The sequence below is a fragment of the Bradyrhizobium sp. sGM-13 genome, assembly GCF_018398875.1.
Taxonomy (GTDB): domain Bacteria; phylum Pseudomonadota; class Alphaproteobacteria; order Rhizobiales; family Xanthobacteraceae; genus Bradyrhizobium.
In genome coordinates, this window is record NZ_JAGWDK010000029.1 from 1 (window position 1) to 57,671 (window position 57,671).

Consider the following 57,671-nt stretch of genomic DNA (forward strand, 5'->3'; position numbering starts at 1 on the left):
ACATTGATGCAAGACCGCATCTGCCGGATCATCGAAATCTTCTTGCACCGCACGGTCACAAGCGGCGGTCCACCGCTCAGCTCCTCAGGTCCTCCGAGAGCAGCCTTTGCAGCGGCTCATAGGCAGTTCGGCTGAGGGCCAATAGCCGACCTCGCGCAGGGGAAGCTTCCGTTAGGATCACATTAACCCACACCTCCTAGTTTTCATGACCGGTACAACAACCGAAGTGAGAACTGATGTCGTCACTGCTCATTCCTTTCGGAGTTCTGATGGTGGTGGGGCTGAGCTTTCTTATCGATCGGTCGTCTATGACGAAGAGCATGAAGGCCCTCACACGCATCGGAGTACTCGTTGTTGCTATCGGGGTGTCTTTCTATTTGCTTCGCCCTACCGGCTAGGCGCGAGAGCGTACGTCCTCTGAGGAAGAGGGATGTCTGTTTCAGATGAGGTCCGGGTTTGGCGGTTACGAACGCGAGGTTTCGCGGTTGCTGGCGCCCTATGTCTTGCTTTGATTTGCCTGTGAAGATTTTTGGTTCAACCGAGTTCACGGACTACTTGATTGGTGCGCTTGTTTTGTTGTTCGTCATTCTTTGGCTGTCCGGGCTATATTGCACCCACCGGTACTGGAAAGATTTTAGAGAAGATGAAATGCGGCGCGGCGGATCAGCGGAAACCGCGCGTGAAAAATGGCATAAACTGCACCCGCCCCCGGACTAGGTGCTGGTGAGCCAACCATGGGGCCGCTATGGGGTCATAAGGCGACATCGGCCTACGATGCGCGCGACGTCGGCCTCATCTCCAAGAGCGGACAGCGAAGATCCATTGGGACGTGGAGAAATGTGAACCGGCCACAACCGAAGGGTCACCCATTTCCTTTCGGCGGCAGAAGTTCAGCCGCTTCGCGTAGCCACTTTCGCACCGTGTCCACGTCCAGAACGATGCCGCATTTAGCCAAGTCGTCGGCTATCTCCTGCGGTACGGCGCTGCGGCTCAGTTTCGGATCATATTTGTAGCTGTCCACCGCGACCCCAATCACGATTTTAAGCAAGCTCTCTCGCTCTTTCGCACCGAGAGGCTTTTCCGCTGTCCGGTCTGCCTGTCCTGTTTCGAGCTCGCGGATGCGGTCTTGCAGCGACGCTGTGAACCTATCCTTTGCCTCATCGGTCGCACGCCAGACCTTTTCCTTCTCTTCGTGCACGGCCTTCAACTCGTCATACAGAGACCTCCAGTCGGCAATTCGGTCGCGCTTCCCAATCGCCTCAATTAGCGCCGCTGGCACTTCAATGTCATTGCGCTTTGCCCAAGCAAGAAAAATTGTCGGCAGCACGGGATCGTAAAGCTGCTTCCATGGGACCGCTCGCACGGTAAGTTCGCGGCGGCGGCCGTACTGCACCGCGAATGAAGATATTTGCAAATACTTTGAAATTGTCGGCCAATTCACCACCTCCGGCGCTTTGCCAAACGAAAGCGCGACGGCTTCATCCAACGTCCAATGCGCCAATTTCGACCAGTGACCAAAGTCCGCCGTCGCTTGGGGTTGATTATAGAATCGCTCTTGTTCCTCGCGTTCAGCTTTCGCCACTGCCTGCTGAAACTCGCGTTGTCTTTCGGCATTGTAGCATTCCACTAGTTCCTGGTGTGAGAGCGCCGCCAGTTCTGCGCGGTACGCGGCCAAAGCCTCCCGCATTTGCGGGCTCACTTCAGGCCCGCAAAGGCGCGGCCGGCTCCCGACGTTGAGCGACGGTGGAAACTCCATTGCGCGGGCAAACGGAAATTTCCGGAGCACTAAGTACTCCACGCGGTCCTTCAGGCTTGGATTGGGCGAGTTGTTCACGCCGTAAAGCTACTGCGAAACGCCTGAGTCGAAACGACGCGGGCAGCGCTTTCAGCAGCTTTTTTGAATAGAGAAGTGGGGAACACGGTGGGTAAGCTACAATTTAAACGCTGCAAACTTACGTAAGATCAACACCTTATAGGATCTTCATGGCGGAGAGAGTGGGATTCGAACCCACGGTACGGTTTCCCGCACACACGCTTTCCAAGCGTGCGCCTTAAGCCACTCGGCCATCTCTCCGGAGGCCCTCTCTTGAAGGGGCAGCACTGATTTTGCAAGGGACGCCGGGCAGAGCCGTCAAAATTTCCCCAATTCATTGAATTTATTCGGAAATTTGGCACGTTCGGTGTCGGATGATCAGTGCTTTCCGGGCCCTTGAACCGGAATCCGGCCATGATCGACGACCACAGTGGCAACGCAATCGGTGGGGGGACGGTATGATCATCGCGCGGGCGCTTCTGTTCGCTATCCTTTTATCGGCGTTTGCGGGTGCTGCGGCGGGCCCGGCGATGGCGCAGGCCTGCACGCGTCAGGGCTTGGATGTAAGTTGCGATGACGGCCGGCGCGGCATCTTCGCGGGCGACGCCATCGTGTGGGCCGACGGCTCGCGATCGAGGCTGGCCTCGCCGCATCCGAGCGTCATCATCGGCAACAAATCGTCCGTCGTCATCGGCCCCGGCGTGTTCGCCGGTTCAGGCAAGGGCGGCATGGTGCCGATGGAAAATCCGAGCGCGCCGAACAAGGCGCGCTGCCCGGTGCTGGATGGCGTGTCGTATTGCCATTGAGGTGCAGCACGGGCTAACGGCGCAGCCTGTCATGCAACCCTCAGGGAGGGGATAGCTCTGGTGAATTGCTAGACGACTCTAATGATATCGCGCGTTGTTGTTGCTGGCGGAACGAAGCGGCCATAGCGGATGCTCCGCCAGGACAGGCGCCAGTTCGCTGCGGTCGAGCTGGCTTTCGCGCAGCGCGTCGGTGAAATCGGCGAACCATTGCTGGATGGTATGGCCGCGCAGCTTCGCCATCATCGCCTCCCAGCGCATCCGCCGTTCGGTTAGCGGCATCGACAGCGCGATCGCAATGGTGCGCGCCATGCCGTCGATGTCATGCGGATTGACCAACAGCGCAGTGTCGAGTTCGTTGGCGGCGCCGGCGAATTTCGACAGCACGAGCACGCCGGGGTCGACCGGGTTTTGCGCGGCGACATATTCCTTGGCGACGAGATTCATGCCGTCCTGCAGCGGCGTGACCACGCCGACCTGCGCGGTGCGATAGAGGCCGGCGAGCACGGCCTGGCCGTAGCCCTTGTTGAGATAACGGATCGGCGTCCAGTCGACTTCGCCGTGAACACCGTTGACGTCGCTGACCAACCTTGCGACCTCGCTCTGCAGATTGCCGTAGGCCTCGATCGCACCGCGCGACGGCGTTGCGATCTGCAGCAACGATACCGTGCGCGCCAGCGACGGGTGCAAGGTCCACATCCGGTCGAACGCCTTGATGCGGTTGATCAGGCCCTTGGAATAATCCAGCCGGTCGACCCCGATCGCGAGCTTCTCGCCATTCAGGCTGCGCCGCAGCCGCGAGACATCGGGATGGGTCGACGCCTTCGTTGCCAACTGCGCGAATAGCTGGGGATCGATGCCGATCGGAAATACCGCAGCGCGCGTTCGGCCGTAGCGCGAAATGATGACGCCGTCATGCACGACGAGGCCGAGGTCGGCCTGCGCGTAAGCCAGGAAGTTCTCGCAGTCTTCCTCGGTCTGGAAGCCGATCAAATCATAGGCCAGCATCGCCTCGACCAGCTCGCGATGGTGCGGCACGCCGCCGATCACCGAACGGGCCGGCCACGGCGTATGGAGAAAGAAGCCGATCGGCTCCGTGACGCGGAGATCGCGCAGCTCGGCGCCGAGCGCGAGGAAATGGTAGTCCTGAATCCAGAACGCCGAATCCGCTTTTCGGAATCGCAACAGCGCGCGCGCCATGAAGGCGTTCACCTCGCGATAGCTGAGATAGTCCTCATGCGACGCGCGGATCAGATCGGCGCGCGAATGCAGCGCCGGCCATAATGCGGAATTCGCAAAACCTTCGTAATAGCCGCCGTAATGCGCGGCCGGCAGGTCCAGCATTGCCAGTGCGCCGGCGCCGAGCGCCTCGATCTCGGCAAACGGTTCCTTCTGGTTCCCGTCGCGGACGCGACCACTGGAACCGACCCAGATAGCGCCCGACTTCTCGACGATCGGCAACAACGCCGCCGCGAGTCCCCCCGTCATGGGTTCGTTGGGTTTTCCGCGCGAAACGCGGTTAGAAACGACGACGAGGTTCACAGGTCCCCTCCCGTTGGTACGCTCGCGTTTAACTGCCGTTCATCAATATGGTTCCTGATCACCCTTTCAACGAATTGAAACCAAATTCGGGCTGCAGCGCGCAGGAACTCACCGGAACTCACGAAAAATAAAATTTGCCGCGAACCTCGGCGTCAAGCGCGAGAATCTGTGTTCGAAACTCGACGGGACGAAAAACATTATGGCAGAGATGCGTCCCTTTCGTCATCAAGCAGGTGTGTAAGGAATTCCCTGACGTCGCTGGGCGCATCGAAGTGGCCGGCCACGCCTTTGGCACGGCGGCCGACGGAGAAGGCGAGGCCATCGAGGTCGGGCATGATCGCAAAGACGCTCTCGTCGGTAACATCGTCGCCGATGAAGAACGGACGGCGCCCCTTGAACGGCTCGCGCGTCATCAATTCGTGCACGCCGCTCGCCTTGGTGAAGCCAGAGTGCTTGATCTCGCAGACGCATTTGCCGGGCAACACTTCGATCGGCGCATTGGGCAGATCGGCCCTGATCAGCGACACCGCGGCATAGATCGCCTTCTCGGCATGCGGCGCGAGGCGATAGTGCAGCGCTAGCGAATAGCCCTTGTCCTCCAGCAATATTCCCGGGCTCAATTTTGCGATTGCCGCCAGCCGGCGCTTCAACTCCTTGTCCATCGGCGGGGCGTGCGCGGCCACCGCCTCGCTGTCCGGCTCGATCCGCATTTCGGCGCCGTGGCCGCCGACGGCCGGGAATTGATCGGGCGCGAAGATCAGGTCGATATCGTTGAGCGAACGGCCGCTGACCAGCGCCAGCGCGCCGTTGGTCCTGACCAGCAGGCGGTTCAACGTCTTCGCCAGCCCGGGCGGCACCCACACTTCGCGCGGCGTCGGCATCAGATCGAGCAGCGTGCCGTCAATGTCGAGCAGAATGGCGGACTCGCTTAAGTGCGGCACCATCGAGCGTGGCACCGGAACTGTTTCCAGCGCGGCATCGTCTTCGCGGGCGATATCGTCTTCCAATGACATTTCGGCCAGATCCTGATTCATGTCGTCCATCTCATCCTACTCCACACATGCTAGCGGCCGTGCGACAGATTCGAGCGATTTGCGCTCAGCAGCAACGGCATACCGCCACGCGACAGCGGCGGCCACGATCATCAATGCCGACCCTAACAGGTAGCCGGCGAAAACGGTGTTGCGCGATCCGGTATCGATCAGGGCGCCGAATAGCGCCGGTCCTACCACGCCGCCAATGCCCGTTCCGATCGCATAGAACAGCGCAATCGCGAGCGCGCGCACCTCCAGCGGAAACGTCTCGCTGACGGTGAGATAGGCCGCGCTCGCCGCGGGCGAAGCAAAGAAGAAGATCACCATCCAGGCGATGGTCTGGGTCTGCGCGCTCAAGACATCGATCGAGAACAGATAGCCCGACAGCGCGAGCAGCAGACCGGAGACACCATAGGTGGTCGCGATCATCGCGCGGCGACCCAGCGTGTCGAACAGCCGGCCGAGCACCAGCGGCCCGAGGAAATTGCCCGCCGCAAAGGGCAGGATGTACCAGCCGACATCGTTTGACGGGATGCCGAAGAAGTCTGTGAGTACCAGCGCGAAAGTGAAGAAGATGGCGTTGTAGAAGAATGCCTGCGAGGCCATCAGCACCAATCCAACCAGCGAACGCTGCCGGTAGGTCGTGAACAGCGTATGCGCCACCTCACCAAGCGGCGTGTGGCTGCGCATCCTCAGCCTGATCTTCGGGAACACCTCATCGGCCTCATGATCCGGATGGCGCATCGATGACCTCTCGATGCCGTCAACAATCGCGTGCGCCTCCTCGGGACGGCCATGGATCATCAGCCAGCGCGGGCTTTCCGGAATCCACATCCGCATCACGAACACGATCAGGCCGAGTGCGGCGCCAATGAAGTAGGCCATCCGCCAGCCGAGATCCGGCGCGAGCACGTTGGGATCGAGCAGCACGATGGCGGCGACCGCGCCGATCGCAGCCCCAATCCAGAAACTGCCGTTGATCACGAGGTCGGTCCAGCCACGATAACGCGCCGGCACCAACTCCTGAATCGTCGAATTGATCGCGGTATATTCGCCGCCGATGCCCGCCCCGGTCAGGAAACGAAACAGCGCGTAACTCGCGATATTCCATGACAGCGCGGTGGCGGCGGTCGCGCTGAGATAGACCGCGAGCGTGATGAAGAACAGTTTTTTGCGCCCGATCCGGTCCGTCAGCCAGCCGAAGCCGAGAGCCCCGAGCACGGCACCGGCGAGATAGGCGCTGTTGGCGAGACCAACATCGAGATTCGAAAATTGCAGCGTCGGGCTCTCCTTCAGCGCGCCCGACAAGGCGCCTGCCAGCGTGACTTCCAGCCCGTCGAGAATCCAGGTGATGCCGAGTGCGGCCACGACGCGGGTATGAAAGCCGCCCCAACGCAGGCAATCGAGCCGCGTGGGTATGCTGGTCTCGATGACGCGAGCATTGTCCTGCTCCAGCGACGTAATGGACGCGCTTTCAGCCACTGCCGCCCCCCGCCATATCGCTTTCACACCCATCGGATTTGGCCAATGAAAAAACACCCCGGAACGCCCCAGCCCCAGGGTTTTCACGCTCAATTGCGGCAAACATGATGCCCGCCGTGAAGATAACGCCTCTCGGAGGGTGCGGTTCCGGAGACTTTCGCATGGCGAAATTGCATAGCTGTTGCCGTGCTCTGCGTATCGTGCGGGGTATCGGATACGCAGCGGCCCCTCCACGTCATTGCGAGCGCAGCGAAGCAATCCATCTTTCGGCGCATGAGGTGACAAGGGTTGCTTCGCGGAGCCTGTCATCGGGCGCGCATTCGCGCGACCCGTTGGCTCGCAATGACGTTGAAGTACCGCAGCTCACAACGACCGTCATACCATACCCCGCGAAGGCGGTATTCAGCACGCACGACTGAATACGCCTTCGCGTTCTCGCGACGCATCACGGGAACCGAATAATCGGGCGACCGTTTTCGGCAAAACAGCAATGGAGGTCGAACATGGCCGAACGGCGAAAAACCACACCACGGAAGGCCGCAGCCCGGAAGAGCAGCCGCACGACAACGGCGAAGAAATCATCAGCGAAACGGTGGTCGCAACGCGTGACACAGGAAAGCGACGCGCTCGATTTGAAGCGCGGCGTCTTCAAGCAGACCAGCGCTAAGAAGGTCGCGGCGTCGCTCAAGCGCTCCGCCGAGCACAGTACGCGCCGCAAGTCAGGCGCCTATCGCTCGGCGCTCTCGATGCTGACCTTCTACATCAACCGCGCCGGCAAGACCTTGCCGAAGGCACAGCGCGCGCGGCTGGAGCGCGCCAAGGTGGAGCTGAAGCACCAGTTCGGCAGGGAGTAACTCGTCGTCGTCCCTGCGAACGCAGGGACCCATACGCCGCGGCGGATGAGACGGGCCGCGGACAGTTATGCGCAAAACAAAATTCGGCGGTGGTTATGGGCCCCTGCGTTCGCAGGGGCGACAATCACGCCGCCCTGATATTCGCCATGAAGCGGTCGAGCTCTTCGCGAAGGCGCGTGCTTTCGCTGGATAGCGTGCGGGCCGAATTTAGCACTTCCTCGGACGCCGATCCGGTTTCGGTCGCGCCGCGGTTGACGTGCATGACGTTGGCGGCGGCCTCCTGCGTGCCTTCCGCGACGTTCTGGACGCTGCGCGCAATTTCCTGCGTTGCCGCGCTCTGCTGCTCGACGGCGCTGGCGATCGTCCCGGCGATGTCGGAGATCCTGCCAATGGTGCCGCCGATCTCCTTGATCGCGACGACCGATTCCTGCGTCGCGCCCTGCATGCCCGAGATGTGATTGGAAATCTCGTCGGTCGCCCTCGCCGTCTGGCTGGCGAGCGATTTGACCTCGGATGCAACCACTGCAAAGCCGCGGCCGGCATCGCCCGCGCGGGCAGCCTCGATGGTGGCGTTCAGTGCCAAAAGGTTGGTCTGCTCGGCAATCGCCGTGATCAGCTTGACCACGTCGCCGATCTCCTGCGCGGCTCGCGACAGCTTGCCGATCCGCCCGTCGGTCTGCTCGGCCTGACGCACGGCGGCTTCCGCAATCTGGCTGGATTCCTTGACGCGCCGCCCGATCTCGTCGACGGAAGTCGACAGTTCCTCGGTCGCGGATGCCACCGACTGCATGTTGGTGGAGGCTTCTTCCGAGGCGCTGGCGACCTGGCTCGAGAGGCTCTGGGTGGTTTCCGCCGTCCGCGTCAGTTTTCCGGCAGCGGATTCGAGTTGCACGGCCGAGGACGACACGTTGGAAACGATGGCGCCGACTGCGGCTTCGAATTCGTCGGCGAAGCGAATGAGTTCGGCGCGGCGCGCGGCACTCGCCGCCTTGTTCTGCGCTTCCTGGGTGGCGGCGTCGCGCTCGGCGCGGGCGATCGCCTGCACCTTGAACTCCTCGACCGCGCTTGCCATCTCGCCCAGTTCGTCCTTGCGGCCGAGGCCGGGCAGCACGACTTCGAAATTGCCGGCGGCGAGTTCGCGCATCGCGTTGCACATCGCAATCATCGGCCGGGAAATACCCTTGCCGAGGAAGAAGGCCCAGACACAGCCGAGCAGAAATCCGCCGGCGGCAAGGATCAGGATCAGCCGCTCGGTCTCGCCGATGGTCGCGTCCGACTCGGCTTCGAGCCGCTTCTGATCGGCCAAGAGGTCCGACTTCATGGCGCCCGAGCCCTTGTTGATAGCGGCGGCCGATTCCGTCATTTCCAACGTCAGCTCGTCGATCTCCTTGGAATTGTCGACCAGCTTGGCGAGCGACTTCTGGTACTCCTCCAGCATGGCGGAGATTTCCTTGATCCCCTCACGGATCTTTTCGTTGTTCGACGAAATCGCCTTGAGCGCATTCTCGACAAATTTCAGGCGCGCCATTGCGCTGGCAGCGACCGTCTTGTCCGAATTGACCACGAACGTATTGGCGAGCGCAGTGACCGCCTGAAACTGCTCGGTCACCTTCTTCGCGCCGAGCGTGATCACCGGCATTTCGTCATCGTCGGCATTGCTGGGGAGATCGTCCAGCTTGTAGCGCAGCGAGTTGCCGGTGCGGGTGAGCTGGTTCTGCGTGATGCGCGCACTCTCGTCCTTGACCTTGACGATGTCGGCGAAAATCTTGGTGAAGGCGCGGAACTCCCGCTCCAATTTCGCGATCTGCTCGAGTCGCGTCGGATTGGTCGTCCCCTTCATCGAGGCAATGATTGCGTCCTTCAGGCCGGCTTCGGCGGCCAGCGCCGCCTTGCCATCCTCTTCCTTTCCGGTCGCCACGAAATAGCGGGCGAGCGAGCGGTAGGAAATCAACTCGCGGTCGATGTCGCGCGACAGGTCGGCCTCCAGCACGCTGCGCCGGTAGGACTCCACGCCGGCCGAAACCCGCTCGAACCCGAGATAGGCAAATCCCATGCTGGCGGCCGAAATCGCCAGCACGACGGCAAAGCCGAGCATGATCTTGGCGCGGAACCGCAGGGTCGGGAGCTTGAAAGACGAGCCGCCACGCTTCAGAAATCGCACGTCACCCCCCGTTTTCGTTCTGAAAAACAGGCATCGGAGGCCCAGCCCCCCGATCCGGTGCGCAAAGTTAAGGCAGAATGGATAAGGGCGGGTAAATCTGGGCAAAACTTGCGAGGGGTATGGGGGCCGCCGTCGCCTACCCTCCCCTGGAGGGGTCCGAGACGAGCGAAGCTCGCTCGTGGGTCGGCTCGCATGGAGCGAAGCGGAATGCGAGACGGGGTGGGGTAATCTCTCCACACGGGCACTGTTGGATGTGGAAAGACCGTCACCCCACCCCGGCGCGCATCAGGCGATGCGTGCCGACCCACGAGCGAGCTTCGCTCGTCTCGGACCCCTCCAGGGGAGGGTAAGAAGAGATTCGCATCGCGAGTCTCCGCGCTCACGCCAACGAATGTCACCGCAATGACAGATGCCCGCAAAATCCTAGTTGCAAGTTACTTCGCCGCTGTTTCTAATTGGAATAATTATAAAACATCGGGAGGTACCACGCGTGTCTACAGTCAAGCTGACGGTAAACGGCAAGGCCGTCTCGGCCGAGGTCGAGGACCGGACCCTTCTCGTCCATCTCCTTCGCGACCATTTTAACCTGACCGGCACGCATGTCGGCTGCGACACCAGCCAGTGCGGCGCCTGCGTCGTCCATATCGACGGCCGGGCGGTGAAATCCTGTACCGTGCTGGCCGGCCAGGCCGCCGGCTCCAACGTGACCACCATCGAGGGCATCGCCAAGGGCAACGAACTGCACCCGATGCAGGCTGCTTTCCGTGACAATCACGGCCTTCAGTGCGGTTACTGCACCCCGGGCATGATCATGTCGGCAATCGATATTGTGCACCGCCATAGCGGCAATCTCGACGAGGCGACCGTCCGGCATGAGCTGGAAGGCAATATCTGCCGCTGCACCGGCTACCACAACATCGTCAAGGCGGTGCTCGACGCGGCTGGGCGCATGAAGGTCGCGCAGGCGGCAGAATAGCCGCCGCAGGCCAACATTTTTCGAATTCAATCCCGCGTTTCGCTGGAAATCGCGGAAACAACAATTCCGGTCGGGAGGACACAATGGGTGTTGAAGGCATTGGCGCAAGCGTCGTGCGCAAAGAAGACCGTCGTTTCATCACAGGCAAGGGCCGCTACGTCGACGATATCAAGCTGGTGGGCATGACCCACGCACACTTCATCCGCAGCCCGCATGCACATGCCAAGATCAAGAGTATCGATACGTCAGAGGCGATGAAGATGCCGGGCGTGGTCGGCGTGCTGACCGGCCAGCAGATCGTCGACGACAAGATCGGTAATCTGATCTGCGGCTGGGCCATTACCTCCAAGGACGGCACCGGTATGAAGATGGGCGCTTGGCCGGCGATGGCGCCGGAGACCGTGCGCTTCGTCGGCCAGGCGGTCGCGGTGGTGATCGCCGAGACCAAGAACCAGGCCCGCGACGCGGCTGAAGCCGTGGTCGTCAACTATGAGGAATTGCCCGCCGTTCCTGACATTCGCGCCGCGATCGCGCCGGGTGCGCCGCAACTGCATCCGGAAGCGCCAGGCAACGTGATCTACGACTGGACCATTGGCGATGAAGGCGCGACCGATGCGGCCTTCAAATCGGCAGCCAACGTCGTCTCGCTCGACATCACCAACAACCGCCTGGTGCCGAACGCGATGGAGCCGCGCGCGGCGATCGCGGAATATAACGAGCCCGAAGAGCATTTCACGCTCTACACGACCTCGCAGAATCCGCATGTCGCCCGGCTCGTGCTGTCGGCGTTCTACAACATCGCGCAGGAGCACAAGCTGCGGGTAGTGGCGCCCGACGTCGGCGGCGGTTTCGGCTCAAAAATCTTCATCTACCCCGAGGAGATGGTGGCGCTGTGGGCCTCCAAGAAGGTTGGTCGTCCGGTGAAGTGGACCGGCGACCGCACCGAGGCCTTCCTGACCGACGCCCATGGCCGCGATCACCTCACCAAGGCGGAGATGGCGTTCGACAAGGACAACAAGGTCACCGGCTTGCGCGTCAAGACCTACGCCAATCTCGGCGGCTACATGTCGCTGTTCTCCTCCTCGGTGCCGACCTACCTCTATGCGACGCTGCTGTCGGGCCAGTACAACATCCCTAACATCTTCGCCGAGGTGATCAGCGTCTACACCAACACTGTTCCGGTCGACGCCTATCGCGGCGCGGGCCGGCCCGAGGCAAGTTTTGTGGTGGAACGGCTGATGGAGACGGCCGCGCGGCAGTTGAAGGTCGATCCGGCGGAGTTGCGGAAGAAGAATTTCATCACGCAGTTTCCGCATCAGACGCCTGTGATCATGGCCTACGACATCGGCGACTTCCACGCCTCGCTCGATGCAGCGATGAAAGCGATCGACTACGCCGGTTTCCCGGCACGCAAGGCGCAGGCCAAATCCGAAGGCAAGCTGCGCGGCATCGGCATCTCCTGCTACATCGAGGCCTGCGGCATTGCGCCTTCAAAGGCGGTCGGCAGTCTCGGCGCCGGCGTGGGCCTGTGGGAATCGGCGGAAGTGCGCGTCAATCCGGTCGGCACCATCGAGATCCTGACGGGATCGCACAGCCACGGCCAAGGCCACGAGACGACGTTCTGCCAGCTCATTGCCGAGCGGCTCGGCGTGCCCATCAGCCAGGTCCAGATCGTCCATGGCGATACCGACAAGGTGCAGTTCGGCATGGGTACCTACGGCTCGCGCTCGGCGGCCGTCGGTCTCACCGCGATCCTGAAGGCGATGGAAAAGGTCGAGGCGAAAGCGAAGAAGATCGCAGCGCACCAGCTCGAGGCCTCCGAGAACGACATCGTTATCGAGAACGGCGAGTTCAAGGTCGCCGGCACCGACAAGTCGTTGGCGCTGCCGATGGTCGCGCTCGCGGCCTACACCGCGCATAACCTGCCTGATGGCATGGAGCCGGGCCTGAAGGAGGGCGCGTTCTACGACCCGACCAACTTCACCTTCCCGGCCGGCGCCTATATCTGCGAAATGGAAGTCGATGCCGGCACCGGAAAAAGCACCTTCGTCAACTTCGTGGCGGCGGATGATTTCGGCCGGCTGATCAATCCGATGATCGTCGAGGGCCAGGTCCATGGCGGGCTTGCCCAAGGCATCGGCCAGGCGCTGCTGGAGGGCGTGGTGTACGACTCATCCGGCCAGCTCGTGACCGCGTCGTTCATGGATTACACCATGCCGCGCGCGGATGACCTGCCCTCCTTCAAGCTGTCGCACACGACGACGCTATGTCCGGGCAATCCGCTCGGCGTCAAGGGCTGCGGCGAGGCGGGCGCGATCGGCGCGTCGGCCGCCGTCATCAACGCGATCACGGATGCGATCGGCAACAACAAACTCGAAATGCCGGCGACGCCCGATCGGGTGTGGCATGCCATTCACGGCAACGCGTAAAAGGGGAGCACAGCCATGTACCAAACAACCTATCACCGCCCCTCTTCAGTCGACGAAGCAGCAAGCCTGTTCACCAAGGGTTCCGACGCGAAATATTTGGCCGGCGGCCACACGCTCATTCCCGTGATGAAGCAACGGCTGGCCTCGCCGTCCGATGTGATCGATCTCGGCAAGATCAAGGAGCTGGTCGGCATCGAGCCAACCGGTGACGGCATAATGATTAAGGCGGCGACGACCCATCACGACGTGGCGTCGAGCGAAACGGTGCAGAAGGCAATCCCGGCGCTGGCCTACCTCGCCTCGCTGATCGGCGACCCGGCGGTGCGGCATCGCGGCACCATCGGCGGCTCGCTCGCCAACAACGATCCGGCGGCCGACTATCCGGCGGCGGTGCTGGCGTGCGGGGCCACCGTGAAGACCAACAAGCGTTCGATATCTGCGGATGATTTCTTCAAGGGCCTGTTCTCGACGGCGCTGGAAGATGGCGAAATCATCACTGCGGTATCGTTCCCGGTTCAGGACAAAGCGGGCTACGCGAAGTTCAACCATCCGGCGTCGCGCTTCGCTCTGACCGGCGTGTTCGTCGCAAAAACGCCGGCGGGTGACGTTCGCGTCGCAGCCACCGGCGCATCGCAAAACGGCGTCATGCGGGTGCCGGCGATCGAGGCGGCGCTGAAGGCCAACTGGTCGGCCGCCGCGCTCGATAACGTCAAGATTTCCGCCGACGGCCTGATGAACGACATTCACGGCACCTCGGACTATCGCGCCAACCTGGTTAAGGTGATGGCGCAGCGCGCGGTGACCGCGGCGGGCTGATCAGCGCCTGAACGCGCGACTCGATATTGAGCGGCGCGCAGCGATGCGCGCCGCTTTCGTGTTTTGGCTCGATTCTCGGCAAAAGAAGCTTGCCAGGGCCTCGCTTCGGCGGGACAATTTAGCTAATCAACTAATTAAGACGTTCCCTTCGACGTTCCCTTGGGAGAGAAAACAACGTGCTCGAGCAACCAGCCACCCAATCCGCCACCCGCTCCTCCGGCCCGCTCGCAGGCTTCCGCATCGTCGAATTCGCCGGCATCGGCCCGGGCCCGTTCGCCTGCATGATGCTGGCCGACATGGGCGCGGAAGTCGTCACGCTCGATCGCGTCGGCGCTAAGAAGAATTTGAAATCGGTGGCGGGGCGCGGCCGGAAAGTGGTCGAGCTCGATCTCAAGGACAAAGCCGCGGTCGCGCAGGTGCTGGATCTGCTTAGCCATGCCGACGCGCTGATCGAAGGCTTTCGCCCCGGCGTGATGGAGCGGCTGGGCCTCGGACCCGATGTGGTGATGGCCCGCAATCCGCGGCTGGTGTTCGGCCGGATGACCGGCTGGGGCCAGGAAGGGCCGCTAGCGCACGCGGCCGGCCACGACATCAACTACATCTCGGTCACCGGCGCGCTTGCGGCGATCGGCACCAAGGAGAAGCCGGTGCCGCCGCTCAACCTGGTCGGCGATTTCGGCGGCGGCGCGCTCTATCTCGTGGTCGGCGTGCTGGCGGCGCTATTGGAAGCGTCGAAGTCCGGCAAGGGCCAGGTGGTCGACGCTGCAATGTGCGACGGCGCGGCATCGCTGATGTCGATGTTCTTCGACATGACCGCGATCGGCCGCTGGGTCGAAGGCCGCGAGCAGAATTTTCTCGACGGCGGCGCGCATTTCTACGGCATCTATGAATGCGCCTGCGGCAATTTCGTTTCGATCGGCTCGATCGAACCGCAGTTCTACGCGCTGCTGCGCCAGCATGCCGGCCTGACCGACGCCGATTTCGACGCGCAGATGGACCGCAAGGCCTGGCCGGCGCTGAAGGAGAAGCTCGCAAAAGTGTTCAAGAGCAAGACGCGCGAAGACTGGTGCAAGATCATGGAAGGCACCGACATCTGCTTCGCGCCGATACTGACCATGGCGGAAGCGCCTGATCATCCGCACATGGCGGCGCGAAAGATTTTCGTCGAGCGTCATGGCGTGACGCAACCGGCGCCCGCGCCACGCTTCTCGCGCACGCCGTCGGCGATCCGGGATGCGGAGAAGGCGGAGATTGCCGAACTGACGAGCGCGTGGAAAGCGGGAAGGTAATCCTTCCCCGTCGTCCCTGCGAACGCAGGGACCCATAACCACAGGGTTCAATTGTGAGACGCAACTGACTCCCAAGCAAAATCGTGAAATCACGCGGTATGGGTCCCGGCTCAAGGCCGGGACGACAACAGCTTACGCCGCGGTATCCACCTTCAACACACCCCGCCGAATCTGATCCTCCTCGATCGATTCGAACAGCGCCTTGAAGTTGCCCTCACCAAAGCCGTCATCGCCCTTGCGCTGGATGAATTCGAAGAAGATCGGCCCGATCGCGTTCGCAGAGAAAATCTGTAAGAGCACCTTGGTGTGGCCACCATCGACCACGCCCTCACCGTCGATGAGAATGCCGTCGCGCTGCAGACGGGCGACATCCTCGCCGTGCTGCGGCAGGCGCGCGTCGATCTTCTCGAAATAGGTATCCGGCGGCGACGGCATGAACGGTAGTCCCGCCTCGCGCAGTGTCTCGACGGTGCGGTAGATATCGCGCGCGCCGCAGGCGATGTGCTGGATGCCCTCGCCGCGATAGATGTTGAGATATTCCTCGATCTGCCCGGAATCACCGGCATCCTCGTTGATCGGGATCCGGATCTTGCCGTCCGGGCTGGTCAACGCACGCGAGAACAGGCCGGACGCCCGGCCCTCGATGTCGAAGAAACGAATCTGGCGGAAGTTGAACAGCTTTTCGTAGAAGCCGGTCCAGACGTCCATGCGGCCGCGATGGACGTTGTGGGTGAGGTGATCGATGTAATAGAGCCCGGCGCCGGCGGGCCGAGGATCGCGGGTATCAAGCCATTCGAACTCGAGATCATAGGCCGATCCCTTGGCGCCATAACAGTCGGTGAAATAGAGCAGGCTGCCGCCGATGCCGTTGATGGCGGGAACATCGAGCGTCTTCTGAGCGGACGAAACATCAGCCGGCTCCGCGCCGAGCGAGAGCGCCCGCTCGTAGGCCTGCTTGGCGTCGACCACGCGAAACGCCATCGACGGCGCACAAGGCCCATGCGCGGCGACGAAGCCATGGCCATGGGTGCCAGGCTCCTCGTTGACGAGATAATTGATGTCACCCTGGCGATAGACCGTGATCTTCTTGGTCTTGTGGCGGGCGACCGGCGCATAGCCCATCAGCTTGAACAGCGCGTGCAGCTCTTCAGGTTTCGGATGCGCATACTCGACGAACTCGAAACCGTCGGTGCCCATCGGATTGTCGGCGCTGATGGTGGCGGCCGGCGCATCGTGCGGAAACGGACCCATGGCTAAACTCCCGTAAATTGACCTGGATCAATATCGGGCGAAGCGGGCGCAAAGTGCATGCAAACCGAAGGGCGTTAAGCTATCATCTCGCACAATTCGTGCACGAAGCCGGCAGTTGACGCATGATCCCCGTGGACGCCTTCGACCTCAAAATGCTGGCCGCGCTGCAGGACGACGGCCGGCTGACCAACCAGCAACTCGCCGACCTCGTCGGCCTATCCGCCTCGCAATGCTCGCGGCGGCGGATGCGGCTCGAGGAGGAAAAGGTCATCGCCGGCTACCATGCCGACCTTGCCGGCGAGGCGCTCGGCTTCAACCTGATCGCCTTCATTCACATTACGCTGGCGACGCATTCGCCCGACAACGCCAAGAAGTTTCGCGCGCTGGTCAACCGCGTCGACGACATTCAGGAGGCCTATTCGCTCACGGGCGACGCCGACTATGTGCTGAAAGTAGTGCTGCGCGACCTCAAGGACCTCTCGGATCTCGTCAACAACGTGCTGATGCCGCACCAGAGTGTCGCGCATGTGCGATCGTCGGTCGTGCTGGACCGGCTGAAGGAGAGCGCGAGGCTGCCGCTGAAGTGAAGCGGTTTGATGAGTCACTGGGGCAGCATGGCCCAAATCGAGGGAAATTCGTCATTCGCGTTCCCGATCCCATTTGCGATGATCCGTAAGAATCATCCCGCGAGACCACCAATGGCGCTGCAACTCCGACCGAACTGCGAATATTGCGACAAGGACCTGCCGCCGAATGCGATCGACGCGCGCATCTGCTCGTATGAATGTACGTTCTGCGCGGATTGCGTCGAGACCAAGCTGCACAATGTTTGCCCGAACTGCGGCGGCGGCTTTGAGCGGCGGCCGATCCGGCCCGCGACCGAGCGCCGGCCAGGCGTATGCGTCACCAAGCAGTTGCCGTCGGACAAGCGCGTGCATTTGAAGTACAGCGTGGAAGATGTTGCCGCGCATTCAGCGCGGTGGCGAGATATTTCGCCGCAGGAGCGCTAAACTATCTGCGTGATCGCGAAGTTGAGTAGGGTGGGCAAAGCGAAGCGTGCCCACCATTAGATCCGCATCGGGATAGATGGTGGGCACGGCGCTATACGCGCCTTTGCCCACCCTACGGCCTCACAATGACGGCTACCCCGCCGCCAAAATCGTCCCCTCGACCTCGCCAAAGCCGACGCGGTAGCCGTCGCCCTGGCACCAGCCGCGCATCACGAGCGAATCGCCATCTTCCAGGAACGATCGTTTCACGCCCTCGGCCAGCTCGACCGGCTCGGTGCCGTTCCAGCTTATCTCCAACAGGCTGCCGCGCTGGTCCTTCTCCGGACCGGAGATGGTGCCGCTCCCTAAGAGATCGCCGACATTCATGGCGCAGCCTGAAGACGCATGGTGCACGAGCTGCTGCACCGACGACCAGTACATGTATTTGAAATTGGTGCGGCTGATACTTTTCGGCGCGTTCATCGGCGCGGCGCGTAAGTCCACCTCCAGCGCCATGTCGTAATTGTTCGGCTGCGTCTGCTGCAAGTACGGCAGCGGCTTCGGATCCTGCACGGGGCCGTGCAATCGAAATGGCTCCAGCGCCTCGCGCGTCACCACCCACGGGCTGATCGAGGTCGCAAACACCTTGGCCTGGAACGGCCCGAGCGGCACATATTCCCACTGCTGGATGTCGCGCGCGCTCCAGTCGTTGAGGATGACGAAGCCGAAGATCATCTCTTCGGCCTGCTTCTCGGTGAGCATTTCGCCCATCACCGACGGTTGGCCGACCACCACGCCCATCTCCAACTCGAAATCGAGCCGCTTGCATGGCCCAAAGCTCGGCATGTCGGCCGTCGGCGGCTTCAATTGGCCGCGCGGACGGCGCACCGGCGTGCCGCTGACGACAACGGTCGAGGCGCGGCCGTTGTAGCCGATCGGCATGTGCAGCCAGTTCGGTTGTAACGCATTGTCCTTGCCGCGGAACATCACGCCGACATTGGTGGCGTGCTCCTTGGATGAGTAGAAATCGGTGTAGCCGGAGACCGCGAACGGCATGTGCAGCCTCACATCCGCCATCGGCACCAGCGCGCGCTTGCGCAAGGCTTCGTTGTCGCGGAGTTCAGGATGATCATCCCGCAGAAGCTCGCTAATCCGCGCCCGCGTGCTCGACCAGACCTTTGGCCCCAGCGCCATGAACGCATTTAGCTGCGGCGCGGCGAACACCGCCGGCTCGACGACATCGAACCGGCAATCCTGCGCGAGCTGCCAGAGATCGAGCACGTAATCGCCGATCGCTACTCCAACGCGCGGAGCGAGCCCGTCCTTGGCGGAAAACACGCCGTAAGGGAGATTCTGGATCGGGAAATGGGAAGTGGGCGCGACGTCGATGAACGAGCGGAGTTTGGGGTCGTTGGGGTGGGGCATGGGCTTTCCCGAATATCGCTAAGGCTGGTTCTTTCACCCTCCAGGGGAGGGTAAGAGGCTACGGCTTGTTCGGGTCGAACCGTTTCTCGAGGCCCTTCCAGCAATCGGCGTAGTCGTCCTGCAAGGTCGCCGACGTCGCCGCGTGCTGGGTCACCCGCTGCGGAAAGCGCGTTTCGAACATGAAGGCCATGGTGCCCGTCAGCTTCACCGGCTTCAGCTCGCCATTGCTGGCGCGATCAAAGGCCTCGCGGTCGGGGCCGTGCGGCAGCATGCAGTTGTGCAAGCTGATGCCGCCCGGAACAAAACCCTGCGGCTTGGCGTCGTAGACGCCGTAGATCAGCCCCATGAACTCACTCATGATGTTCATATGATACCAGGGCGGGCGGAAGGTATTTTCGGCGACCGCCCAGCGCTCCGGGAAGATCACGAAGTCGATATTCGCGGTGCCCGCCGTTTCCGACGGCGAGGTCAGCACCGTGAAGATCGAGGGGTCGGGATGGTCGAAGCTGATGGCGCCGACCGGCGAGAAGGTGCGCAGATCGTATTTGTAGGGCGCGTAATTGCCGTGCCACGCCACCACGTCGATCGGCGAATGCGGCAGCGTCGTCTTGAACAGCGAGCCGCCCCATTTCACGTACAGTTCCGTCGGCGTGTCCTTGTCCTCATAGCTGGCCACCGGCGTCAGGAAGTCGCGCGAATTGGCGAGGCAGTTGGCGCCGATCGGCCCGCGCTCCGGCAGCGTGAACGCGCCGCCGTAATTCTCGCAGATATAGCCGCGCGCAGGTCCATTCGGAACCTCCACCCGGAATTTCACGCCACGCGGGATCACCGCAATCTCGCCCGGCTCGATATCGATGCGGCCGAATTCGGTAATGAGGCGCAGGTTGCCCTGCTGCGCGACGAACATCATCTCGCCGTCAGCATTGTAGAAGTGCTGATCGACCATTGACGTGGTGATGAGATAAACGTGCGCGGCCATGCCTCCTTGCGTATTGGCATCGCCCGCCGTCGTCATGGTCTGCACGCCCTGCAGGAACGTCTTGTCTTCCTTTGGGATCGGCGCCGGGTCCCAGCGCAGTTGCGCGATCGGCAAATCATATTCGTGGCACGGCGCGGTGCGCCACAGCCCGGCATCGACTTTCGCAAAGCGGCCCGAATGCTTCACCGAAGGGCGGATGCGATAGAGCCAGGAGCGCTCATTGCTGCCGCGCGGCGCGGTGAACGGCGAGCCGGAGAGCTGTTCGGCATAGAGCCCGTAGGCGCAGCGCTGCGGCGAATTGCGGCCCATCGGCAGCGCACCGGGCAAGGCTTCAGTTTCAAAACTGTTGCCGAAACCGGACATATAGCCCGGCGTCAGTTGTGCGCTGCTGCGAACGATCTGATCAGGCGAGGTGTTGATATTCATGGTCTATCCTCCTCCTTGCAGGGCGGCCCACATTTCCTGGTCGCGCTTGTCGGTCCAGATCACGGGATCGTCTATTCCTGACGCCTCGTCGAACGCGCGCGAGACGTTAAACGGCAGGCAGTGCTCGTAAATGGCGAAGCTGGAAAATTTTGGATCCATCACCTCGCGCGTTGCGGCAAAGGTCTCTTTCAGCGTGCGGCCCTTGGCAACCGAGCTTTCCGCGGCGCCATAGAGCGTCGTGACGAAGTCGCGCGTCATCGCGATCGCGTCGCGCCCGGTTGAAAGTCCCTTCAGCGCGTCGCCGCGGCCCGGCGCGATCGCCTTCGGATTGAAGGCGCGGATTTCGTTCAGCGTCATCGGCCATTCACGTAAATGCGCATCGCCGCAATAGCAGGCCGAGTGATATTCGATGAGGTCGCCGGAAAACATCACTTCGGCATCCGGCACCCAGGCCACGATATCGCCGGACGTATGCCCGGCACCGAGTTGCATCAACCGCACCTCGCGTTTTCCCAAGTAAATCGACATCTCGCCTTCAAACGTCAGCGTCGGCCAAGTCAGCCCGGGAATGCTCTGCGCATCCTGGAACAGGCGGGGAAAGCGGCCATATTCGGAATCCCAATCCTGCTGGCCGCGCTCCTCGATCAGCCGGTAGGTTTCGGCCGACGCCACGATGCCCTGCGCCTTGTAGGCGGAGGCGCCTAGCACGCGGACGGCGTGATAGTGCGACAGCACGACATATTTGATGGGCTTGTCGGTGACGGTGCGCACCCGCTCGATCACCTTGTTGGCCATCGCCGGCGTCGCCTGCGCGTCGAACACAAGGCAGCCGTCGTCGCCAACGATGATCGCGGAGTTCGGATCGCCCTCGGCGGTGAACGCGTAGAGATCAGTGCCGATTTCGGAGAAGGTGATCTTCTTTTCCGCGAGATCGGTGGTGGACGCGAAACCTTTAGCCATCAATTCGATTCCTGACTTCGTTTAAGACGTGAAATTATTGTTGCTGCTGCTCTTGCTGCTGGCTCGCATCGAGCATCCGCCGAGCGGCGAGCGCAATCGCTTCCTTCAGCACATCGAGGTCACCGATGTGATTGGCGAGGATGAGAACCAGTGCCGCATCGAGATCGGCGCTTTGCTCGTCGTTCAGTCCACGATGCGCCTCGACGATGGCGCGGAACGCGTCATCAGGCTTGGCAAAGTTCGAACTGGTCGATAACGCCATGACGAAACCTCAGTTGTGGCCGGCGGCACGCGCGAGCGCGGCGTCGAGTGCCGCCCGGGTCGGATGCCGAAAGCGCGCCGCGACATAGCCATCGGGACGCAGCAGATAGGCCGTGCCTGGCTCGGCGTCGTAACGCGTAGCAGCAAGACCTGCAGAATCGGCCAGACCGTCTTTGCCGCCAATCCGGATTGTGGCTATTTCCTCAGGCAGCTCCGGCGCAGCACCATTGCTAAACTCCAGCAGCGTGAACCCCGTTCCCGCCCCGATGAAAGCATCGGTGAGATACATCGGTTCGCCGCTCCGGCCTGCAACCGGCGCGTCCGGCATCGAGGCGCCGGGACGCGGGCCGCCGCGCCAGCAATCGCTATCGGCGGTCGAAAGCGGCGTTTCGTAGATCGAGGGCGTCGAGAGACGCCCCGCATTCACCATGCGCTTGCCGAACTCGGTTTCCCGGGCGAGCGATAGCACTGCCTTGCGCAGCCGCGCCTCCTGGCGGGAGTTCGGCGCCATGAAATCGGTCGAGCGGGTGGATTCGCGGATGTTCTCGTCGGCCGCGGCGCTGCGCTCGATGTGGTAGCTCTCAAGCAGCGCCTCGGGCGAGATACCCCGCAGCACGCGATCGAGTTTCCACGCCAGATTCTCGGCGTCCTCGAGCCCGGAATTGGCGCCGCGGGCGCCGAACGGCGAGACCTGATGGGCGGCATCGCCGGCAAAGATCACCCGGCCATGGATAAACTTGTTCATCCGCCGGCACTGGAATTTGTACAGTGAGATCCATTCGAAATCGAACTTGTCGTGACCGAGCATGCGGGCGATGCGTGGCCGCACGTTCTCCGGCAGCTTTTCCACCGCCGGATCGGCAAAGCGATTGAGCTGCAGGTCGATCCGCCAAATGTCGTCCGGCTGCTTGTGCAGGAGCGCGGAGCGTCCGGCGTGGAACGGCGGATCGAACCAGAACCAGCGCTCGGTTGGAAACGCCGCGGTCATCTTGACGTCGGCGATCAGGAACTGGTCTTCGAACACCTGGCCCGCAAAGTCCGCTCCGACCATTTGCCGCAGCGACGATCGGGCGCCATCGCAGGCGATCACGTATTGCGCCGCCAACCGATAGGGGCCGTCCGGCGTCTGGATCGTCAGCACCACATGGTCGTTGTGCGGCTCGAGCCCGGTCACCTTGTTGCGCCAGCGCAGGTCGATCTCGGGGAGTTCCTCGACACGATCGACCAGATAGGCCTCAGCGTAGAATTGCTGCAGGTTGATGAAGGCCGGCCGCTTGTGACCCTCCTCGGGCAGCAAATTGAATTGATAGAGCTGGGAGTCGCCGTGAAAGATCTTGCCGACGCTCCACACCACGCCCTTGTCGACCATGCGCTGGCCGATGCCGAGCCGGTCCCAGAATTCGAGCGAGCGTTTGGAGAAGCAGATCGCCCGCGAGCCCTCGCCGATCCGGTCAGCGTCGTCGAGCAGCACGACCGCTTGCCCGCGCTGCGCCAGATCGATCGCCAGCGACAGCCCCACTGGACCAGCGCCGACGACGACAACAGCGTGCTCGGCGGTATTCGCGCCCACCCGGTCCTGATCGGGATGGCGGCGATAGCCGAACTGGGTTTTAGTCAGCGCCATGCGGGTCAACCCCGTCACTAGCCAAGGGTCTGCGACCCTGCTAAATTAGTCTCACCTGCAACTATCTTAAACCCCCGGCCGGGTCCGGCGTCAACTCAAATCGAGGCGATTCTTGCCAAAAGCGATGTCAGGCGAAATGGTGGCCGGTTCGCGGGAAGAGAGCGCGCCGAAAAGGGCCGCACGACTGGACCTCTTCAAGTTCGTGCCGTTCCGGCTCAACCGGCTGGCGGCGGAAGTCAGCTCCGCACTCTCGGCCGAATATGCGGCGCGCTATGGGCTCGATATTCCGGAATGGCGCGTGCTGGCGACGCTCGGCTTCCGTCACGATGCCTGCAGCGCGCAATACATCGCCCACTGCACCCGCACCCACAAATCCACCATCAGCCGCGCGGTCACCTCGCTGATGAAGCGGCAGATCGTCGAGCGTGTCGAGAGCGAGGACGACCGCCGCGAATTCCGCCTGCGTCTGACGCACAAGGGCGAAGCGCTCTACGAGGAATTGATCCCGCGGCTGCTGCGCAGGGAACAGGAGATACTGTCCTGTCTGTCCGCGCAGGAGCGCAAGGATTTCGCGCGGCTGCTCGGGAAGGTCGAGGCGAGCCTCGACCTGGTGCAGACCAGCGAAGAGGCGGACGCGAAGGAAGCTTACTGACCGGCTTGAGCGCTGTGCCGAGGCTCACTTCACGGCCGTCACCACAATCTCCACGATATGAGGCGGCTCGAGATCGACGCCGATGCAGGCGCGCATTGGCGGATTTTTGGTATCGACCCATTCGTCCCAGGCGCGGTTCATCTCACCCTTCCGCTTGATATCGGTGATGTAGACGATAGCCGAGAGAATCTTGCTCTTGTCCGTGCCGCACAGCGCGAGGCTTTCGTCGATCCGGGCGAGCGCCTTTACGCTCTGCTCGTACATCGACGGGGTAACGGGGTCGGGCGCGACAGCCACCGTGAACACCAGATCGTCGTGCGCGACGGCGCGGCTGCGGGTTGGTGTAAGCCCGGCAAAGCGTTGAATCATGATATCTCCGATTAGCGGCCAATATGTTTCGCGATGACCGGGAAATAATTATCGCCCGATCCGGCATCGATCGCCTCCTGCAGTATCGTTCTGACTAACTCCGCACCACGGATTTTCAATCCCGCATCGGCTGCGAGCTCCAGCGCATAGGAAAGATCCTTCAGCGCATATTCGGTCGAGAACGCGCGCTCCGGAAAATTGCCCGGCACGATCGCCTTCATGCCGTGATTGCGTAGCGCAAAGCTGTCGGCCGAACCCTTGGACAGCGTGTCGAGCAACAGCTTTGGATCGACACCATTCTGCTTCGCGACAGCGACCGCTTCAGCGAGCGCGTTGACGGTTTCGAACAGCACCATGTTGTTGAGAATCTTCGTCACCTGCCCCGAGCCGACGTCGCCGCAATGGGTGACATCAGTGGCAAAACAACGATCAGTGGCTCGATATCGGCATAAAGTGCGGGCGTCGCGCCAACCATCACGCTCAGCGTGCCGTCCTGCGCCGCCTGGCGCGTGCGCGCGATCGGCGCGTCGGCCCAGGATGCATCCTCGGCCTGCAGCAGCTTGGCAAACTCACGGGTTTGGCCGACTGACGACGTACCGAGATCGACGACGACCTGACCACCGCGGATGTTTGCCAGGATTCCGTCGCCCTCGAACACCGCGCGCACATGCTTGGCGCTGGGCAGGCAGAGGAACAACAAATCGCTTTGCCTGACGACGTCGGCGACGGTGCCTGCGGCCTTCGCGCCCTCGGCCTGCAGCAGTGCCAGCGGCTCGGCCGCAAGATCGAACGCGATCACGCGCTTACCGCTCTTCTTCACGAGATTGCGGCAGATCGGCTCGCCCATCACGCCGAGGCCGATGAAGCCGATCGTGTTGTACGCTGGCATCATAACCGTCCGCTATTTCGCGAAAGAACGCGACGGCGCCAGGTGCAGCGCGAATGCATCGACCTTGTCGCTGGCGCGCGGGTAGATCTCGCTCACGATCGGATCGTGGCCGGGAATGAAACGATCGGGATGGCCGGCCAGGCGCTCGACGATTTCCCAGCCCTGCGCCATGTCGCCGACATTGTAGACGATCGGAAACGGGCTGCGCTTGTGCAGATTGGCGTAGTAGTGCGAAGCGTCCGACGCCAGCACCACTGGCCCCCGCGCAGTTTCGACGCGCACGACCTGCAGGCCATCGGAATGGCCGCCGACGCGATGCACCGTCACGCCGGGCGTGATCTCGCCGTCGCCGGAATGGAAAGTGACGCGCTCGCCATAGACGTGGCGCACCATCGTGGTGACGTGCTCGACCGAAAACGGATGCCGCAACATGCCATTGCACATGCAGCGCCCGGTCGCGTAGCTCATCTCGCGATCCTGCAGATGAAACCGCGCGTTCGGGAAGCGATCGAGATTGCCGGCGTGGTCGTAGTGCAGATGGGTGACGATCACGTCACGAATGGTGTCGGCGGCAACACCAAAATCGGCCAGTGCGTCGACCGGATTGAGCGTGAGTTTGCGCGAACGCGCCTTCGCCTCTTCGGCATTGAAGCCGGTGTCGACCAGGATGTCGCGGCCGCTCCCTCTAATCAGCCAGACGAAGTAATCCAGATCCTGCGCCGTGGTTTCGTGCGGATCGGGGATCAGAAAATTCAAATGAGGAGTGCGGGGCGACATCGTCGCATAGCGCAGGGCATAGATCTCGTAGGCGTTTCCCATCGGTGTCACTTTTCTTTTGTGCTGAACTTGGCCGATGCCGGCAGCAAGCCATTGTCACCTACAAAGGTCAAACGCGGTGCGCGAATGACCACCGCGTGGCATTGCAGAGCATTATGTGAGAGGGGTCACATTTCTATGGTGGTCGTCACCCGCAGGTGACCCGGGCAGACCGTCGTATTCGGACGCAGCCGGGCACTACGAAAGGATGGTCGAGCAGATCGGGAACCGGTTGCAGAGACCAAGTCCGCGCGCCGAGGCGTTGCCGCCCTTCCAACATTGTTTATTCCCTTCATCCACGCGGTGCGGTCGCGGTTAATTGTCGCAATTAGTGACGAGATCGCAAGCGGTTGACGGGCTGTGCGCGTGGTTTGATAATGCAGAGTGCGTAGAGTAAGGTCGCCGCGGCGCAAGCTGGTAACGGCGCCATTTTGGCTGGATTGCCGTCAATATGAAAACCCGCCTTGTATTGCTCCTTTCCCTGATTTTTGCGGTCGCGTCGGTAGCCCCGTCGCTCGCAGCCGGCGAACGGTATGCGCTGGTGATCGGCAACGCGAAATATCCGGACGCCGAGGCGCCCCTGAAGGAACCGATCAATGATGCGCGCGACGTCGCCGAAGAGCTCAAGCGCGACGGATTCAATGTCGATATCGGCGAGAACCTGACCGGCGAGCAGATGCGCCGCGCCTTCGAGCGGCTGTACGGCAAAATCAAGCCCGGCTCGGTCGCGCTGCTATTCTTTTCGGGCTTTGGCGTGCAGTCGAGCCGCCAGAGCTACATGATCCCCGTCGATGCGCAGATCTGGACTGAGGCCGACGTTCGCCGCGACGGTTTCAGCCTCGAAACCGTGCTGGGGGAGATCAACAGCCGCGGCGCAGGCGTCAAGATCGCGCTGATCGACGCCAGCAGGCGCAATCCGTTCGAGCGCCGGTTCCGCAGCTTTTCCGCCGGCCTTGCGCCGGTTATCGCGCCGAACGGCACGCTGGTGATGTATTCGGCCGCGCTCTCGTCGGTCGTTTCCGACAATGGCAGCGACCGCAGCCTGTTTGTGAAAGAGCTGCTGAAGGAAATCCGCACCCCCGATTTGATGGCGGAGGAAACGCTAAACCGCACCCGCGTCGGCGTCACCCGCGCCTCGCGCCAGGAGCAGGTGCCATGGATTTCGTCGTCGCTGGCCGAGGATTTCTCCTTTATTCCCAGCGGCGGTCCGCGGCCGGCGAGCCCGCCGCCGGCTCCGGTGGCCGCAGCGCCAACGACTCCCGCGCCTGCACCCGCCCCTTCCCCTGCTCCTGCACCTGCTGCGCCCCAGGTGGCCGCGCCTGCTCCGCCACCGCCTCCTCCGGCGCCGCCGAAGCCGGCTGAAGCCGCGATTCCTCCGCCTCCGCCACCGGCCAAGCCAACCGAGAGCCCCAGCCCGACTGCGGTTGCGCTGGCCGACGACCCGACCATCAAGAACCTGACCACCAGGCTCAACGACAATCCGGACGATGCCGCTGCGCTATACCGGCGCGGACAGGTCTATGCGAGCAAGGGCGCCTACGAGCTCGCCATCAAGGACTTCAACAATTCGCTGCGGCTGAATCCGAAGGATGTGGAAGCTTACAACAACCGCTGCTGGGCCCGCACGGTGATCGGGGACCTGCAGGCGGCACTGAAGGATTGCAACGAGGCGTTGCGGCTGCGGCCGAATTTCGTCGACGCGCTCGACAGCCGCGGCCTCGTTAACCTGAAAAGCGGCCAGAACAAGAATGCAATTGCTGATTTCGACGCCGCCCTCAAGATCAACCCGAGATTGACGTCGTCGCTGTACGGCCGCGGCCTTGCCAAGAAGCGCAACGGCTCGATTTCGGAAGGCGATCTCGATATTAACAATGCGAAGGCGATGGACCCCAATATCGTCAAGGAATTCGCCGATTACGGGGTGCAGTGATGATTTTTTAGGTATGAAGGCTGCCGGCGCCTCGAACCCTGCGGCGGGCGCCCAGACTAACGTAAAGCAGCCGGCCGCAAACCAAGGTGCGGCAGCTCATTTGGATGACCTTAGAACCGCGTGGGAAGCCCGCAGGAGGGGGACTGGTAATGGCAAATTTCTCAGTAACGAAGACTCTTACCGCAATCGTCTCGGTTGCGGCGCTCGGCGCCGCAATCGGCTTAAGTGCGGGAACTGCCCTCGCGCAGGAGAGGAACGTCACCGAAGATCAGATCATCCGCGCGCTGGTACCCGAAAAGAAGCCGCTGACCCGTGGCCTTTCGGTCGGTCCGCAGCAGACCGTCGACCCGACTGTGGCCGCCGCCGAGAGCAAATTGGTTCAGAAATTCCGCGGTCGCTCCACGCGTTCGCTTTCGATCGCCGAGCGCGAGGAAATCGCCACCATCGTCAAGGACAAGCCGAAGATCGATCTGGAAATCAACTTCGACTACAACTCAGCCGATATCAGCGCGAAGTCGCTGCCATCGGTTCAGGCGCTCGGCCGCGCTCTTACCAACAACGACCTCAAGGGCTCGACCTTTGTGGTCGCAGGCCACACCGATGCGGCCGGCGGCGAAGCCTATAATCAGGACCTCTCCGAGCGTCGCGCCGACGCCATCAAGCGCTATCTCGTCGACAAATACGGCATCAACGGCACCGATCTCGTCACCGTCGGATATGGCAAGAGCAAGCTCAAGGATCCGAGCCAGCCGCTGGCGGAAGTGAACCGCCGCGTCCAGGTCGTGAACATGGAAAACAAGGCCACCGCGTCGAACGCATCCAAGTAAGGGGCGTGGCGCCGACCAATATTTTGCGGCTACAATACGTCCCGCAGCACCCGTGCGGGACGTATTCGTTTTGGGCGAGATCGCAGGCCTTCGGCCAGCCAATGCGCCCTGTTTGATTTGACTTCGAGTCTGGATGATCCGGCGATGAAATTCTCCGAATACCTTAAACCTGCGCTCGGCGTGGCCTTCGTTGCCGCTCTCGCCGTCGGCTATTACTGGTTCGAGCACCGTCCGCGCGCGGAAGAAAAGGAAACGCCGGGCCAGGCGCTGGTGATCGTGACCAAATCCACCAATGCCTGTTTCTCCGACATGGTGCGCGTCACCGGCTTTATCGTGCCGCGGCGCGAGGCCCAGATCGGCGTCGATCAGGAAGGCTCCAGGGTCACTGATCTGTTCGTCAAGGAAGGCGATACGGTTACCGAAAATCAGGAGATGGCGCGCCTCACCCCGCCGCCGCAACAGCCGGGAGCCCCGGGCGGCCGGCCTGGACCGATATCGCTTCGCGCGCCGGCTGCCGGCCTCGTCACCGAAGTCAGGACTGCGGTCGGCGCGCCGGCTTCGCCGCAGGCCGGCCCGATGTTCCGTGTCTCCGTGAACAATGAAATCGAGCTCGAAGCCGAAGTGCCGAGCGTTCATCTGCTCAAGCTCAATCCGGGTGCAACGGTGCGCATCAGCCGCGACGATGCGCCCGATGTCGTCGGCAAGGTCCGGCAGATCTCGCCGCAGATCGACCGCACCACCCAACTCGGCAAGGTCCGGATTTCGCTGAACAACAATCCCTCGCTCAAGGTCGGCATGTTTGCCCGCGCCAATATCGACGCCAAGCGTTCCTGCGGCGTCGCCGTCCCGCGCACCGCCATCGACCGCCTGACCCTGCAGGTCGTGAAGGGCAATACGATCGAGACACGAAAGGTGCGGGTCGGCCTGACCTCCGAAACCTCAACCGAAATTCTTGAAGGCCTCGACGTCGGCGAAACCGTCGTGGCCGATGCTGGCACCTCGCTGCATGACGGCGACCAGGTCAAGACCATGTTCGCCGACGAACTCGAGCGCACGCGGGCACGCTAATGGCTTTGAACATCTCGGCTTGGTCGATCCGGAACCCGCTTCCTTCGATCGTCTTTTCGATCATTCTCCTGGTCCTGGGCTGGGTCAGCTTCACCAAGCTTGCGGTGACGCGGTTGCCGAGCGCCGACATCCCCGTGATTTCGGTCGCTGTCGCGCAATTCGGCGCTGCTCCCGCCGAACTGGAAGCGCAGGTCACCAAGACCATCGAGGACGGTGTATCCGGCGTCGAAGGCGTGCGGCATATTTCGTCCTCGATTACCGATGGCCTGTCGGTGACGACGATCCAGTTCGCGCTCGAAACCAACACCGATCGTGCGCTAAACGACGTCAAGGATGCCGTCACGCGCGTTCGCGCCAACCTGCCGCAGAACGTCAACGAGCCGCTGATCCAGCGCGTCGACGTAATCGGCCTGCCGATCGTCACCTATGCCGCGATCTCGCCCGGCAAGACGCCGGAACAGCTTTCCTATTTCGTCGACGACGTCGTCAAGCGCGCGCTGCAGGGCGTCCGCGGAGTTGCGCAGGTCGAGCGCATCGGCGGTGTCGAGCGCGAAATTCTCGTTTCGCTCGATCCCGACCGGTTGCAGGCGGCGGGACTCACCGCCGTCAATGTCAGCCAGATCCTTCGCGGCACCAATGTCGACCTCGCCGGCGGCCGCGCCGAAATCGGCAAGAACGACCAGGCGATCCGCACGCTGGCGGGCGCCAAGACGCTGAACGATCTCGCCGGCACGATGATCCCGCTGTTCGGCGGCGGCGAAGTCCGGCTCGACGACCTCGGCACCGTCACTGACACCATTGCCGATCGCCGGACCTTTGCCCGCTTCAACGGCGAACCGGTGGTGGCGCTCGGCATCAAGCGCTCCAAGGGCGCCAGCGACGTGGTGGTGGCCGAGGCCGTGCAGAAGCGCATCGATGCGCTGAAGGTCGCCTATCCCGACGTCGACCTGAAGCTGATCGACACCTCGGTCAACTTCACCAAGGGCAATTACGATGCGGCGATCTCGACCTTGTTCGAAGGCGCGATCCTCGCGGTGATCGTCGTGCTGCTGTTCCTGCGCGATATCAGAGCCACTATCATCGCCGCGATTTCGCTGCCGCTGTCGATCTTCCCGGCGTTCTGGGCAATGGACCTGCTCGGCTTCTCGCTGAACCTCGTCTCCTTCCTCGCCATTACGCTGTCGACGGGCATTCTGGTCGACGACGCCATCGTCGAGATCGAGAACATCGTGCGCCACATGCGCATGGGCAAATCGCCCTATCGCGCCGCGCTGGAGGCCGCCGACGAGATCGGCCTCGCGGTGATCGCGATTTCGCTGACGATTATTGCGATTTTTGCTCCCGCCAGCTTCATGTCCGGTATCGCGGGACAGTTCTTCAAGCAGTTCGGCATCACCGTGTCGGTGCAGGTGTTCTTCTCGCTGCTCGCCGCGCGCTTCGTCACGCCGGTGCTCGCCGCTTACTTCCTGAAGGATCACCCGCACGAAGACCCGCCGCCCGGGCGCATCCTGCAGACCTACTCCAAACTCGTGACCTGGTCGGTGAAGCACTACTTCATCACGGTGTTGATCGGCCTCGGCGTTTTTGCCGCCTCGATCTGGAGCATCACGCTGCTGCCGCAAGGCTTTCTGCCGGCGCAGGACACCGCGCGCTCGCTGCTGGCAATGGAATTGCCGCCGGGCTCGCAGCTCGCCTACACCGAAAAGGTCACTGAGGAAATCGTCGCCCGTCTGCGCAAGCGTCCCGAGGTGAAGAGCATCTTCGTCGATGGCGGCCGCGTACCGCCGGGGACGCAGGAAGTCCGCCGCGCCGCGCTGATCATCAACTACACGCCGAAGGCCGATCGCAAGATTACGCAGCGGCAGCTCGAACTCGAGATCGGCCAGGAGCTGGAAAACGTTCCCGATATCCGCTTCTGGTTCCTCGACGAAAACGGCCTGCGAGCGATTTCCCTCGTCGTGACCGGCACCGACAGCAACATCGTCAACAACGTCGCCAGCGAGCTGGCGACGCAGATGAAGCGGATCCCGATCATCGCCAACGTGATCTCGGAAACCGCACTTGACCGGCCCGAGCTTCGCATCCGTCCGCGCGCCGAGCTCGCGGCACGGCTTGGCGTCTCGACCGAAAGCCTGTCACAAACGATCCGAGTGGCCACCATCGGCGACGTCGGTCCGGCGCTTGCAAAATTCGACGCCGGCGACCGTCAGGTGCCGATCCGGGTCCAACTCGAGGACAGTGCGCGCAGCGACCTGCAGATGCTGCAGCAATTGCGGGTGCCACTCGGCCAGCGCGGCGAACGCGGCGGCGTGCCGCTGTCTGTTGTCGCTGACATCCAGCTCGATCAGGGCCCGACCAGCATCAACCGCTATGACCGCGAACGACAGGCGACCGTCGCCGCCGACCTCGTCGGCACCGCAGCCCTCGGCGACGCCACCAAGTTCATCTACGATCTTCCGGTCATGAAGAGCCTGCCGAAGGGCGTGAGGGTCAGCCCGTCGGGCGACGCCGAAAGCCTCAACGAATTGTCGGAAGGATTTGCGACTGCGATCACCGCCGGCCTGATGATGGTCTATGCGGTGCTGGTGCTGTTGTTCGGCACCTTCCTGCAACCGATCACCATCCTGTTTTCGCTGCCGCTGTCGATCGGCGGCGCGATCGCGGCATTGCTGCTGACCGGGAAGCAGCTCACCACACCGGTTTGGATCGGCATCCTGATGCTGATGGGCATCGTCACCAAGAACGCCATCATGCTGGTCGAGTTCGCCAGTGCGGCGATCCGCGAGGGCAGGAAGCGCGAAGACGCCATGATCGACGCCGGCATGAAGCGCGCGCGCCCGATCGTAATGACGACGATTGCGATGGCGGCGGGCATGATGCCGTCAGCGCTGGCGTTCGGCGCCGGCGGCGAATTCCGTTCGCCGATGGCGCTCGCGGTGATCGGCGGCCTGATCTTCTCCACCATCCTGTCGCTGGTGTTCGTGCCCGCGATGTTCATGGTGATGGACGATTTCGGCGCCCTGTGCTGGCGCCTCGGCAAGAAGCTGATCGTCTCCAGCGCGGAGACGGAGTCTGAGGACCACGGATCGGATCATCACGGCAAGCCGCCGGCCAAGGGCCCGCCCGCGATATCGCCTGCGGCGGAGTGAGGGAGGACCTCCACGCTTCAAGTGCAACGGACTATCTGTCGTTCTTCCAAGCTCTTCGAGATGTTTGCCGGATGTGCAAAATTTCTACCGCGACTCGCACACGATAAAATATCTTGTAGGGATAACGAGCGACAAATATCACCCGGACATCGGGATCGTCGGTCCGATAACCGCTGTGCGGATGCTCCTTTAGCTGTTCTACCGCGCCACAAATGGTGGCGGCGACATTCCTCGCGCCGTTCGCGGATCGCTCTCTTAAATACTCGAAGATTCGTTCTCGGTCAGAGAACGCCGCAGGCGTGTAGCGGACTTTCATTCGCCGTGGCGCTTATCGGTTTCTGAAGTAAGCTCATCCGACACGAACTCCCCACGGTCGGCTTCAGCCAGTCCCTTCCCGACCGCGGAGCGCTCGTCGTCGGACATCGTATAGATGCCGGTCCTGCGTGCCTCGATTTCACGCGCGTATTCGGCAAGCTCCTCCTGATCCTCCAGGGGCCAGGTCTCAGCATGCTCGATGACTTCTTTGAGTATTCTGTTCATACGATCAATATACCACGGCGCGCGGCGTCTGACGATGCGAGGAACCCTACTCGTTCCTCGCCACCGCCGTCAGCTTGGTCATGTTTTGCAGCAAAATCCGCCCGCGCTGCAGGTCCAGAATGCCGTCCTTGCGCCAGAGCTGCAGTTGCCGGTTGACGCTTTCGCGGGCGGCGCCGACGAAGACTCCGAGTTGCTCCTGCGAGATGTGCACTTCGGAACCGAAATCGGATGCGAGCGCACAGAGCCTCCGCGCCAGCCGGACCGGCAGCGGCTGCAGCACGGATTCTTCCATCCGCTCGCTCTGCCAGCGGATGCGCTGACACAACAGCGTGATGATCTTGATCGCGACCTTGGGCTCGCGCTCCAGGAAGGCGAGGAAATCCTCGCGGCGCAGCACGAACAGTTCCGATGGCTCGCCGGCGGTAGCGTCCGCGGTGCGGCTCTGGCCGTCGAGCACGGCGACTTCGCCGAAGAGATCGCCGGAGCCCATGAAATTCAACGTCAGGCGGCTGCCGTCGGAGGCGCCGGTTTCGATCCGGATCTGGCCGCGGCGGACGCCGTACAGGGCGTCGCCGGGATCGCCCTTCTGGAACAACATTTCGCCGACGCCGAGCTGCTGGGTGTGGCAAAGGCCCGAGATGCGCTGCAATTCGTCGGCGCCCAAATCCGCAAACATCGGGTTCATTTTCAAAATGACCGCAAATTCGGCCTGTTTAGTCATTGGATTGCCTTCCAGATCGGCTCCACCGCCCCCGAACGCCGTTAGCAGGATTCCCCTGCCCACGAGTGTGTCATAAGTCACATAACTTTGCAGTAGCCCCGGATTATTTTTGGCTGCATTGGGCGCTATCCCTTTCCGGGATAAGCTCGCCCGACCGGTTGCGACGGCGTGTCGAGCCACCGAAATAAGAGCCGTTTGCGCGGTCTGGAATGTCGATATGAGAGCACTGAAAATTGCCGGCGCCATCATTGCCGCCGTGATCGTCGTCATTGCGTTGCTGCTGGTGGTCGGCATCCCCTCGGGCTACCTGAAGGCCGAGATCCAGGAGCGGATCGAGCGCGAGACCGGCTACAAGCTCGCCATCAATGGCGGTGCCAAGATCGGCCTCTGGCCACAGCTCAACATCCGGCTGAACGATGTCACGCTGCAGGATCCCAGGGATCGCGACATCAACCATCGTTTCACGGCGTCAAGCATCGAGGCGGACGTGACGCTGGCGAGCCTGTGGGCCGGCCGGCCGCAGATCACCGAGCTCGTCATCATTCGCCCGGTGGTGAATTTGCCCCTGAAGCGCGAGCGCGTGAGGGAGGCCAATCCTCCCTCGAAGCCCGCTGGCGGCAAAACGACGGACGCATTTTCGATCGAGCATGTCAGCGTCACCGGCGGCACCATCGTGTTCTCCAATTTGCGCGACCGCGTCGAGAGCAGGATCGAGACCGTCAACGCCGACATCACGATCGATGCCGACCGCAAGGTTACGCTGACCGGCAGCGCGCGCAGCGGCGGCCATCCGCTGAAAGTCGAAGCCAGGGCGGCGCTGCCCGCCGCCCCGGTCGAACGGCAGAACATCCCGGCCGAGATCAAGATCGACGCGCCGGGCCTGTTGCACGCGCAGCTCATGGCCAAGGCCGAAGCCCGGCTCAACGGCTCGGTCGTGATGATCAACGGCGTCACCGGCACCCTCGGCGACGGCGCGTTCAACGGCTGGGCCTCGGTCGATCTGTCGAGCAAGCCGCTGGTCAAGCTCGACCTCGATTTCCAGAAGCTCACGGTCGCCATGTCGCGCAGCACCGATTCTTCCTCAAGCCAGCCCTGGAGCAACGCGACGATCAACGTCAATGGGCTCAATTACGTCGACCTGCAGGCGCGCATTTCCGCGGCCGAACTCAAGATCGGCGACGCGCGCTTCACCCCTGCCGCGATCGACGCCACGCTCGCAAGCGGCGTCCTCAAGGCGCAGGTTTCCAACCTTGGCGCCTATGACGGCAACGCCAATGGCGACCTGACCGTCGATGTCTCCACCGCCAATCCCACTTATGCGATGCGGGCCGATCTCACCGGCGTGCGCGCGCTGCCGCTGCTGCACGGCCTTGCCGACTTCGACAGGATCGACGGCAGGATGCAGGCGAAGATCAGCGTGCGCTCGAACGGCACCAGCCAGCGCGCGATCATGTCGAACATGGCGGGCACTGCCTTCGTCGTGTTCCAGGATGGCGCGATCAAGGGGCTCAATGTCGCGCAGATGATCCGCTCGCTGACGGCGAGCACCTTGTCCGGCTGGCAGGCGAGCGATGAGAAGGCGACGGACCTTTCGCAATTGTCGGCGTCGTTCAAAATCGACAAGGGGCAGGCGCAGACCACCGACCTCAACCTCGTCGGCCCGCTGGTGAAGATGACCGGCGTCGGCACCATCGATCTCGGCACCAAGCAGATCGGCTTCCGTGTCGAGCCGAAACTCGTGATGACCACCGAAGGCCAGGGCCGCACCAGCGATCCGGTCGGGCTCGGCATTCCCGTGATGATCGAGGGCCCATGGGGGAGCCCACGGATCTATCCGGAGATGCAGGGTATTCTCGACAATCCGGAGGGGGCCTATGCCAAGCTGAGGGAAATGGGCAAGGGCCTGTTCGGACCAAACGGCGCCGGGCTTGGCGCTGCGATCGGCAACCTGCTCGGCGGCGGACAACAGGGTGCGGCCGGCGGACAGGGCACTGCGCCCGACACCGGCCAGACGGGCAAGCCGAATGATCCGCTCGGCGGCCAGCTTGGTGAGACCATCGGCAATCTCATTCAGGGATTGGGTGGATTGGGCCAGAATCAGCCGCAAGGCGGCGCGCGCCCGGGCGGGCAACGGAGCCTGACGCCGACCTCGCCCGCCGAGGCGCCGACGCAAGCCGCGCCGGCCGACCCGGCGCCTCCCGCAGCGCCGAGCGATACAACCGCGCAGCAGGACAGCCAGCCGATGAACGAGGTGTTGCGGCAGTTGTTCAATCGGTGAGGTTGATGCTCCCTCGCCCCGCTCTTCGCGGGGAGAGGTTAAGCGGCGCCTGCGCATGACGACGAATCTGCGGATTCCTGCCTAAAATCGCGGCTAACCATGCTGGCGGAGGGCCCGCCGGCCCCCTCAATTCGTGCTAAACAGGCCTCATCCGGGGCCCCCCAATAGCGCCCCGTGGCAAGCGACGAACGGATGCGCATGCTTAAGAGCGTGGCGCACGAGGGTCCGGATGAGCGAGGGCAACGAGAGAGCAAGGTTTCTGCGCGAGGGGCTGTTTGCCAAATACGTCGTCGCGCTGGTCGGGCTTGTCGTGTTCGTGCTGGCCATCAACGGCGCGATGGAAATCTGGATCACCTATCGCGGCATCAAGAGCTCGCTCCACGACGGCATGTCTGATAAGGCGGAGGCGACCGCGAAGCGGATCGCGCAGTCAATCTCCGAGCTGGAGCGGCAGATCTCCTGGGTGACGCGCGCCTCCACCAAGACGATCGAGGATCGCCGCGCCGACTACACCCAATTGCTGCGGCAGGTGCCGCAGGTCAGCCAGCTCTCGCTGCTTGGCAGCAACGGCCGCGAGCAGCTCCGCCTGACGCGGCAGACCGTCACGCTCGGCAGCAACGCTGATTTCTCCCGCGATATCCGCTTCACTGAAACCGTCTCGCGCGGCACCAGCTTTGCGCCGGCCTATCTGCGCGACCAGCAGCCATTCATGTCTATCGCGCTGTCGCATGCCGACGGCAGCATCACGGTTGCCGAAATCGATCTCGATTTCCTCTCCGAATTTTTGATCGACGCCCAGGTCGGCAAGGTGGCGTATGCCTATATCACTGACGCCAAGGGCGAGGTGCTGGCCAGGTCCTCGAACGGCCCCGAGGTCGGCAAGAATCTATCGGCGCTGCCGCAGGTCGCTGCTGTCAGCAAACCCGGCGGCGTGGCGCCGGCGTCGGGCCTAGATGACAATGGCGACGCCGTGCTGACGACGTCGAGCCTGGTGCCGAAGCTCGGCTGGCGCGTGTTCTTCGAGCAGCCAACGGCGCAAGCGCTGACGCCGATCCGCGATCAATTGGTGCGGATCGCGCTTCTGATCGCGCTTGGCCTCGTAGTCGCGATCATTGCCGGCACCGTCATGGCGCGGCGCCTGCTGGTGCCGATCACGGCGCTGCAGGCCGGCGCGCGGCGGCTCGGCGCCGGCGATTTCGGCCACCGCATCGAGGTGAAGACCTCGGACGAGCTGGAGGAGCTCGCCAACCAGTTCAACGGCATGGCCGGGCAGCTCGCCGAGACCTATTCGAACCTCGAAGCAAAGGTGAACGAGCGCACGCGGGACCTGGCGCAATCGATCAACGAGCTCAAGGTGCTCGAGGAGGTCGGCCGGGCGGTCGCCTCCTCGCTCGATCTCAACGCCGTGCTGCCGACGGTCGCCGCGCGCGCGCTCGAAATTACGCATGCCGACGCCGTGCTGATCTATGGCTATGACGCCGGCAATCACCAGTTCTCACTCACCGAAGCCATCGGCATCGACAAGGCTGCCGAAGGCCGCCACCGCGCCATCGACGCCGACCATTCACCGCTCGGCGAGGCCGCGACCTCAGGCGAGCCCATCGCGATCCCCCAGCTTGGCGCAACGTCCGAACATCCGCTGCGCGATGTCGCGATGGAAGCCGGCTTCCACTCGGTATTGGTGGTGCCCTTGGTCGACCAGACCGGCATTTTGGGATTGCTGGTGGTGCTGCGGCGGAACGAGGGCGAATTCTCCGCCAATCTGATCGGCCTGATGAAGACGTTCGCGCACCAGGCCGTGCTGGCGATGCGCAATGCGCGCCTCTTCACCGAAGTGGACCACAAGAGCCGCGAACTGCTCGCCGCCAACGACATCGTGCGCGAACAGGCGAGCAAGCTGCAAGAGCAGACCGATCAGCTCCGCGACTGGAATCGCTCGCTGGAGGAACGGGTGGAGACGCAACTCGGCGAGATCGAGCGCATCCGGCGGCTGGAGCGTTTCCTGGCGCCGCAGGTGGCGCAGCTTATCGCCTCCTCCGACGGCCATGAGGGCCTGCTCGACAGCCACCGCCGCGAGGTGACGGTGGTGTTCTGCGATTTGCGCGGCTTCACCGCGTTCACCGAGACCACCGAGCCGGAAGAGGCGATGAACGTGCTGCGCGAATATCACGCAGCGCTCGGCGAACTGATTTTCAAGTACGAGGGCACGCTCGACCGCTATGCCGGCGACGGCGTAATGATCCTGTTCAACGCACCGATCCAGTTCGAGGACCACACCGCGCGCGCGGTGCGGATGGCGGTGGAGATGCGCGATACCATTGGCGGGCTGACCGAGAAGTGGCGCAACCGCGGCCACAATCTCGGCTTCGGCATCGGCATCGCACTCGGCTACGCCACGCTCGGCCAGATCGGCTTCGAGCAGCGCCTGGAATACGCCGCGATCGGCAGCGTGACCAATCTTGCGTCGAGACTCTGCGACGAGGCCAAGGCCAATCAGATCGTGGTGAGCCGGCGCGTCTATGGCATGGTCGAGCCATGGGTCGAGGGCCGGCCGATCGATGATTTGAATTTGAAGGGATTCAATCATCCAATTTTGGCAGCCGAGATCACCGCCTGGCGCGAGTCGGTCGACAACGTGGTCGATGCAGCCGCGGCCCGACGGAAAAAGATGCAGTAGCCCGTCGTCCCTGCGAACGTTTCCGTCGTCAACAGCGCACGCACCGCGTTGCTGCAACCGTTGCAGCCGCCTGACAACAAGCCACGTCGACGCACGCGCCTGTCAGTGCCAACCGGGCTGCTGCATTCGCGCGCGGGTCTGCGCCAATTCTTCGAGGCTGCTGTCGATCTGTGTGCGGTACATGCCGATATCCTCGAGATGGCGATCGTCGAGCTTGCGCAGGGCCTCGCGCATGGCGTGCCGTTCGTGGCGCGCAATGACCGCTGCGAGGAAGCTGTTGACGAGACGGCGCAGGCGCGCGAGCCAAACCGCAGTTCGCCAGGCAAATGGCTTGGTGGCGGAGGTCGGAATGGTGGTCAGCATAGTCATGGCTATTTTCTTTCAAACAGTAGCCGGAACCCGGTGAGCTTGCCTGGCACCCTTCTATCGAAGGCCTGCTGCCAGCATGGTGTCAGCAGGCTTCGGTACGTACGCCTGAAGGCGCGACGAGCACCGGACCCGACTGGATCAAGGATCTAAAATGAGGGAACGATGAACCGCACCGCCGGCAGGGCCAGCCCGCCGGTGATGCAAGACGAAGCTCGTCAGGCCACCTTTCGTCCGGCCGCGAGATCCTTGACGGCTTCGGTGGTCAGCGGCTGACCACCGACGCCCCAATCGCCGCTCGCGACTTCGGAAATCTTGACCCAGGTAACGCCGCGCATGTTCTCGCCTTCGATCGCCACCATGGCGTCCGTAAGCTTCCTGATCATCTGGCTCTTCTGCTCGGAATTGAACACGTTCTCGATGAGGTGAACCTCTATCAATGGCATGCAGTTCTCCTTGATGCTTGCCTCGCGGCAGCGAGGGCAGCGTCAACATGCCCGTTACGACCGGCCAAGGCTTTCAGACCGCTCTGATTTACCGTCCAGACTCTCTTGAGATATCGCCGCGAAGCTATGCAGATCTCAATTATCGCAGGCCCGCGCGCCGAAACCCTTCCAGATAATGCGCCTTGTCAGCCTCGTGCTCGAACGGCAGTCCGCTGGCCAGCCAAGCGAGCGAGAAGTTGGGCTGGGCGCCGCGGAGGCCCTCGACGGCTGCTTTGGCGGCGTCAGTGTCGCCGGCCATGCCGAGGGAGGCCGTCAGCACGCGGTGGGCGCCGACGAAGTCGGCGCGCTGCCGCAGCGCTTCACGCGACAGGCGGATCGCCTCTGCGTAATTTTTGCCGACATACTGGCAATAGGCAGCGACGCCGCAATAGATCGCGGCAAAGGGATCGCGGGGTGAGAGTTTCAGCGCCTCGCGCGCCGCGCGATCACCGTCTTCCCAGCGCCCGCGATAGGACAGCGCAACACCATAGATGCCGCGCGCGGGCGAAAAATTCGGATTGAGCCGCAGCGCCAGCTCGAATTCGGCGATACAATCATCGAAGCGCCGGTTGAACAGATAGACACTGGCCAGCGCATAATGCGCCCACGCGTCCTCACTGTCGGCCCGGATCGCCGCCAGCGCCGCGCGCTCCGCCGTTGGTACGGCCAAGGACATATCCTGCCAGCCCATATGGGCGCCGAACGTATGGCAGGCAGCCAGCAGGCTGAGCGCCTGGCCGTATGAAGGATCGACACTGATCGCCTTTTCCAAGAGCGCCTGCGCGACCAGATTGTCCTGCCGCGTCACGCGCCAGTAATGCGATAGCGCCCGCATCACCAGATCCCAGGCATCCATGTTGTCAGGCGCCTTGCGCCGGGCCCGGAAATCCTCGGCAGCGTAGAGTTGCGGCTCGATCGCCGCGACGACTGCCTGCGTGATTTCGTCCTGCACGGCAAACACGTCGGCGAGATTGCGGTCGTAGCGCTCCGCCCAGAGGTGACTGCCGCTCGCCACGTCGACGAGCTGGGCCGTGATGCGCACATGGTCGCCGTCCTTGCGCACGCTGCCTTCGACGACATAGCCGACGCCGAGCTCCTCGCCGATCTGCTGGTGGTGGACGGATTTCCCCCGGTAGATGAACGAGGAATTCCGCGCGATCACATAGAACCAGCGCAGCTTCGACAGCGCGGTGATGATGTCCTCGCTGATGCCTTCCGAAAAATACTCCTGCTCCGGCTCGCCAGAGAGATTGGCAAACGGCAGCACTGCAATCGCGGTGCGATCGAGCGCCGGAAGGGGCGGGTGCAACGGTTCGCCGGTGAGGTCGAGCGGCTGGGGCGCAGCAGCACGCACTTCGCGGCCGTTCGCTGCTTTCGGCTGCACGTCGCCGACGAAACGAAAACCCTTTCGCGCGAGCGTGCGGATCATGATTTGATCCTTGCCGCTGTCGCCGACTGCCTTGCGCGCGGCGTTGATCCGGCTCGTCAGCGTGGATTCGGAGATGATGCGGCCATCCCACACCTTCTCGATCAGATCGTCCTTGGTGACGACGCGGTCGCGGTTTTCGATCAGATGAACCAATAGATCGAACACCTGCGGCTCGACCGCCACGCTCTGGCCGCCGCGCGTCAGCTCGCGAAGGTCGACATCGAGGACATGGTTGGAAAAGTGAAATTGCACGGCTTCATCCCGGTTAAATCGTCATAAGTCATTTCTGATCGGCACGTAAATTTCCGGTCACTTTGTCCCGCACTTCTTGTTTGAGCATGATCTCCGGGCAAACGCTCCGCGTTTGTCCCGAGGGAAAACCGGTATCCACTTTTCCGGATCATGCTCCCGGAAGAGGTAGAGCGAATTTCCCGGCGGGACCCTGTGAAAAACTTCACAGAAACAGGCATCTCATTGAAAAATCAGGGTCCCCTCAAGGCAAAATCAGCCCCGCATCACAGTCTTTAGGTCCGCCCAAGGCCATGTTTGGTTCATCGCGGCCCTCTTCCGTGGCCGCAGCATCCCAAAAGGAGACATCGATGGCCGCCCAGAGCGCGATCGCAGCGACCCGTACCCAAGCCGATTCTGCCAAAGCCGATTCCGCCCAACCTGCCCCCGACCTTGCAGCCCTCAAGACGCGTCAACAAGCCGCATGGTCGTCAGGCAATTACGCCATTGTCGGCTCGACGCTGCAGATCGTCGGCGAAGAACTCTGCGAGGCGCTCGATCTCAAGGCCGGCTCAAAGGTGCTCGATGTCGCCGCCGGCAACGGCATGGCGAGCCTTGCTGCGGCTCGGCGGTGGTGCGACGTCACCTCGACCGACTATGTGCCGGCGTTGCTGGAGCGCGGTCGGGCGCGCGCCGCGGCGGAAGGCATGTCAATCGAATTCAGGGAAGCTGATGCGGAAAACCTGCCGTTCGATGATAACAGTTTTGACACGGTGCTCTCCACCTTCGGCGTCATGTTCACACCGAACCAGGACCGCGCGGCCGCCGAGCTGATGCGGGTCTGCAAACCCAAGGGCCGGATCGGCTTGGCGAACTGGACGCCGGACGGCTTTATCGGACAAGTCTTCAGGACGCTCGGCAAATATCTGCCGCCGCCCGCTGGGGTCAAATCGCCCGCGCTGTGGGGAACGAGCGCACGGCTGACCGAAATGTTCGACGCGGGCGCGCGCTCGATCAGAGCGGAATCGCGCTTGTTCAAGTTTCGCTATCGCTCGCCGTCGCACTTCCTCGACGTGTTCAAGACGTATTACGGCCCGGTGCTCAAAGCGTTCGCAGCCCTCGAGCCGGCGAAACAGGAAGAGCTGCATAACGACCTGTATGCCCTGATCGTTCGCATGAACCGCTCCGGCGACAGCACAATGGTCGTTCCCAGCGAATATCTCGAGGTCGTCATCACCAAGTGGTGAAACGTCGCGCCGAAGACTTCACCGGAGCCATCGGCGTGGCTCCGTCGGTGGCACCCCGCATAAAAATCAGGAGCATTTCGATGACCAATGTGATTGAAATCTCGCGCGCATATCGCGAAAAGGCTTGTGTCGTGGCGCTGCATTGCTCGCTGGGTTCAGGCCGCCAATGGAAGACGCTCGCCGATGAACTCGGGAGCGAGCATCCATTCTTCGCCCCTGACAAGGCGGGTTATGGCGCCAATGGCGGCTGTGCGGCGGATCTGCCGCTGACGCTCGCAGAGGAAGTTCGATGCCTGAGCGGCCAGCTCCACGATGCGGACGGCCCCATCCATCTCGTCGGCCATTCCTACGGCGGCGCGATTGCGTTCAAGATCGCGACCTGCTCCCCGTTCGCGCATCGCCTGCGCAGCCTGACGCTGATCGAGCCGGTGCTACCGACACTGCTGTGCGAGAGTGACGCAGACCGGCGGCTGCACGCGCGTTTCGCAGAGGTCGCGCGTGAGGTTTCCGAGGACCTCTGGAATGGATCGGTGCTGGAGGCAATCGACAAGTTCGTTGAGTTCTGGAACGGGTCCGGTCCGCAGGATCCGCTACCGGCCAGCGCGCGCCTGCGCATGATCGAGCGTGCCGACAAGCTTGCGTTCGATTTCACGGCGGCGTTCGCCGAACAGAACGTCGCCACCGCGGCGGCCTCGCTTCGCGTGCCGACGCTATTGTTTTCGGGAGGGTTGTCGCCCTATCTCACCCAACGCATCGTGCAGCGGCTCGGCGCGATCATGGACTGCGCCGAGATCCGGCATTTGCCGGCCGCCGGCCATATGCTCCCGCTGACGCACGCGTCATCCGTCAATCCCGCGATCGCGAGGCATATCGCCCGCGCGGACGAACTGGCCGGCGTTCCGCTGGCGCTCGAAACGGCGCTGGCGGAGGCCGGCAGCCGGGCGGAGGGATGACATTCTTGGCGCTTGGCTCTCCCGCCGGCCTTCTGGTATCGGTTAAGGCCGAAACCGGGAACGAAACGCAGATGACCATCTTCCACGCGCGCGGCCTTTCACTGACGCTGGCCTCCCTGATTGCCGCAGGCTTGATCTGCCTTTCCTCCTCCCCCCTCGCCGCCGACGACCCCGACCCCGCCGCACCCAAGGGCGCTGCGGTCACCGTGCTCAAGGCGGCGAAATCCTGCTTTGCCAATATCGTCGAGGTGTCCGGCACCATCATTGCGCGCGAGGAGACGCAGGTGCGGCCCGAGCGGATGGGGCTGAAGGTGGCCGAGGTGATGGTGGATGCGGGCGACAGCGTCACCGCAGGGCAGGTGCTGGCGCGGCTGAATTTGCCGGAGGGCGGGCAGATCACGGTGCAGGCGCCGGTGGCGGGCGTGATCTCGGCCTCGAATGCCAGCGTCGGCGGGCCGGCCACGGGCAGCAAGGGCGAGGCGTTGTTCTCGATCATCGCGCGCGGCGAGTTCGACCTGGTCGGCATGGTACCGACGCGCGATATCGCCAAACTGCAGGTAAACCAGACCGCGCGGATCAAGGTGATCGGCGCCGGCGAGGTCGACGGGCGGGTGCGGCGGCTGTCGACCACGGTGGAGCCGAACAGCCAGCTCGCGCAGGTGTTCGTCGGCGTCACCACTCCGCGGCGGCTGCTCGTCAATTCAAGTGGCCGCGCGCAGATCAGGACCGGGCAGAGCTGCGGCGTCGCCGTGCCGCTGACCGCGATCCTCTATGGCACTGCCGGCACCGTGGTGCAGGTGGTGCGGCGCGCCCGCGTCGAAACGCGGCGGGTGGAAACCGGGCTGATGTCGGCCGGCCAGGTCGAGATCACCTCGGGCCTGCAAGAAGGTGACATCGTGGTGGCGCGCGCCGGCGCGCTCTTGCGCGAAGGCGATCCGGTGCGGGCGGTGACGGCGAGCGCCGACGCGAAGTAGGTGGGCGGGCAAACTGTTGCCGTCGCCCTTGCGAACGCAGGGGCCCATAACCACCAGCTTACATTGTTGAAGCAAAGCCCATCTCGCCGTGTGCCATTTCCGCAGGCCGCGGCGTATAGGTCCCTGCGTTCGCAGGGACGACGCGTTGAGAGATAACGGTTGGGCCCGCTTATCCGCCGAGGCGGACGTCTTCCAGCAAGGACGACGATACCTGGGGCACCTGCTCGCCGTCGGAGGCGCGGGAGATGGAGATGCGGGTCTTGTTGAAGGCGCTGGCAACGCCGGACTGCGAATTCAGGTTGTTGAGCAGCTCGGTGACCAGCACGCTGTACTGGCCCTTGCCGTCGTCGGCGACCTTGCCCGGCGTAGCCGAGGTCAGGATCAGCGCGTTCTCCGGCGTGGAGATCGGGGCCAGCCCATGGGAATAGGAGCGGAAGCGGCGCTCGTAAGGATTGCGGCGGGAGGCATCGACGACGACGAGCTTGGCGCTGGCGCCCTTCTCGGTCATCGTATCAAGCACCTGCTCGATGCTGACGCCGTCGCGGCGGACGTCGGCTTCCTTCCAGATCGCGGCGTCGACCGGGATCATAAAGCTCTCGCGGCCGACCTGGACGCCATAGCCGCCGAAGAACAGCATCGCGACCGTGTCCGGCTTGATCTTGTCTTTCAGGCGGGCGACGGCGCGAGCCATGTCGTCCTTGGTGGCGTCTTCGACCACGTCGACATCAAAACCCTTGGCCCGCAATGCAGCCGTGAGGCCGCGGGCATCGTTGATCGGCTGGGACAGCGGCGCTGCGGCATCCGGATAATGGCCGTTGCCGATCACCAGGGCGACGCGGTTGGACGTGCCGATCGCGCCGGTCTGCTCGGTGCCGATCGCCTTGGCGGCGTCCAGCGAACGCTTGTTCAGCGCGGCATGGGCGCCGATCGCCAGCGACACCAGGCCGATAAAGGCAACGGCAATGGTGACGGTGCGGCGGGAAATGCAGAGCTGACCAAGGTTCATTCGCGTTTCCATTCCCAAGTTTGTCCATAGCGCCAAGCAAGATCGCGCCAGTTAGTCGCGTGCGGACCGTTCAGGTTTGATGGGGTTGCCGGGTGTGTGCCGTCTAATTGCGCTCAATTTGCGGCACCGCAACAACGGTCTTTTAGCCTGTCGGGCCCTTCCGGACAACCTCATTCGATGCATGGAACCAATTGCAGCCGACTATAAGAGGAGGGTTAACACCAGTTAAGTGACCCATATCACATTGTGTTCCCTTCCGGATTTGGTTAGTTCTCAAGGGCTTGCAGGCCCATCCGGCCGGCGGTGGCTGCGTGGACTCCCCATCGAGCCGTAACAGAAGCCCCGGGACTACCGGGGTTTTACGGATCGTGCTCAACGTGGCCCTCCCCTTCACCGTTCCGGCGGAAAGAAACTGCATGGGCTTTTCTACCATCGCCGGCGCCGCATTTCGGGCGCTGACTGCGCGAAAAGACGGCCCGTCGCTCTACGACGTCTGCGACCCCGTGCTGCTGAAATACCGCGGCGGCGACCTCCATCTGGGGAAATTCTATCGCACGGCGCTGGGCAACCCGGCGCTGCGGCCGCTGTTGCGGCGAACCGGGCACCCGGCCTTGCGCGACCAGAAGAGGCTGGGCGCCCTGCAGGAGGCGCTGCGACGGGCGCGCGACGATGCCGAGCCGGACTGGGCCGCGGTGGGGCAGCCGATCGCCGAGCTGATGGCCGATATTAATGTCCGCCACCCCGCCCCCGGGCCGGTGGCGGCACCAGGCCGTCCGCCCGGGCGACGTGAAATCGACCGGGTGATCCGCCGCTGCGGCGCGCATCTGCTCGGCTCATTCGCCAAAAACGGCTTCATCCCGACCTATGCCGCCTTCAACCTGATCGGCGACGCCGACATGGGCGGGCGCGAGATGCTGATGGCGCTGACCGGGCTGAACTCGCGCGGCTACAAGAACTCGACGCTCTTGTTCAGCCTGGCGCGGATCTTCATCGCGCATTCGCCGGCGCGCGCGCTGATCAACCCGCCCTGGCGAGGGATTGCCGAGCCGATGTGGCAGCCGATGCAGATCCGCCACCGCTCGGCCTATTACGACGCCTTCTTCACCGAGGCGCTGCTCAGTTACGTCGAGACCGGGCTGGCATCTTCGGACGAGGCCGCGGCCTCAAGGCGCGCGATTTCGGAGATGGTCGATTTCTGTCTCAAGACGTCAGCCGAGGAAGTGCCCGCGCATGACGGCCCCACCGTGAACGTGATCACGGCCCTGGCGCCGCTGCCGCATCCGCGCTTTTCAAAATTCTTCTCGCAGATCAAGCAGGATTTGGGCTTCGGCATCTACGTGCCGGACTGCGACACCACGGCGTGCTCGTTCTCGGCCGCCACACAGGCCGGCCGCACCGATCCGATCCTCGACCAGCCGTTGCTCGACTTCTACCGCGGCTACCAGGTGCGCGAGGGCGCCAACGAGCCGCGCGTCACTGTGCCCTTGAACGACAATATCGATTACGAGGGCGGCGTCGTCACCTGGATCGATAATCTCGCGGGTGACCGGCCCTATGGCAACGATCTCGATCCCACCCTCAACCTCGACATTCTCGAAGTCTCTTTCCGCAATCTCAAGCGCTGGAAGGTTTTGGAGACACCGCAGCGGCTCGAGACGGTGCATCGCATCCTGGGCTTCCAGCGGCGGCTCGCCGAAAGCGGCGCGTTCAAGAATCCTCGCTCGCACATCTATTACCTGCCGGAACTCTACTCCGCCTATTTCGGCCGCTGCCATGCCGCGTTCATGGCATTGCCCGAGCCGGCGCGGCAGGCAATCGATCCGGACGGCACGTTCGCGTTGATCCGCGAGAAGGTGCTGGCCTATGTCGAGGGTGAACTGATCGCGCGCGAGATGAACCCGTTCGACGCCGCGCTGGCGCTGATGGCGCTGGCACATCTCGGCGCCGACGTCTCGACATTCGCGCCGGCGCTGCACTGCATTGTCGCAAGTCTCGGCGAGGGCGGCCGGCACGGGCCGTACCGGGCGTACGAGTGGAACAAGATGAAGACGCCGACGCGGATTCTGGTCGGCGGGCCCGAAGTAACGTCGGCGTTCGTGTTGATGGGCCTGTCGTTGGCGCGGAGGGCGATGACGAAGGGGGCTTCGACGTAACCGCCGTCATTCCGGGATGGTCTGAAGGACCAGACCTCAGGTGCGCAATTGCGCACCGGGGAATCTCGAGATTCTCAGGGGCGCGAGGGCGCCCCGTAGTTCGATGCTTCGCATCGCTCCGGAATGACCATTCGTATGACGGGAAATTGAAAGCGGTGCGACACCCCCGCTCTGGCAAGACAGCTCCATTGTCCGCACAATCCGCATCATTTTGCCACCGGGATTGCCGATGAAATTACGGACGTTGCTTTCTGCGTTCCTGCTGCTGTCACTGCCCGCCACCTCACACGCGGCCGACATCACCGGCATTCCAAAAATCCGCGAGGGCGATCAGCTCCAGATCGGCAACCATCGCATTCGCCTCGGCGGCATCGACGCGCCTGCCGTCGATCAGCTCTGCCTCAACACGAGGGCTGAGCGCTGGACCTGCGGCGCCGCCGCGCGCGACGAGTTGATCAAGCGTTTCGGGGCCAAGAGCTGGACCTGTCGTACACGGGCGGTGGCGGATCGCCGCGGCCGCACGGTGGCGCGCTGCGAGGCCGACGGTGAGGACATCCAGAAATGGCTGGTGTCGAACGGCTGGGCGCTGGCGCAGACGCGGCTCTCGCGCGACTACGAGGCAGACGAGAAGGCCGCGCGCGAGGCCAAGGCTGGAATGTGGCAGGGCGCGTTCATCGCGCCATGGGATTGGCGCATCCGCAACAAGAAAACCGCCGTTCTCGGCGCGGTCCAGCCGCCGGAGAATGCGCGGGCGGTTCTCTTGGCCTCGGCATCCGGACCGGTGGCGCCCTCGCCCGACTGCACCATCAAGGGCAACGTCAATCGCGCCGGTGAGTGCATCTATCACCAGCCGACAAGCCGCTGGTATGCGAAGATCGAAATGAAGATCTCAAAAGGCACGCGCTGGTTCTGCTCGGTCGAGGAAGCCGAAGCCGCCGGTTGTCGCGAGACACGGCGGTAGTGGTTGTAGTTAACCTCGCCCGTTTGCGGGGAGAGGGAGCGGCATCTACGGTGTCCGATCAGCGCATCGAAAAACGAATGCGGCAACGACGCGGCTTGCGGCGGGCAATGTTGCTCGCACTCGTCATCCTCGGCGGTTACGGCCTGCTCGCCTATCTGGTGCTGCCGGGCTTCTGGACGCATTACGAGCATCAGCGCGGGCTGAGCACCATGCCGATGGTGACGCGCACCGCGCAGGGCATTCCCGGCGATCCCATGAATGTCGGGCTGATCGGAGACCAGCGCGATGTGGTCTGCGCCATGCATGCTGCGGGCTGGTATCCGGCCGACCGGATTACGCTGAAATCCTCGATCGAGATCATCGGCAGCGTGCTGCTCGATCGCCCCTACAAGGAGGCGCCGGTGAGCAACCTCTATTACCTCGGCCGCCGCGAGGATCTCGCCTATGAAAAGCCGATCGGCACCAGTGCCGACCGCCGCAACCATGTGCGCTACTGGAAGGTGCTGGAAAGCGGCGAGGAGAAGCGCCCGGTCTGGCTGGGAGCAGCGACGGAGGATCGCGGGGTCGGCGTCAGCCGATACACCGCCGCCGTCACGCACCACATCTCGCCCGATCTCGATGCCGAGCGCGCGCTGCTTGCGACTGACCTGGAAAATGCCGGCATGGTGGACGCGAAATACCAGGTCACCGGCATCGGCCCCACGATCGCTGGGCGGAACGGCGGCGGCGACGCCTATTACACCGACGGCGAAATCTGGGTGCTGCGGCTGGTCGAGGCCTGCAAGAAGCGCGAAGGACCCGCGGTGACGATCCCGAGCCCGCCGGCGACCGAGCTCAAGGATCAGATCTGGCGCGCGATCGCGAATGCGGTGGGGAAATGACCTGCGTGATTGTGAGGAGCGGAGCAATGAGAGCAATTCACTTCTCATCAAATTGCAGAATGGATTGCTTCGCGGAAGCCTGTCATCGGGGCGCACATTTTTGTGCGACCCGGTGGCTCGCAATGACGACCCCAATCCAATATTATGCCGACCTTCGACCGATGCCGCTCCCCTGACGTTCTACAATTAAGGAAAACCAAAAAATGACCGTTCGCGCGGGCCGGGAATTTCTGGCCATCCCGGGACCTACTACCATGCCCGACGAAGTGCTCCAGGCGATGCATCGCCCGGCGCTCGACATCTATTCCGACCAGATGGTGCAGCTGACCGAAAGCCTGCTCGCCGATCTCTCAAAGCTGTTCGCCACCAAAGGCAAATCCTACATCTACATCGCCAACGGCCATGGCGCGTGGGAAGCGACGCTGTCCAACGTGTTGTCGCGTGGCGACAAGCTGCTGGTCCTGGAAAGCGGACGCTTTGCGATCGGCTGGGGCCAGGCGGCGGCTGCGATGGGCGCCGAGGTCGAGGTGCTCAGGGGCGACTGGCGCCGCGCGATTCGCGCGAGTGAGGTCGAGGCGCGGCTTCGGCAAGACAAGGACCACACCATCAAGGCGATTGTCGCCGTGCAGGTCGATACGGCTTCCGGCGCCTATAATGACATCGAAGCGATCGGCAAGGCGATCAAATCGACGGGGCATCCTGCGCTGTTCATGGTCGATACCGTGGCGTCGCTCGGCTGCATGCCGTTCGAGATGGACGCATGGGGAATCGATGTCGCGATGTCCGGCTCGCAGAAGGGCCTGATGACGCCGCCCGGCTTAGGCTTTGTCGCCGCCAACGACCGCGCCCGCGAGGTGCACAAAAAGGCCAACCTGCGCACGCCCTATTGGGACTGGACCGAGCGCGAGGGCAGCGAGCATTACCGCAAATATGCCGGTACTGCCCCGGTGCATCTATTGTTCGCGCTGCGCAAGGCGATCGATATGCTGCAGACGGAAGGGCTGGAGAACGCGTTCCAGCGCCATCGTTTGCTCGGCGAGGCCGTGCGCCGCGCGGTCGCGGTCTGGAGCGAGGGCCAGGTTATTGGCTTCAACATCGCGGAGGCCAATGAGCGCTCGAACACCGTGACGACGGTGGCCATGAACGGCCACGATCCAGCCGCGCTGCAACGCTACTGCAAGGAAAAATGCGGCGTGGTGCTCGGCACCGGCATCGGCGATTTGTCCGGCCAAGCTTTCCGCATCGCCCATATGGGTCATGTGAATGCGCCGATGATCCTGGGCACGCTCGGCGTCGTCGAGGTCGGCCTCAACGCGCTCGGCATTCCCCATGGCAAGGGCGGAACCGAAGCCGCGATCGAGTATCTCGGAGAGAACGTCGGGGTGTAAAAGTTGTCGTCCCTGCGAACGCGCATCCATCTGGCAATCTTGCCACCCATCCCGATATAAGGCGGTACCTTTCAGGACCGACGAGGACCGCGTGACACAAGCCGCCGCCAGAAAGCCCGCCCTCTCGCCGCCGGTCGCCCCGCGCCGGCCGCATACTTTCACCACGCACGGCATGACCGTGCAGGACGACTATGCCTGGCTGAAGGACCCGAAATGGCAGGAAGTGCTGCGCGACCCCTCGATCCTCGATCCGGACATCCGCAAATATCTGGAAGCCGAGAACGATTACACCGAGAGCCTGCTCGGCCACACCGCCGTCCTGCAGAAGAAACTGGTCGCGGAAATGCGCGGACGGATCAAGGAAGACGATTCCAGCGTGCCGTCGCCGGACGGCCCGTTTGCCTATTTGCGAAAATTCCGCGAGGGCGGGCAGCATGAAATGTTCGGCCGCACGCAGCGCGATGGCGGCGCGGTAAGAATCGTGCTCGACGGCGACGCCCTCGCCAAGGACCATGAGTATTTCAAGTTCGGCGGCGCGCGGCATTCGCCTGACCATCGACTGCACGCATGGAGCGCCGACACCAAAGGCTCGGAATATTTCTCGATCCGCGTGCGCGACTGGGAGACGGGGATCGACCGCGACGATCTTGTCGAGGAGACCGACGGCGGCATCGTCTGGAGCAAGGACTGCCAAAGCTTCTTCTATGTCAAACTCGACGACAACCATCGCCCGATGCAGGTGTGGCGACACCGGATGGGCACCAAGCAAGCCGACGATACGCTGGTCTATGAAGAAAAGGATTCCGGCTGGTTCACCCATCTGCACGAGAGCTCTTCCGGCCGTTTCTGCGTGATCGCCGGCGGCGATCATGAGACCTCGGAACAGCGGCTGATTGATCTCGCCAATCCCGAAGCGCCGCCGCGGCTGGTGGCGGCACGCGAGGAAGGCGTGCAGTATTCGATCGCCGACCGCGGCGAAGAATTGTTCATTCTAACCAATGCGGACGACGCGATCGACTTCAAGGTCGTGACCGCGCCGCTCGCCTCGCCCGAGCGCGCCAACTGGCGCGATTTGATTCCGCACCGCGCCGGCATCTATGTGCTCGATGTCGAACTCTATGCCGGCCACATGGTGCGGCTGGAGCGCGCCAATGCGCTGCCCGCGATCATTATCCGCGATCTCGGCAACGGCGAGGAACATGCCATCGCCTTTGACGAGGCGGCGTATTCGCTCGACACCATGGGCAGCTATGAATTCGAGACAACCAATCTGCGGTTTTCCTATTCGTCAATGACGACGCCGTCGGAAGTCTATGACTACGACATGGCGAAGCGAACGCGCGTCTTGCGCAAGCGGCAGGAGATTCCGTCAGGCCATGACCCGGCTGACTATGTCACCACGCGGATCATGGCGACGTCGCATGACGGCGCGTTAGTGCCGGTCTCAATCCTGCACCGCAAGGACCTCGTGCGCGACGGCAAGGCGCCGCTGCTGCTCTACGGCTACGGCTCCTACGGCATGGCAATGCCGGCCTCGTTCTCAACCAACCGACTGTCGCTGGTCGATCGCGGCTTTGTCTATGCGATCGCGCATATCCGCGGCGGCGCGGACAAAGGCTGGGGCTGGTATCTCGACGGCAAGCGCGAGAAGAAGACGAACTCGTTCGATGATTTCGCTGCCGCTGGCCGCGCCTTGATCGAAGCAAAATACACCAGCGCCAAGCGCATCGTCGGCCATGGCGGCAGCGCCGGCGGCATGCTGATGGGAGCTAGCGCCAACCGGGCCGGCGAATTGTTCGCCGGCATCGTCGCCGAAGTGCCGTTCGTCGACGTCCTCAACACCATGCTCGACGACACGCTGCCGCTGACGCCGCCGGAATGGCCGGAATGGGGCAACCCGATCGAGAGCGAAAGGGATTTTCGCACCATTTTGTCGTACTCGCCCTACGACAATATCGCGGCGAAGGAATATCCCGCTGTGCTTGCGATGGGCGGCCTGACCGATCCGCGCGTCACCTACTGGGAGCCGGCGAAATGGATCGCGCGGTTGCGCGCGACCATGACCGGCGGCGGGCCGGTGCTGCTGCGCACCAACATGGGCGCCGGCCACGGCGGCGCGTCGGGCCGGTTCAACCGGCTGGATGAAGTCGCGATCGCCTATGCGTTTGCGCTATGGGCGGTGGGGCTGGCGGAGAAGGGTGAGGTGTAAACCGCATCCGCTCCACGACCTAACGCGCAACTATCAAGGTTGGTCGTCCCTGCGAACGCAGGGACCCATACCGCGGAATCTATCTGTATCGCTCCGTGGTCGCCGACCTCCATAACAACATCGGCCTGTGGTTATGGGTCCCGGGTCGCGCTTCCGCCTTCGCTCTTCGAGCTACGGCGGACAGGTCGCTTGCCCGGGACGACGGTGGTGGGCGAAATGCAAGTCACCGCCCGTTCTTCTTTCGCCACTCGGCGAAATCGGTCAGCGTCTGCGGATCGGTCGCCGGATAGAGCCCGAAAATGCCGCGGCCGTTCTGGACCTGTTCGGTGACGAAATCCTCGAACGCCGTCATCTCGACCGTCTCGTCGGCGATCTCGTCGGCCAGATGCGCGGGGATCACGATCACGCCGTCGGCATCGCCAAGAATAACATCGCCCGGAAACACCGGCGCGTCACCGCAACCGATCGGCACGTTGATCTCGATCGCCTGATGCAGCGTGAGATTGGTCGGCGCGCTCGGGCGGTGGTGATAAGCAGGGAAGCCGAGCTTTGCGATCTCGGCGGAGTCCCGAAAGCCGCCATCGGTGATAACGCCGGCGCAGCCGCGCTGCATCAGCCGCGTCACCAGGATGGCGCCGGCGGACGCGGCCCGGGCGTCCTTGCGGCTGTCCATCACCAGCACCGCGCCGGGCGGGCAATCCTCGATCGCCTTGCGCTGCGGGTGGCTGCGGTCGCGAAACACGTCGATCTTGTTGAGGTCCTCGCGCGCCGGCATGTAGCGCAGCGTGAAGGCTTCACCGACCAGCACCGGTTGATCGGGGCCCAAGGGGTGCACATCCTGGATCATCTGGATGCGGAAGCCGCGGTTGAATAGCGCGGTGGCGACGGTGGCCGTGGAAACGGTTTTGAGTTTGTTGCGGGTGGCGTCGCTCAGTTTTGTCATTGTGTTCTCGCTTTCTGGGTCGTCATTCCGGAGCACTCGCCTCAGCGAGCGAATCCGGAATCTCGAGATTCCGGGTTCGCGCTTCACGCGCCCCGGAACGACATCGTGGCTCACACCGCCCCGTGCGCTTCCACATACAGCGCATAGACCGAGTGGCAGCTCGTCATGTAGAGGCGATTGTTCTTCGGGCCGCCGAAGGTGAGATTGGCGCACCGCTCCGGCAGGCGGATGTGGGCGAGCGGCTTGCCGGCGGGGCTGAACACCATCACGCCGTCGAGATCCTCCGGCTTGCCCTTGAGCTGATACACCCGGCGACCGCCAACCTCCGTCGGCTCGGGCTGCAGCGCGCCGTTGGAGCCCCAGCCGCACCACAAATTGCCGTCGCGGTCGACGCGGAAACCGTCGAGCGCGCCCTGATCTGCGGCGTCGATCAGCTTGGTCTTGTTGCCCACCGTGCCGTCGTCGTTGACGTCAAAGCTCCAGATGCTGCGGTTTGGCGTGCCCTTCCATTCCACGACATAGAGCTTTTTCTCATCCGGCGAGAACGCCAGGCCATTGGGATTGACGATGTCGGTGATCACGGCGGTGAGCTTGCCGTCCTTGGGCAGGCGATAGACGTTGGTGGTCGCCTGCTCGGGCTTTTCCTTCTTGCCTTCCCACTCGCCGTTGATGCCGAACAAGGGATCGGTGAACCAGATGGTGTCGTCGGATTTCACCACGACGTCGTTCGGCGCGTTCAGCCGCTTGCCCTCGAACTTGTCGGCCAGCACGGCGATCTTGCCGTCCTTCTCGGTGCGGGTGACGCGGCGGGTGACCGAATGCTCGCAGGTGACGAGGCGGCCCTGACGATCGCGCGCGTTGCCGTTGGCGTAGTTGGCATTGGCGCGGAAGACCGAGGTCTGGTTGGTCTTCTCGTCGAACTTCATGATGCGGTTGTTGGGGATATCGGAGAACAGGAGATAGCCTCCTTCCGGAAAATACGCCGGCCCTTCGGCCCAGCGCATGCCGGTCGCGACCTGCTCAATGGTCGAGGAATAGATCCGGTACTTTGCAAAACTCGGATCGAGGATTTGCACCGCCGGATCGGGATAGCGCTGGTTCGGCGTGAACGGGAATGATTGCGCGAGGGCGGTGCGCGCGAGCAGCGTCGTGGCAGCGGCGCCGGCGCCTGCGAGCAGGTTGCGTCGGGTGATGTTCATCGGTTGTCCTCCCCTGTGATGCTTCTTGTTTGGCGTCATTCCGGGGCGATGCGGAGCATCGAACCCGGAATCTCGAGGTTCCCCGGTGCGCAATTGCGCACCTGAGGTCTGGTCCTTCGGACCATCTCGGAACGACGACGGTCAGTAAATCGGCGGCTCCTCGACCGGAGCCCCAAATCCGGTTTCCAGAAAATCGAAGTCGCAGCCTTCATTGGCCTGCTTGATGTGGCGGGTGAACATCCAGCCATAGCCGCGCTCGTAACGTGGCTCCGGCGCCTTCCACTCGGCGCGGCGCATTGCGAGCTCCGCCTCCGGCACATCAAGGTTGATGGTGCGGGCGTTGACGTCGAGCGTGATCTTGTCGCCGGTTCGCACCAGCGCCAGCGGCCCGCCGATGTAGGATTCCGGCGAGACGTGCAGGATGCAGGCGCCATAGCTGGTGCCGCTCATGCGCGCATCCGACAGCCGCACCATGTCGCGCACGCCCTGCTTCACCAGTTTGGTCGGGATCGGCAGCATGCCCCATTCCGGCATGCCCGGCCCTCCCTGCGGACCGGCATTGCGCAGGATCAGCACGTGATCCGCCGTGACGTCGAGATTGGGATCCTCGATCGCCTTCTTCAGCGAAGGATAGTCGTCGAACACCAAAGCGGGCCCGGTGTGCTTGAGGAAGCGCGGCTCACAGGCACTCGGCTTGATCACGCAGCCATCAGGCGCGAGATTGCCCTTGAGCACCGCAAGCGCGCCCTCCTTGTAGATCGGATTCTCGACGCTACGGATAACGTCGTCATTATAGACTTCGGCGCGCGCGATGTTCTCGCCGAGCGTCTGGCCGGTGACGGTGACGACGTCGAGATGCAGATGCTGCTTGATGCGGCTCATCAGGCCCGGCAGGCCGCCGGCGTAGAAGAAATCCTCCATCAGGTATTTGTCGCCGCTCGGCCGCACATTGGCGATCACAGGCACCTTACGGCTGGCTTTTTCGAAATCGTCGAGCCCGATGTCCTGGCCGGCACGGCGCGCCTGCGCGATCAGGTGGATGATCGCATTGGTCGAACAGCCCATCGCCATCGCGACCGTAATCGCGTTCTCGAAGGCTTTTCGGGTCTGAATCTTCTCCGGCGTCAGGTCCTCCCACACCATCTCGACGATGCGGCGGCCGCATTCGGAGGCCATGCGGATGTGGCCGGCATCGGCGGCGGGAATCGAGGAGGCGCCCAGCAGCGTCATGCCGATCGATTCCGCAATCGCCGTCATGGTCGACGCCGTGCCCATCGTCATGCAGGTGCCGTAGCTGCGGGCGATGCCGGCCTCGACGTCGACCCAGTCCTTGTCGGAGATTTTTCCGGCACGGCGCTCGTCCCAGTATTTCCAGGCATCCGAGCCCGAACCCAGTGTCTTGCCCTTCCAGTTGCCGCGCAGCATCGGCCCGGCCGGCAGATAGATCGTCGGCAGGTTCATGCTGGTGGCGCCGAGCAGGAGGCCGGGCGTGGTCTTGTCGCAGCCACCCATCAGCACCACGCCGTCGACGGGGTGGCCGCGCAGCAATTCCTCGGCATCCATCGCCAACATGTTGCGGTAGAGCATGGTGGTCGGCTTCAGGAACGATTCCGACAGCGACAGCGCCGGCAGTTCCATCGGAAAGCCGCCGGCCATCAGGATGCCGCGCTTGACGTCGTCGACGCGGCTCTTGAAATGCATGTGACAGGGCTGCGCATCCGACCAGGTATTGAGGATCGCGATGACAGGCCGGCCCCTCCATTCCTCCGGCGCGTAGCCCATCTGCATGGCGCGCGAGCGGTGGCCGAAAGCGCGGAGATCATCGGGCGCGAACCAGCGCGCGCTGCGGAGGTCAGCGGGGTTCTTCTTGATGCTCATGACTGCGTACCCCATTTCTGGACGGTGTTGCGCTCGATCGTGCGGAAGATCAGGTTCTCCACGATCAGGCCAATGACGATCACGGTCAACAGGCCGGCGAACACGGCGGGGATATCCAGCAAGTTTCGGTTCTCGAAAATGAACCAGCCGAGGCCGCCCTGCCCCGACGACACGCCGAACACCAGTTCGGCGGCGATCAGCGTGCGCCAGGCAAACGCCCAGCCGATCTTCAGGCCCGTCAGGATCGAGGCGAAGGCCGCGGGAATCAGGATGCGGAACACGTAGGGCAATCCGCGCAGGCCGTAATTGCGGCCGACCATGCGCAGCGTGTTCGAGACGCT

47 protein-coding genes, 1 tRNA gene and 1 pseudogene (1 of these 49 running past the window's edge) are annotated in these 57,671 nt (G+C 63.0%); 23 read left to right on the forward strand and 26 right to left on the reverse strand.

Annotated elements, in window-relative coordinates; all coding sequences use genetic code 11:
• Positions 1-862: 862 nt before the first annotated feature.
• Both KJQ96_RS30640 and KJQ96_RS30645 read right to left on the reverse strand, forming a co-directional pair.
• On the reverse strand, positions 863-1,687 hold the full coding sequence (locus KJQ96_RS30640; protein WP_213290088.1) for a hypothetical protein: 825 nt from the start codon (positions 1,685-1,687) through the stop codon (positions 863-865).
• Positions 1,688-1,984: 297 nt separating this feature from the next.
• Positions 1,985-2,074, reverse strand: a tRNA-Ser gene (locus KJQ96_RS30645).
• A 197-nt stretch (positions 2,075-2,271) separates the two neighbouring features.
• On the opposite strand from KJQ96_RS30645, the gene KJQ96_RS30650 reads away from it, so the two are divergent.
• Positions 2,272-2,619, forward strand: coding sequence for a hypothetical protein (locus KJQ96_RS30650; RefSeq protein ID WP_213290090.1), 348 nt, complete (start codon positions 2,272-2,274; stop codon positions 2,617-2,619).
• 78 nt (positions 2,620-2,697) lie between these two features.
• Here the strand turns inward: KJQ96_RS30650 and KJQ96_RS30655 are convergent, their stop codons facing one another.
• From KJQ96_RS30655 to KJQ96_RS30665, 3 genes are all read right to left on the reverse strand, one after another.
• A complete protein-coding gene (locus KJQ96_RS30655; RefSeq protein ID WP_213290092.1) occupies positions 2,698-4,158 on the reverse strand; it encodes a trehalose-6-phosphate synthase in 1,461 nt (486 codons plus the stop codon).
• A gap of 197 nt (positions 4,159-4,355) precedes the next feature.
• Positions 4,356-5,192, reverse strand: a complete 837-nt coding sequence (gene otsB, locus KJQ96_RS30660; RefSeq protein WP_213290140.1) for a trehalose-phosphatase — start codon at positions 5,190-5,192, stop codon at positions 4,356-4,358.
• 15 nt (positions 5,193-5,207) lie between these two features.
• Entirely contained in the window at positions 5,208-6,707 is a 1,500-nt protein-coding gene (locus tag KJQ96_RS30665) for an MFS transporter (RefSeq protein WP_213290094.1), read from the reverse strand.
• 470 nt (positions 6,708-7,177) lie between these two features.
• Between KJQ96_RS30665 and KJQ96_RS30670 the strand changes: the two genes are divergently transcribed.
• On the forward strand, positions 7,178-7,528 hold the full coding sequence (locus tag KJQ96_RS30670; RefSeq protein WP_213290096.1) for a DUF3175 domain-containing protein: 351 nt from the start codon (positions 7,178-7,180) through the stop codon (positions 7,526-7,528).
• 124 nt (positions 7,529-7,652) lie between these two features.
• Here the strand turns inward: KJQ96_RS30670 and KJQ96_RS30675 are convergent, their stop codons facing one another.
• Positions 7,653-9,623, reverse strand: coding sequence for a methyl-accepting chemotaxis protein (locus KJQ96_RS30675; protein ID WP_213290141.1), 1,971 nt, complete (start codon positions 9,621-9,623; stop codon positions 7,653-7,655).
• A 556-nt stretch (positions 9,624-10,179) separates the two neighbouring features.
• Here KJQ96_RS30675 and KJQ96_RS30680 point away from each other — a divergent pair.
• The 4 genes from KJQ96_RS30680 to KJQ96_RS30695 all read left to right on the forward strand — a co-directional run bounded on the left by KJQ96_RS30680 (position 10,180) and on the right by KJQ96_RS30695 (position 15,199).
• The gene (locus KJQ96_RS30680; protein WP_213290097.1) at positions 10,180-10,665 is read left to right on the forward strand and encodes a (2Fe-2S)-binding protein; all 486 of its coding nucleotides are present in this window, start codon (positions 10,180-10,182) and stop codon (positions 10,663-10,665) included.
• 83 nt (positions 10,666-10,748) lie between these two features.
• Positions 10,749-13,094, forward strand: coding sequence for a xanthine dehydrogenase family protein molybdopterin-binding subunit (locus KJQ96_RS30685; RefSeq protein WP_213290098.1), 2,346 nt, complete (start codon positions 10,749-10,751; stop codon positions 13,092-13,094).
• 15 nt (positions 13,095-13,109) lie between these two features.
• Positions 13,110-13,910 carry a xanthine dehydrogenase family protein subunit M gene (locus KJQ96_RS30690; RefSeq protein WP_213290099.1) on the forward strand — a complete coding sequence of 267 codons (801 nt, stop codon included), beginning with the start codon at positions 13,110-13,112 and terminating at the stop codon, positions 13,908-13,910.
• A 176-nt stretch (positions 13,911-14,086) separates the two neighbouring features.
• Positions 14,087-15,199 carry a CaiB/BaiF CoA-transferase family protein gene (locus KJQ96_RS30695; RefSeq protein WP_213290100.1) on the forward strand — a complete coding sequence of 371 codons (1,113 nt, stop codon included), beginning with the start codon at positions 14,087-14,089 and terminating at the stop codon, positions 15,197-15,199.
• A 132-nt stretch (positions 15,200-15,331) separates the two neighbouring features.
• Here the strand turns inward: KJQ96_RS30695 and hppD are convergent, their stop codons facing one another.
• On the reverse strand, positions 15,332-16,450 hold the full coding sequence (hppD, locus tag KJQ96_RS30700) for a 4-hydroxyphenylpyruvate dioxygenase (protein ID WP_213290101.1): 1,119 nt from the start codon (positions 16,448-16,450) through the stop codon (positions 15,332-15,334).
• A 122-nt stretch (positions 16,451-16,572) separates the two neighbouring features.
• Here hppD and KJQ96_RS30705 point away from each other — a divergent pair, with 122 nt between their 5' ends.
• Together KJQ96_RS30705 and KJQ96_RS30710 are read left to right on the forward strand one after the other, a co-directional pair.
• Entirely contained in the window at positions 16,573-17,037 is a 465-nt protein-coding gene (locus tag KJQ96_RS30705; RefSeq protein WP_213290102.1) for an Lrp/AsnC family transcriptional regulator, read from the forward strand.
• Between the two features lie 111 nt (positions 17,038-17,148).
• Positions 17,149-17,460, forward strand: coding sequence for a DUF1272 domain-containing protein (locus KJQ96_RS30710; protein WP_213290103.1), 312 nt, complete (start codon positions 17,149-17,151; stop codon positions 17,458-17,460).
• Between the two features lie 132 nt (positions 17,461-17,592).
• Here KJQ96_RS30710 and fahA read toward each other — a convergent pair whose 3' ends face one another.
• From fahA to KJQ96_RS30735, 5 genes are read right to left on the reverse strand one after another with little or no spacing between them, the layout of a single operon-like run.
• Positions 17,593-18,864, reverse strand: a complete 1,272-nt coding sequence (fahA, locus tag KJQ96_RS30715) for a fumarylacetoacetase (RefSeq protein WP_213290104.1) — start codon at positions 18,862-18,864, stop codon at positions 17,593-17,595.
• Positions 18,865-18,922: 58 nt separating this feature from the next.
• Complete coding sequence (gene hmgA, locus KJQ96_RS30720) at positions 18,923-20,269, reverse strand: homogentisate 1,2-dioxygenase (protein ID WP_213290105.1); 1,347 nt, start codon at positions 20,267-20,269, stop codon at positions 18,923-18,925.
• 3 nt (positions 20,270-20,272) lie between these two features.
• Positions 20,273-21,229, reverse strand: coding sequence for an MBL fold metallo-hydrolase (locus tag KJQ96_RS30725; RefSeq protein WP_028351999.1), 957 nt, complete (start codon positions 21,227-21,229; stop codon positions 20,273-20,275).
• Positions 21,230-21,263: 34 nt separating this feature from the next.
• Positions 21,264-21,491, reverse strand: coding sequence for a DUF2783 domain-containing protein (locus KJQ96_RS30730; RefSeq protein ID WP_213290106.1), 228 nt, complete (start codon positions 21,489-21,491; stop codon positions 21,264-21,266).
• A 9-nt stretch (positions 21,492-21,500) separates the two neighbouring features.
• Positions 21,501-23,114, reverse strand: coding sequence for an FAD-dependent oxidoreductase (locus KJQ96_RS30735; protein WP_213290107.1), 1,614 nt, complete (start codon positions 23,112-23,114; stop codon positions 21,501-21,503).
• 124 nt (positions 23,115-23,238) lie between these two features.
• Here KJQ96_RS30735 and KJQ96_RS30740 point away from each other — a divergent pair, with 124 nt between their 5' ends.
• On the forward strand, positions 23,239-23,766 hold the full coding sequence (locus KJQ96_RS30740) for a MarR family winged helix-turn-helix transcriptional regulator (protein ID WP_375293223.1): 528 nt from the start codon (positions 23,239-23,241) through the stop codon (positions 23,764-23,766).
• Between the two features lie 24 nt (positions 23,767-23,790).
• Here KJQ96_RS30740 and KJQ96_RS30745 read toward each other — a convergent pair whose 3' ends face one another.
• The 3 genes and pseudogenes from KJQ96_RS30745 to KJQ96_RS30755 all read right to left on the reverse strand — a co-directional run bounded on the left by KJQ96_RS30745 (position 23,791) and on the right by KJQ96_RS30755 (position 25,843).
• Positions 23,791-24,135, reverse strand: a complete 345-nt coding sequence (locus tag KJQ96_RS30745) for a RidA family protein (protein WP_213290108.1) — start codon at positions 24,133-24,135, stop codon at positions 23,791-23,793.
• An 11-nt stretch (positions 24,136-24,146) separates the two neighbouring features.
• Positions 24,147-24,982: pseudogene (locus KJQ96_RS30750) on the reverse strand (NAD(P)-dependent oxidoreductase).
• 54 nt (positions 24,983-25,036) lie between these two features.
• Positions 25,037-25,843, reverse strand: coding sequence for an N-acyl homoserine lactonase family protein (locus tag KJQ96_RS30755; RefSeq protein ID WP_213290109.1), 807 nt, complete (start codon positions 25,841-25,843; stop codon positions 25,037-25,039).
• Positions 25,844-26,291: 448 nt separating this feature from the next.
• On the opposite strand from KJQ96_RS30755, the gene KJQ96_RS30760 reads away from it, so the two are divergent.
• The 4 genes from KJQ96_RS30760 (at position 26,292) to KJQ96_RS30775 (ending at position 32,814) form a co-directional block, all read left to right on the forward strand.
• Positions 26,292-27,770: a caspase family protein gene (locus KJQ96_RS30760; RefSeq protein ID WP_213290110.1), complete on the forward strand. Its 1,479-nt coding sequence runs from the start codon at positions 26,292-26,294 to the stop codon at positions 27,768-27,770.
• A gap of 149 nt (positions 27,771-27,919) precedes the next feature.
• The gene (locus tag KJQ96_RS30765) at positions 27,920-28,597 is read left to right on the forward strand and encodes an OmpA family protein (protein ID WP_213290111.1); all 678 of its coding nucleotides are present in this window, start codon (positions 27,920-27,922) and stop codon (positions 28,595-28,597) included.
• A 144-nt stretch (positions 28,598-28,741) separates the two neighbouring features.
• Positions 28,742-29,665: an efflux RND transporter periplasmic adaptor subunit gene (locus KJQ96_RS30770; RefSeq protein WP_213290112.1), complete on the forward strand. Its 924-nt coding sequence runs from the start codon at positions 28,742-28,744 to the stop codon at positions 29,663-29,665.
• Entirely contained in the window at positions 29,665-32,814 is a 3,150-nt protein-coding gene (locus tag KJQ96_RS30775) for an efflux RND transporter permease subunit (protein WP_213290113.1), read from the forward strand. Before KJQ96_RS30770 ends, KJQ96_RS30775 begins: the two co-directional genes overlap by 1 nt.
• Before the next feature lie 31 nt (positions 32,815-32,845).
• Here KJQ96_RS30775 and KJQ96_RS42215 read toward each other — a convergent pair whose 3' ends face one another.
• From KJQ96_RS42215 to KJQ96_RS30790, 3 genes are read right to left on the reverse strand one after another with little or no spacing between them, the layout of a single operon-like run.
• Positions 32,846-33,130: a type II toxin-antitoxin system RelE/ParE family toxin gene (locus tag KJQ96_RS42215; protein WP_213290114.1), complete on the reverse strand. Its 285-nt coding sequence runs from the start codon at positions 33,128-33,130 to the stop codon at positions 32,846-32,848.
• Complete coding sequence (locus KJQ96_RS30785) at positions 33,127-33,354, reverse strand: hypothetical protein (protein ID WP_213290115.1); 228 nt, start codon at positions 33,352-33,354, stop codon at positions 33,127-33,129. The genes KJQ96_RS42215 and KJQ96_RS30785 overlap by 4 nt, the downstream gene beginning before the upstream one ends.
• A 46-nt stretch (positions 33,355-33,400) precedes the next feature.
• On the reverse strand, positions 33,401-34,075 hold the full coding sequence (locus tag KJQ96_RS30790; RefSeq protein ID WP_057841362.1) for a Crp/Fnr family transcriptional regulator: 675 nt from the start codon (positions 34,073-34,075) through the stop codon (positions 33,401-33,403).
• A gap of 217 nt (positions 34,076-34,292) precedes the next feature.
• Here KJQ96_RS30790 and KJQ96_RS30795 point away from each other — a divergent pair, with 217 nt between their 5' ends.
• Together KJQ96_RS30795 and KJQ96_RS30800 are read left to right on the forward strand one after the other, a co-directional pair.
• The gene (locus KJQ96_RS30795; RefSeq protein WP_213290116.1) at positions 34,293-36,353 is read left to right on the forward strand and encodes an AsmA family protein; all 2,061 of its coding nucleotides are present in this window, start codon (positions 34,293-34,295) and stop codon (positions 36,351-36,353) included.
• 229 nt (positions 36,354-36,582) lie between these two features.
• Positions 36,583-39,030 (forward strand): adenylate/guanylate cyclase domain-containing protein, encoded by a 2,448-nt coding sequence (locus tag KJQ96_RS30800; RefSeq protein WP_213290117.1) that lies wholly within the window; start codon positions 36,583-36,585, stop codon positions 39,028-39,030.
• 102 nt (positions 39,031-39,132) lie between these two features.
• On the opposite strand, the gene KJQ96_RS30805 is transcribed toward KJQ96_RS30800, so the two are convergent.
• From KJQ96_RS30805 to KJQ96_RS30815, 3 genes are all read right to left on the reverse strand, one after another.
• Positions 39,133-39,399: a DUF1127 domain-containing protein gene (locus KJQ96_RS30805; RefSeq protein ID WP_213290118.1), complete on the reverse strand. Its 267-nt coding sequence runs from the start codon at positions 39,397-39,399 to the stop codon at positions 39,133-39,135.
• A gap of 215 nt (positions 39,400-39,614) precedes the next feature.
• Entirely contained in the window at positions 39,615-39,842 is a 228-nt protein-coding gene (locus KJQ96_RS30810) for a tautomerase family protein (RefSeq protein ID WP_213290119.1), read from the reverse strand.
• A 139-nt stretch (positions 39,843-39,981) separates the two neighbouring features.
• The gene (locus KJQ96_RS30815) at positions 39,982-41,562 is read right to left on the reverse strand and encodes a winged helix-turn-helix domain-containing protein (RefSeq protein WP_213290120.1); all 1,581 of its coding nucleotides are present in this window, start codon (positions 41,560-41,562) and stop codon (positions 39,982-39,984) included.
• Positions 41,563-41,909: 347 nt separating this feature from the next.
• Here KJQ96_RS30815 and KJQ96_RS30820 point away from each other — a divergent pair, with 347 nt between their 5' ends.
• From KJQ96_RS30820 to KJQ96_RS30830, 3 genes are all read left to right on the forward strand, one after another.
• Entirely contained in the window at positions 41,910-42,785 is an 876-nt protein-coding gene (locus KJQ96_RS30820; protein ID WP_213290121.1) for a class I SAM-dependent methyltransferase, read from the forward strand.
• An 80-nt stretch (positions 42,786-42,865) separates the two neighbouring features.
• Positions 42,866-43,738 carry an alpha/beta fold hydrolase gene (locus KJQ96_RS30825; protein ID WP_213290122.1) on the forward strand — a complete coding sequence of 291 codons (873 nt, stop codon included), beginning with the start codon at positions 42,866-42,868 and terminating at the stop codon, positions 43,736-43,738.
• 71 nt (positions 43,739-43,809) lie between these two features.
• A complete protein-coding gene (locus KJQ96_RS30830; protein ID WP_213290123.1) occupies positions 43,810-44,712 on the forward strand; it encodes an efflux RND transporter periplasmic adaptor subunit in 903 nt (300 codons plus the stop codon).
• Between the two features lie 169 nt (positions 44,713-44,881).
• Here KJQ96_RS30830 and KJQ96_RS30835 read toward each other — a convergent pair whose 3' ends face one another.
• On the reverse strand, positions 44,882-45,718 hold the full coding sequence (locus KJQ96_RS30835) for a caspase family protein (protein ID WP_213290124.1): 837 nt from the start codon (positions 45,716-45,718) through the stop codon (positions 44,882-44,884).
• Between the two features lie 416 nt (positions 45,719-46,134).
• Between KJQ96_RS30835 and KJQ96_RS30840 the strand changes: the two genes are divergently transcribed.
• The 5 genes from KJQ96_RS30840 to KJQ96_RS30860 all read left to right on the forward strand — a co-directional run bounded on the left by KJQ96_RS30840 (position 46,135) and on the right by KJQ96_RS30860 (position 53,310).
• A complete protein-coding gene (locus tag KJQ96_RS30840) occupies positions 46,135-47,871 on the forward strand; it encodes a hypothetical protein (protein WP_213290125.1) in 1,737 nt (578 codons plus the stop codon).
• A 229-nt stretch (positions 47,872-48,100) separates the two neighbouring features.
• Complete coding sequence (locus KJQ96_RS30845) at positions 48,101-48,832, forward strand: thermonuclease family protein (RefSeq protein ID WP_213290126.1); 732 nt, start codon at positions 48,101-48,103, stop codon at positions 48,830-48,832.
• Positions 48,833-48,909: 77 nt separating this feature from the next.
• Entirely contained in the window at positions 48,910-49,713 is an 804-nt protein-coding gene (locus KJQ96_RS30850; RefSeq protein ID WP_213290127.1) for an LssY C-terminal domain-containing protein, read from the forward strand.
• A 203-nt stretch (positions 49,714-49,916) separates the two neighbouring features.
• Positions 49,917-51,101, forward strand: a complete 1,185-nt coding sequence (locus tag KJQ96_RS30855; RefSeq protein WP_213290128.1) for an alanine--glyoxylate aminotransferase family protein — start codon at positions 49,917-49,919, stop codon at positions 51,099-51,101.
• Between the two features lie 91 nt (positions 51,102-51,192).
• Positions 51,193-53,310, forward strand: a complete 2,118-nt coding sequence (locus KJQ96_RS30860) for a S9 family peptidase (protein ID WP_309142490.1) — start codon at positions 51,193-51,195, stop codon at positions 53,308-53,310.
• Between the two features lie 223 nt (positions 53,311-53,533).
• Here the strand turns inward: KJQ96_RS30860 and KJQ96_RS30865 are convergent, their stop codons facing one another.
• The 4 genes from KJQ96_RS30865 to KJQ96_RS30880 form a co-directional block, all read right to left on the reverse strand.
• Positions 53,534-54,253 (reverse strand): ribonuclease activity regulator RraA, encoded by a 720-nt coding sequence (locus tag KJQ96_RS30865; RefSeq protein ID WP_213290130.1) that lies wholly within the window; start codon positions 54,251-54,253, stop codon positions 53,534-53,536.
• Positions 54,254-54,363: 110 nt separating this feature from the next.
• Positions 54,364-55,452 (reverse strand): SMP-30/gluconolactonase/LRE family protein, encoded by a 1,089-nt coding sequence (locus KJQ96_RS30870; RefSeq protein ID WP_213290131.1) that lies wholly within the window; start codon positions 55,450-55,452, stop codon positions 54,364-54,366.
• A 141-nt stretch (positions 55,453-55,593) separates the two neighbouring features.
• Positions 55,594-57,330 (reverse strand): L-arabinonate dehydratase, encoded by a 1,737-nt coding sequence (araD, locus tag KJQ96_RS30875; RefSeq protein ID WP_213290132.1) that lies wholly within the window; start codon positions 57,328-57,330, stop codon positions 55,594-55,596.
• Positions 57,327-57,671 carry the end of an ABC transporter permease gene (locus KJQ96_RS30880; RefSeq protein ID WP_213290133.1) on the reverse strand. Its footprint extends 519 nt past the window's final position, so 345 of the gene's 864 nt are visible here — the last part of the coding sequence; its start codon lies off the right edge, out of view; the stop codon is at positions 57,327-57,329. Before KJQ96_RS30880 ends, araD begins: the two co-directional genes overlap by 4 nt.

Coding starts and splice junctions, on each gene's coding strand:
- KJQ96_RS30825 (WP_213290122.1), top strand. CDS start 42,866: ATGACCAATGTGATTGAAATCTCGCGCGCATATCGCGAAAAGGCTTGT.
- KJQ96_RS30735 (WP_213290107.1), bottom strand. CDS start 23,114: ATGGCGCTGACTAAAACCCAGTTCGGCTATCGCCGCCATCCCGATCAG.
- KJQ96_RS30640 (WP_213290088.1), bottom strand. CDS start 1,687: ATGCGGGAGGCTTTGGCCGCGTACCGCGCAGAACTGGCGGCGCTCTCA.
- KJQ96_RS30690 (WP_213290099.1), top strand. CDS start 13,110: ATGTACCAAACAACCTATCACCGCCCCTCTTCAGTCGACGAAGCAGCA.
- KJQ96_RS30755 (WP_213290109.1), bottom strand. CDS start 25,843: ATGGGAAACGCCTACGAGATCTATGCCCTGCGCTATGCGACGATGTCG.
- KJQ96_RS30710 (WP_213290103.1), top strand. CDS start 17,149: ATGGCGCTGCAACTCCGACCGAACTGCGAATATTGCGACAAGGACCTG.
- KJQ96_RS30835 (WP_213290124.1), bottom strand. CDS start 45,718: ATGAACCTTGGTCAGCTCTGCATTTCCCGCCGCACCGTCACCATTGCC.
- KJQ96_RS30850 (WP_213290127.1), top strand. CDS start 48,910: ATGCGGCAACGACGCGGCTTGCGGCGGGCAATGTTGCTCGCACTCGTC.
- KJQ96_RS30865 (WP_213290130.1), bottom strand. CDS start 54,253: ATGACAAAACTGAGCGACGCCACCCGCAACAAACTCAAAACCGTTTCC.
- KJQ96_RS30830 (WP_213290123.1), top strand. CDS start 43,810: ATGACCATCTTCCACGCGCGCGGCCTTTCACTGACGCTGGCCTCCCTG.
- KJQ96_RS30820 (WP_213290121.1), top strand. CDS start 41,910: ATGGCCGCCCAGAGCGCGATCGCAGCGACCCGTACCCAAGCCGATTCT.
- hmgA (WP_213290105.1), bottom strand. CDS start 20,269: ATGAATATCAACACCTCGCCTGATCAGATCGTTCGCAGCAGCGCACAA.
- KJQ96_RS30740 (WP_375293223.1), top strand. CDS start 23,239: ATGTCAGGCGAAATGGTGGCCGGTTCGCGGGAAGAGAGCGCGCCGAAA.
- KJQ96_RS30705 (WP_213290102.1), top strand. CDS start 16,573: ATGATCCCCGTGGACGCCTTCGACCTCAAAATGCTGGCCGCGCTGCAG.
- KJQ96_RS30800 (WP_213290117.1), top strand. CDS start 36,583: ATGAGCGAGGGCAACGAGAGAGCAAGGTTTCTGCGCGAGGGGCTGTTT.
- KJQ96_RS30745 (WP_213290108.1), bottom strand. CDS start 24,135: ATGATTCAACGCTTTGCCGGGCTTACACCAACCCGCAGCCGCGCCGTC.
- KJQ96_RS30870 (WP_213290131.1), bottom strand. CDS start 55,452: ATGAACATCACCCGACGCAACCTGCTCGCAGGCGCCGGCGCCGCTGCC.
- KJQ96_RS30650 (WP_213290090.1), top strand. CDS start 2,272: ATGATCATCGCGCGGGCGCTTCTGTTCGCTATCCTTTTATCGGCGTTT.
- otsB (WP_213290140.1), bottom strand. CDS start 5,192: ATGAATCAGGATCTGGCCGAAATGTCATTGGAAGACGATATCGCCCGC.
- KJQ96_RS30725 (WP_028351999.1), bottom strand. CDS start 21,229: ATGGCTAAAGGTTTCGCGTCCACCACCGATCTCGCGGAAAAGAAGATC.
- araD (WP_213290132.1), bottom strand. CDS start 57,330: ATGAGCATCAAGAAGAACCCCGCTGACCTCCGCAGCGCGCGCTGGTTC.
- KJQ96_RS30730 (WP_213290106.1), bottom strand. CDS start 21,491: ATGGCGTTATCGACCAGTTCGAACTTTGCCAAGCCTGATGACGCGTTC.
- KJQ96_RS30785 (WP_213290115.1), bottom strand. CDS start 33,354: ATGAACAGAATACTCAAAGAAGTCATCGAGCATGCTGAGACCTGGCCC.
- KJQ96_RS30845 (WP_213290126.1), top strand. CDS start 48,101: ATGAAATTACGGACGTTGCTTTCTGCGTTCCTGCTGCTGTCACTGCCC.
- KJQ96_RS42215 (WP_213290114.1), bottom strand. CDS start 33,130: ATGAAAGTCCGCTACACGCCTGCGGCGTTCTCTGACCGAGAACGAATC.
- KJQ96_RS30810 (WP_213290119.1), bottom strand. CDS start 39,842: ATGCCATTGATAGAGGTTCACCTCATCGAGAACGTGTTCAATTCCGAG.
- fahA (WP_213290104.1), bottom strand. CDS start 18,864: ATGCCCCACCCCAACGACCCCAAACTCCGCTCGTTCATCGACGTCGCG.
- KJQ96_RS30790 (WP_057841362.1), bottom strand. CDS start 34,075: ATGACTAAACAGGCCGAATTTGCGGTCATTTTGAAAATGAACCCGATG.
- KJQ96_RS30805 (WP_213290118.1), bottom strand. CDS start 39,399: ATGACTATGCTGACCACCATTCCGACCTCCGCCACCAAGCCATTTGCC.
- KJQ96_RS30840 (WP_213290125.1), top strand. CDS start 46,135: ATGGGCTTTTCTACCATCGCCGGCGCCGCATTTCGGGCGCTGACTGCG.
- KJQ96_RS30675 (WP_213290141.1), bottom strand. CDS start 9,623: ATGCTCGGCTTTGCCGTCGTGCTGGCGATTTCGGCCGCCAGCATGGGA.
- KJQ96_RS30665 (WP_213290094.1), bottom strand. CDS start 6,707: ATGGGTGTGAAAGCGATATGGCGGGGGGCGGCAGTGGCTGAAAGCGCG.
- KJQ96_RS30670 (WP_213290096.1), top strand. CDS start 7,178: ATGGCCGAACGGCGAAAAACCACACCACGGAAGGCCGCAGCCCGGAAG.
- hppD (WP_213290101.1), bottom strand. CDS start 16,450: ATGGGTCCGTTTCCGCACGATGCGCCGGCCGCCACCATCAGCGCCGAC.
- KJQ96_RS30760 (WP_213290110.1), top strand. CDS start 26,292: ATGAAAACCCGCCTTGTATTGCTCCTTTCCCTGATTTTTGCGGTCGCG.
- KJQ96_RS30765 (WP_213290111.1), top strand. CDS start 27,920: ATGGCAAATTTCTCAGTAACGAAGACTCTTACCGCAATCGTCTCGGTT.
- KJQ96_RS30775 (WP_213290113.1), top strand. CDS start 29,665: ATGGCTTTGAACATCTCGGCTTGGTCGATCCGGAACCCGCTTCCTTCG.
- KJQ96_RS30795 (WP_213290116.1), top strand. CDS start 34,293: ATGAGAGCACTGAAAATTGCCGGCGCCATCATTGCCGCCGTGATCGTC.
- KJQ96_RS30770 (WP_213290112.1), top strand. CDS start 28,742: ATGAAATTCTCCGAATACCTTAAACCTGCGCTCGGCGTGGCCTTCGTT.
- KJQ96_RS30855 (WP_213290128.1), top strand. CDS start 49,917: ATGACCGTTCGCGCGGGCCGGGAATTTCTGGCCATCCCGGGACCTACT.
- KJQ96_RS30685 (WP_213290098.1), top strand. CDS start 10,749: ATGGGTGTTGAAGGCATTGGCGCAAGCGTCGTGCGCAAAGAAGACCGT.